The organism is Streptomyces sp. NPDC046870 (assembly GCF_040704595.1).
Lineage (GTDB): Bacteria > Actinomycetota > Actinomycetes > Streptomycetales > Streptomycetaceae > Streptomyces > Streptomyces argyrophylli.
On record NZ_JBEYXM010000006.1, the window covers coordinates 326,639 to 384,309 of the forward strand.

General features: G+C 72.0%; 53 protein-coding genes (2 of these 53 running past the window's edge). 45 read left to right on the top strand and 8 right to left on the bottom strand.

All coding sequences use genetic code 11. The annotated features are described in order from the left end of the window. Both AB0946_RS16960 and AB0946_RS16965 read right to left on the bottom strand, forming a co-directional pair. Positions 1 to 587, bottom strand: the 5' portion of a protein-coding gene (locus tag AB0946_RS16960; RefSeq protein ID WP_366761361.1) for a DUF349 domain-containing protein. 643 nt of this gene lie to the left of the window's left edge; only the first 587 of its 1,230 coding nucleotides appear in the window; it begins with the start codon at positions 585 to 587; its stop codon lies off the left edge, out of view. Positions 588 to 763: 176 nt separating this feature from the next. After that, complete coding sequence (locus AB0946_RS16965) at positions 764 to 1,600, bottom strand: peptidylprolyl isomerase (protein ID WP_366761362.1); 837 nt, start codon at positions 1,598 to 1,600, stop codon at positions 764 to 766. A 169-nt stretch (positions 1,601 to 1,769) separates the two neighbouring features. On the opposite strand from AB0946_RS16965, the gene AB0946_RS16970 reads away from it, so the two are divergent. The 5 genes from AB0946_RS16970 (at position 1,770) to rpsD (ending at position 6,944) form a co-directional block, all read left to right on the top strand. Continuing rightward, complete coding sequence (locus tag AB0946_RS16970; RefSeq protein ID WP_366761363.1) at positions 1,770 to 2,477, top strand: MBL fold metallo-hydrolase; 708 nt, start codon at positions 1,770 to 1,772, stop codon at positions 2,475 to 2,477. 13 nt (positions 2,478 to 2,490) lie between these two features. Further along, entirely contained in the window at positions 2,491 to 3,753 is a 1,263-nt protein-coding gene (hisS, locus tag AB0946_RS16975; protein ID WP_366761364.1) for a histidine--tRNA ligase, read from the top strand. 215 nt (positions 3,754 to 3,968) lie between these two features. Then, entirely contained in the window at positions 3,969 to 4,625 is a 657-nt protein-coding gene (locus AB0946_RS16980; protein WP_366761365.1) for a vitamin K epoxide reductase family protein, read from the top strand. Between the two features lie 43 nt (positions 4,626 to 4,668). Next, positions 4,669 to 6,024 (top strand): replication-associated recombination protein A, encoded by a 1,356-nt coding sequence (locus tag AB0946_RS16985; protein WP_366761366.1) that lies wholly within the window; start codon positions 4,669 to 4,671, stop codon positions 6,022 to 6,024. Between the two features lie 305 nt (positions 6,025 to 6,329). Beyond that, positions 6,330 to 6,944, top strand: a complete 615-nt coding sequence (rpsD, locus tag AB0946_RS16990) for a 30S ribosomal protein S4 (protein ID WP_132853601.1) — start codon at positions 6,330 to 6,332, stop codon at positions 6,942 to 6,944. A gap of 22 nt (positions 6,945 to 6,966) precedes the next feature. Here rpsD and AB0946_RS16995 read toward each other — a convergent pair whose 3' ends face one another. Next, the gene (locus tag AB0946_RS16995; RefSeq protein ID WP_366761367.1) at positions 6,967 to 9,138 is read right to left on the bottom strand and encodes a regulator; all 2,172 of its coding nucleotides are present in this window, start codon (positions 9,136 to 9,138) and stop codon (positions 6,967 to 6,969) included. A gap of 162 nt (positions 9,139 to 9,300) precedes the next feature. Here AB0946_RS16995 and AB0946_RS17000 point away from each other — a divergent pair, with 162 nt between their 5' ends. From AB0946_RS17000 to nusB, 13 genes are all read left to right on the top strand, one after another. Beyond that, positions 9,301 to 9,729, top strand: a complete 429-nt coding sequence (locus AB0946_RS17000) for a DUF948 domain-containing protein (protein ID WP_014671537.1) — start codon at positions 9,301 to 9,303, stop codon at positions 9,727 to 9,729. A gap of 16 nt (positions 9,730 to 9,745) precedes the next feature. Beyond that, the gene (locus AB0946_RS17005) at positions 9,746 to 10,093 is read left to right on the top strand and encodes a hypothetical protein (protein WP_366761368.1); all 348 of its coding nucleotides are present in this window, start codon (positions 9,746 to 9,748) and stop codon (positions 10,091 to 10,093) included. After that, the gene (alaS, locus tag AB0946_RS17010) at positions 10,093 to 12,765 is read left to right on the top strand and encodes an alanine--tRNA ligase (RefSeq protein ID WP_366761369.1); all 2,673 of its coding nucleotides are present in this window, start codon (positions 10,093 to 10,095) and stop codon (positions 12,763 to 12,765) included. Before AB0946_RS17005 ends, alaS begins: the two co-directional genes overlap by 1 nt. A 14-nt stretch (positions 12,766 to 12,779) precedes the next feature. Continuing rightward, the gene (ruvX, locus tag AB0946_RS17015; protein ID WP_366761370.1) at positions 12,780 to 13,244 is read left to right on the top strand and encodes a Holliday junction resolvase RuvX; all 465 of its coding nucleotides are present in this window, start codon (positions 12,780 to 12,782) and stop codon (positions 13,242 to 13,244) included. Positions 13,245 to 13,367: 123 nt separating this feature from the next. Then, a complete protein-coding gene (gene mltG, locus AB0946_RS17020) occupies positions 13,368 to 15,053 on the top strand; it encodes an endolytic transglycosylase MltG (RefSeq protein ID WP_366761371.1) in 1,686 nt (561 codons plus the stop codon). A gap of 151 nt (positions 15,054 to 15,204) precedes the next feature. Beyond that, positions 15,205 to 16,044: a shikimate dehydrogenase gene (locus AB0946_RS17025; protein ID WP_366761372.1), complete on the top strand. Its 840-nt coding sequence runs from the start codon at positions 15,205 to 15,207 to the stop codon at positions 16,042 to 16,044. A gap of 163 nt (positions 16,045 to 16,207) precedes the next feature. Next, positions 16,208 to 17,392, top strand: a complete 1,185-nt coding sequence (gene aroC / locus AB0946_RS17030; RefSeq protein ID WP_366761373.1) for a chorismate synthase — start codon at positions 16,208 to 16,210, stop codon at positions 17,390 to 17,392. A 32-nt stretch (positions 17,393 to 17,424) separates the two neighbouring features. Further along, positions 17,425 to 17,907 (top strand): shikimate kinase, encoded by a 483-nt coding sequence (locus AB0946_RS17035; protein ID WP_171160150.1) that lies wholly within the window; start codon positions 17,425 to 17,427, stop codon positions 17,905 to 17,907. Further along, on the top strand, positions 17,904 to 18,995 hold the full coding sequence (gene aroB / locus AB0946_RS17040; RefSeq protein WP_366761374.1) for a 3-dehydroquinate synthase: 1,092 nt from the start codon (positions 17,904 to 17,906) through the stop codon (positions 18,993 to 18,995). Before AB0946_RS17035 ends, aroB begins: the two co-directional genes overlap by 4 nt. 165 nt (positions 18,996 to 19,160) lie before the next feature. Beyond that, on the top strand, positions 19,161 to 20,063 hold the full coding sequence (locus AB0946_RS17045; RefSeq protein WP_366761375.1) for a Pro-rich N-terminal domain-containing protein: 903 nt from the start codon (positions 19,161 to 19,163) through the stop codon (positions 20,061 to 20,063). A 113-nt stretch (positions 20,064 to 20,176) separates the two neighbouring features. Next, positions 20,177 to 21,283, top strand: a complete 1,107-nt coding sequence (locus AB0946_RS17050) for an aminopeptidase P family protein (RefSeq protein ID WP_366761376.1) — start codon at positions 20,177 to 20,179, stop codon at positions 21,281 to 21,283. Positions 21,284 to 21,332: 49 nt separating this feature from the next. Further along, on the top strand, positions 21,333 to 21,899 hold the full coding sequence (efp, locus tag AB0946_RS17055) for an elongation factor P (RefSeq protein WP_014671526.1): 567 nt from the start codon (positions 21,333 to 21,335) through the stop codon (positions 21,897 to 21,899). Between the two features lie 2 nt (positions 21,900 to 21,901). Continuing rightward, positions 21,902 to 22,336: a transcription antitermination factor NusB gene (nusB, locus tag AB0946_RS17060; protein ID WP_366761377.1), complete on the top strand. Its 435-nt coding sequence runs from the start codon at positions 21,902 to 21,904 to the stop codon at positions 22,334 to 22,336. Between the two features lie 153 nt (positions 22,337 to 22,489). Here the strand turns inward: nusB and bldD are convergent, their stop codons facing one another. Next, positions 22,490 to 22,993 carry a transcriptional regulator BldD gene (bldD, locus tag AB0946_RS17065; RefSeq protein ID WP_020938842.1) on the bottom strand — a complete coding sequence of 168 codons (504 nt, stop codon included), beginning with the start codon at positions 22,991 to 22,993 and terminating at the stop codon, positions 22,490 to 22,492. 263 nt (positions 22,994 to 23,256) lie between these two features. Between bldD and pyrR the strand changes: the two genes are divergently transcribed. From pyrR to AB0946_RS17135, 14 genes are all read left to right on the top strand, one after another. Continuing rightward, positions 23,257 to 23,838: a bifunctional pyr operon transcriptional regulator/uracil phosphoribosyltransferase PyrR gene (gene pyrR, locus AB0946_RS17070; RefSeq protein WP_366761378.1), complete on the top strand. Its 582-nt coding sequence runs from the start codon at positions 23,257 to 23,259 to the stop codon at positions 23,836 to 23,838. Between the two features lie 91 nt (positions 23,839 to 23,929). Then, positions 23,930 to 24,907: an aspartate carbamoyltransferase catalytic subunit gene (locus AB0946_RS17075; RefSeq protein ID WP_366761379.1), complete on the top strand. Its 978-nt coding sequence runs from the start codon at positions 23,930 to 23,932 to the stop codon at positions 24,905 to 24,907. Positions 24,908 to 24,912: 5 nt separating this feature from the next. Then, positions 24,913 to 26,199, top strand: coding sequence for a dihydroorotase (locus tag AB0946_RS17080; RefSeq protein WP_366761380.1), 1,287 nt, complete (start codon positions 24,913 to 24,915; stop codon positions 26,197 to 26,199). Then, positions 26,196 to 26,756 (top strand): hypothetical protein, encoded by a 561-nt coding sequence (locus AB0946_RS17085; RefSeq protein ID WP_366761381.1) that lies wholly within the window; start codon positions 26,196 to 26,198, stop codon positions 26,754 to 26,756. Before AB0946_RS17080 ends, AB0946_RS17085 begins: the two co-directional genes overlap by 4 nt. Beyond that, on the top strand, positions 26,753 to 27,895 hold the full coding sequence (gene carA / locus AB0946_RS17090; RefSeq protein ID WP_366761382.1) for a glutamine-hydrolyzing carbamoyl-phosphate synthase small subunit: 1,143 nt from the start codon (positions 26,753 to 26,755) through the stop codon (positions 27,893 to 27,895). Before AB0946_RS17085 ends, carA begins: the two co-directional genes overlap by 4 nt. Beyond that, a complete protein-coding gene (gene carB, locus AB0946_RS17095; RefSeq protein WP_366761383.1) occupies positions 27,888 to 31,196 on the top strand; it encodes a carbamoyl-phosphate synthase large subunit in 3,309 nt (1,102 codons plus the stop codon). The genes carA and carB overlap by 8 nt, the downstream gene beginning before the upstream one ends. Before the next feature lie 75 nt (positions 31,197 to 31,271). Further along, positions 31,272 to 32,378 carry a quinone-dependent dihydroorotate dehydrogenase gene (locus AB0946_RS17100; protein WP_366761384.1) on the top strand — a complete coding sequence of 369 codons (1,107 nt, stop codon included), beginning with the start codon at positions 31,272 to 31,274 and terminating at the stop codon, positions 32,376 to 32,378. Then, positions 32,375 to 33,220 carry an orotidine-5'-phosphate decarboxylase gene (gene pyrF / locus AB0946_RS17105; RefSeq protein WP_366761385.1) on the top strand — a complete coding sequence of 282 codons (846 nt, stop codon included), beginning with the start codon at positions 32,375 to 32,377 and terminating at the stop codon, positions 33,218 to 33,220. Before AB0946_RS17100 ends, pyrF begins: the two co-directional genes overlap by 4 nt. 298 nt (positions 33,221 to 33,518) lie before the next feature. Next, on the top strand, positions 33,519 to 33,842 hold the full coding sequence (locus AB0946_RS17110) for an integration host factor (protein ID WP_003977346.1): 324 nt from the start codon (positions 33,519 to 33,521) through the stop codon (positions 33,840 to 33,842). Positions 33,843 to 33,902: 60 nt separating this feature from the next. Then, entirely contained in the window at positions 33,903 to 34,460 is a 558-nt protein-coding gene (gmk, locus tag AB0946_RS17115; RefSeq protein ID WP_366761386.1) for a guanylate kinase, read from the top strand. 53 nt (positions 34,461 to 34,513) lie between these two features. Continuing rightward, positions 34,514 to 34,786, top strand: a complete 273-nt coding sequence (gene rpoZ, locus AB0946_RS17120) for a DNA-directed RNA polymerase subunit omega (RefSeq protein ID WP_003982715.1) — start codon at positions 34,514 to 34,516, stop codon at positions 34,784 to 34,786. A 128-nt stretch (positions 34,787 to 34,914) separates the two neighbouring features. Next, positions 34,915 to 36,117, top strand: coding sequence for a bifunctional phosphopantothenoylcysteine decarboxylase/phosphopantothenate--cysteine ligase CoaBC (gene coaBC, locus AB0946_RS17125; RefSeq protein WP_366761469.1), 1,203 nt, complete (start codon positions 34,915 to 34,917; stop codon positions 36,115 to 36,117). 249 nt (positions 36,118 to 36,366) lie between these two features. Continuing rightward, positions 36,367 to 37,575, top strand: a complete 1,209-nt coding sequence (metK, locus tag AB0946_RS17130) for a methionine adenosyltransferase (protein ID WP_366750907.1) — start codon at positions 36,367 to 36,369, stop codon at positions 37,573 to 37,575. 108 nt (positions 37,576 to 37,683) lie between these two features. Then, positions 37,684 to 39,831, top strand: a complete 2,148-nt coding sequence (locus tag AB0946_RS17135) for a primosomal protein N' (RefSeq protein WP_366761387.1) — start codon at positions 37,684 to 37,686, stop codon at positions 39,829 to 39,831. Between the two features lie 111 nt (positions 39,832 to 39,942). Here the strand turns inward: AB0946_RS17135 and AB0946_RS17140 are convergent, their stop codons facing one another. Beyond that, positions 39,943 to 40,476, bottom strand: coding sequence for a hypothetical protein (locus AB0946_RS17140; protein WP_366761388.1), 534 nt, complete (start codon positions 40,474 to 40,476; stop codon positions 39,943 to 39,945). 215 nt (positions 40,477 to 40,691) lie between these two features. Between AB0946_RS17140 and fmt the strand changes: the two genes are divergently transcribed. The 11 genes from fmt (at position 40,692) to AB0946_RS17195 (ending at position 52,671) form a co-directional block, all read left to right on the top strand. After that, positions 40,692 to 41,624: a methionyl-tRNA formyltransferase gene (fmt, locus tag AB0946_RS17145; RefSeq protein WP_366761389.1), complete on the top strand. Its 933-nt coding sequence runs from the start codon at positions 40,692 to 40,694 to the stop codon at positions 41,622 to 41,624. Between the two features lie 139 nt (positions 41,625 to 41,763). Further along, the gene (locus AB0946_RS17150; RefSeq protein WP_366761390.1) at positions 41,764 to 43,182 is read left to right on the top strand and encodes a transcription antitermination factor NusB; all 1,419 of its coding nucleotides are present in this window, start codon (positions 41,764 to 41,766) and stop codon (positions 43,180 to 43,182) included. 120 nt (positions 43,183 to 43,302) lie between these two features. Further along, complete coding sequence (gene rpe, locus AB0946_RS17155) at positions 43,303 to 43,989, top strand: ribulose-phosphate 3-epimerase (RefSeq protein ID WP_366761391.1); 687 nt, start codon at positions 43,303 to 43,305, stop codon at positions 43,987 to 43,989. Positions 43,990 to 44,079: 90 nt separating this feature from the next. Further along, complete coding sequence (locus AB0946_RS17160) at positions 44,080 to 45,123, top strand: sugar-binding domain-containing protein (RefSeq protein ID WP_366761392.1); 1,044 nt, start codon at positions 44,080 to 44,082, stop codon at positions 45,121 to 45,123. A gap of 70 nt (positions 45,124 to 45,193) precedes the next feature. Then, entirely contained in the window at positions 45,194 to 45,601 is a 408-nt protein-coding gene (locus tag AB0946_RS17165) for a ribonuclease domain-containing protein (RefSeq protein WP_366761393.1), read from the top strand. After that, on the top strand, positions 45,598 to 45,927 hold the full coding sequence (locus AB0946_RS17170) for a barstar family protein (protein WP_366761394.1): 330 nt from the start codon (positions 45,598 to 45,600) through the stop codon (positions 45,925 to 45,927). The genes AB0946_RS17165 and AB0946_RS17170 overlap by 4 nt, the downstream gene beginning before the upstream one ends. 132 nt (positions 45,928 to 46,059) lie before the next feature. After that, on the top strand, positions 46,060 to 47,502 hold the full coding sequence (locus AB0946_RS17175) for a GuaB1 family IMP dehydrogenase-related protein (RefSeq protein WP_366761395.1): 1,443 nt from the start codon (positions 46,060 to 46,062) through the stop codon (positions 47,500 to 47,502). 368 nt (positions 47,503 to 47,870) lie between these two features. After that, positions 47,871 to 49,358 (top strand): amino acid permease, encoded by a 1,488-nt coding sequence (locus AB0946_RS17180; RefSeq protein ID WP_366761396.1) that lies wholly within the window; start codon positions 47,871 to 47,873, stop codon positions 49,356 to 49,358. Between the two features lie 27 nt (positions 49,359 to 49,385). Beyond that, positions 49,386 to 49,838, top strand: coding sequence for an Lrp/AsnC family transcriptional regulator (locus AB0946_RS17185; RefSeq protein WP_014671501.1), 453 nt, complete (start codon positions 49,386 to 49,388; stop codon positions 49,836 to 49,838). Between the two features lie 299 nt (positions 49,839 to 50,137). Next, positions 50,138 to 50,926, top strand: a complete 789-nt coding sequence (locus AB0946_RS17190; protein ID WP_366761397.1) for a carbon-nitrogen hydrolase family protein — start codon at positions 50,138 to 50,140, stop codon at positions 50,924 to 50,926. 47 nt (positions 50,927 to 50,973) lie between these two features. After that, on the top strand, positions 50,974 to 52,671 hold the full coding sequence (locus tag AB0946_RS17195) for an NAD(P)/FAD-dependent oxidoreductase (RefSeq protein WP_366761398.1): 1,698 nt from the start codon (positions 50,974 to 50,976) through the stop codon (positions 52,669 to 52,671). A gap of 75 nt (positions 52,672 to 52,746) precedes the next feature. On the opposite strand, the gene AB0946_RS17200 is transcribed toward AB0946_RS17195, so the two are convergent. Next, positions 52,747 to 53,433, bottom strand: a complete 687-nt coding sequence (locus AB0946_RS17200) for a DUF5995 family protein (RefSeq protein ID WP_366761399.1) — start codon at positions 53,431 to 53,433, stop codon at positions 52,747 to 52,749. A gap of 76 nt (positions 53,434 to 53,509) precedes the next feature. Beyond that, positions 53,510 to 54,919, bottom strand: coding sequence for a solute carrier family 23 protein (locus tag AB0946_RS17205; protein ID WP_366761400.1), 1,410 nt, complete (start codon positions 54,917 to 54,919; stop codon positions 53,510 to 53,512). A gap of 149 nt (positions 54,920 to 55,068) precedes the next feature. On the opposite strand from AB0946_RS17205, the gene AB0946_RS17210 reads away from it, so the two are divergent. Together AB0946_RS17210 and AB0946_RS17215 are read left to right on the top strand one after the other, a co-directional pair. Next, the gene (locus AB0946_RS17210) at positions 55,069 to 56,328 is read left to right on the top strand and encodes an alginate lyase family protein (protein ID WP_366761401.1); all 1,260 of its coding nucleotides are present in this window, start codon (positions 55,069 to 55,071) and stop codon (positions 56,326 to 56,328) included. A gap of 108 nt (positions 56,329 to 56,436) precedes the next feature. Then, complete coding sequence (locus AB0946_RS17215; protein ID WP_132786600.1) at positions 56,437 to 56,895, top strand: thioesterase family protein; 459 nt, start codon at positions 56,437 to 56,439, stop codon at positions 56,893 to 56,895. Here the strand turns inward: AB0946_RS17215 and AB0946_RS17220 are convergent. Next, positions 56,855 to 57,671, bottom strand: the 3' portion of a protein-coding gene (locus AB0946_RS17220; protein ID WP_366761402.1) for an MFS transporter. Its footprint extends 395 nt past the window's final position; only the last 817 of its 1,212 coding nucleotides appear in the window; its start codon lies off the right edge, out of view — the gene reads right to left on this strand; its stop codon occupies positions 56,855 to 56,857. The genes AB0946_RS17215 and AB0946_RS17220 overlap by 41 nt on opposite strands.

Below are 57,671 nucleotides of genomic sequence, written 5' to 3' on the forward strand. Positions count from 1 at the left end.
TCGCGCTGCGCGTCCAGCTGCGCGAAGTGCGCCTTGCGGCGCTTGGAGAACGCCGACCGCGCGTGCGAGAAGCGGTGCCAGAGCTCGTCGTCGGACTTGCGGTCCAGGCGCGGCAGCCCCTTCCACGTGTCCACCAGCGCCCGCAGCCGCTCTCCGGCGGCCCGCCACTGGTCGGACTGCGCCAGCTGCTCGGCCTCGACGACCAGGTCCTCCTTGGCCTTGCGGGCCTCGTCGGACTGCCGGGCCCGCTGCTGCTTGCGCTCCTCGCGGCGTGCCTCGACGGTCGCGACCAGCTTGTCCAGCCGCCCCCGCAGCGCGTCCAGGTCGCCGACCGCGTGGTGCGCGTCCACCTGCTCGCGCAGGTGGTCGATCGCGGCCTGCGCGTCCTTCGCCGACAGGTCGGTGGTCCGCACTCGCTTCTCGAGGAGGCCGATCTCGACAACCAGGCCCTCGTACTTGCGCTCGAAGTAGGCAAGCGCCTCCTCGGGGGAGCCGGCCTGCCAGGAACCGACGACCTGCTCACCGTCGGCCGTACGCACGTACACGGTCCCCGTCTCGTCGACGCGGCCCCACGGGTCGCTGCTCACAGCGCCTCCTCCACATGATGCCCGCGAGGGCCTCAGCGCCCCCGGGCATCGTCCACAGTTTCGTCACGGCCAACATAGGCGACCAGCGGGGGGCCTGTCCGCATCCAGCGCGACCGAAATTCGGCAGTCGGCCGTTCCCCGCCCCCGTTGACCTCAGGACTTGGTGACGGGCGGCCTCAGGACTTGCTGACGGTCGCCTTGTTGATCACGACCGTCGCGTTCGGCGCACCGTCGCCGCCCCCCGTGTTCTCACCGGCCGCGGCGATCTTGTTCAGCACCTTCATGCCCGCCGCGTCGATCGTGCCGAACGGGGTGTAGCTCGGCGGCAGCGGGCTGTCCTTGTAGACGAGGAAGAACTGGCTGCCGCCGGTGTGCTTCTGGCCGGTGTTGGCCATCGCCACCGTGCCCGCCGGGTAGGTGTTGTTCTTCAGGCTCTTGTCCTTGAGGTTCTCGTCCGGGAGCGTGTAGCCGGGACCGCCCATGCCGGTGCCCTGCGGGTCGCCGCACTGCAGGACGTAGATGCCCTGGGTGGTCAGGCGGTGGCACTTGGTGTGGTCGAAGTAGCCCTTGCCCGCCAGGAAGTCGAACGAGTTCACCGTGTGCGGGGCCGCCGACGTCTTCAGCGCGACGCCGATGTCACCGCACGTCGTCGCGAGCTTCAGCGTGTACGTCGCCGACGTGTCGATCGTCATCGCCGGCTCCTTCTTCCAGCTCAGCTTCTGCACCGAGCCGGCCGCCGGCTTCGCGCACGGGTCCGGGGCCTTGCTGGTCGGCGCGGCGCTCGGGCTGGCGCCCGGGGTGACCTCGGCGCTCGCGTTCGCCTTCTTGTCGCCGTCGTCCTTCAGCACCCCGGTCGTGTACAGGGCGACACTGCCGATCACGACCACGCCGAGTACCGACGCGATCACGGAGTTGCGCAGGCGGGCCTTGCGCCGCGCCTCGGTGCGCCGCTGCTGCTGCCGCAAGAACTTCTCCCGGGCGAGCTGACGCCGCCGCTGCTCCTGGCTGACCACCGGGTTCTCTCCTCATGCGTGTCGTGTGTCGGGCGGTACGCGTGCGTCCTCGTGATCCGACCGCTGCGTGTAGCCCCGTACCGTATATGGGTTCGCTGAGGAAACGGCAGCGCCGGTAGGCTCTGACCGCAGCGGAAGCCGCCTGTAATCGACACAACGAAGGACGATCGTGCTCATTGCCGGGTTCCCCGCCGGGGCCTGGGGGACGAACTGTTATCTCGTCGCCCCCGCCGCCGGTGAGGAGTGCGTGATCATCGACCCCGGCCACCAGGCCGCCGACGGCGTCGAGGAAGCACTGCGCAAGCATCGGCTCAAGCCCGTCGCCGTCGTCCTCACCCACGGCCACATCGACCATGTCGCCTCGGTCGTCCCCGTCTGCGGGGCGCACGACGTCCCGGCCTGGATCCACCCCCAGGACCGGTACATGCTGAGCGACCCCGAGAAGGCGCTCGGCCGCTCCATCGGCATGCCGCTGATGGGCGAGCTGACCGTGGGGGAGCCGGACGACGTCAAGGAGCTGACGGACGGCACCACCCTCGACCTGGCGGGCCTGGAGTTCTCCGTCGCGCACGCGCCGGGCCATACCAAGGGGTCGGTGACCTTCCGGATGCCCGAGACCGCCGACGTCCCGTCGGTGTTCTTCTCCGGGGATCTGCTGTTCGCCGGCTCCATCGGACGCACCGACCTGCCGGGCGGATCCATGGAGGACATGTTGCGGTCGCTGGCCAGTGTGTGCCTGCCCCTCGACGACTCCACCGTGGTGCTGTCCGGCCACGGCCCCCAGACGACCATCGGCCAGGAGCGCGCCACCAACCCCTACCTGCGGCAGGTGGCGGCCGGCCAGGGAGCCGCCGAGGCTCCCCGACGAGGAATGTGACGAGAGACCTTCCGTGAGCACCTTCCAGGCCCCCAAGGGCACCTACGACGTGATCCCGCCGGACTCGGCGAAGTACCTCGCGGTCCGTGAGGCGATCGCCGCTCCGCTGCGCAACTCCGGCTACGGCTACATCGAGACCCCCGGCTTCGAGAACGTCGAACTCTTCGCCCGCGGCGTCGGCGAGTCCACCGACATCGTGACCAAGGAGATGTACGCCTTCGAGACCAAGGGCGGCGACAGGCTCGCCCTGCGTCCCGAGGGCACGGCGTCCGTGCTGCGCGCGGCCCTGGAGGCCAACCTGCACAAGTCGGGCAACCTCCCGGTCAAGCTCTGGTACTCGGGTTCCTACTACCGCTACGAGCGTCCCCAGAAGGGGCGGTACCGGCACTTCTCCCAGGTGGGCGCGGAGGCGATCGGCGCCGAGGACCCGGCACTCGACGCCGAGCTGATCATCCTGGCCGACCAGGCGTACCGCTCCCTGGGCCTCAGGAACTTCCGCATCCTGCTGAACAGCCTCGGCGACAAGGAGTGCCGCCCGGTCTACCGGACGGCGCTGCAGGAGTTCCTGCGCGGCCTGGACCTGGACGAGGACACGCGCCGCCGCATCGACATCAACCCGCTGCGGGTCCTCGACGACAAGCGCGAGTCGGTCCAGAAGCAGCTCACCGGCGCCCCCCTGCTGCGCGACTACCTGTGCGACGCGTGCAAGGCGTACCACGAGGAGGTCCGTGAACTGATCACCGCCGCGGGCGTCTCCTTCGAGGACGACCCGAAGCTGGTGCGCGGCCTGGACTACTACACCCGCACCACCTTCGAGTTCGTGCACGACGGCCTCGGCTCGCAGTCCGCGGTGGGCGGCGGCGGGCGGTACGACGGCCTGTCCGAGATGATCGGCGGCCCCGCGCTGCCGTCCGTCGGCTGGGCCCTGGGCGTCGACCGCACGGTCCTCGCGCTGGAGGCCGAGGGCGTGGAACTGGACATCCCCGCGTCGACCAGCGTCTACGCCGTCCCGCTCGGCGAGGAGGCCCGCCGGGTGCTGTTCGCCAAGGTGACCGAGTTGCGCAAGGTGGGCATCGCGGCGGACTTCGCCTACGGCGGCAAGGGCCTCAAGGGCGCCATGAAGAACGCCAACCGGTCGGGCGCCCGCTACGCGGTCGTCGCCGGTGAGCGCGACCTCGCCGAGGGCGTCGTCCAGCTCAAGGACATGGAGTCCGGCGAGCAGGCGGCGATCGGCGTGAACGAGATCGTGGCCGAGCTGGAGTCGCGGCTCGGCTGACGGCACGCGCGCGGGCGCCGGACGCTCTCCCCGAGGGGCGTCCGGCGCCTTCGTCGTACCGAGGGTGCGAGGCGGCCGGCGCTGTCCGGAACCGAGCGGACGGTACCCGTCGTACGTACATCCTTATGCGGAGCGAACGGTGCGCACACAGGCCTGTGCGGCACAATGACCCGTGCCCGAAGATGGTCCGAGTCTCGAGTGACGGAATCGGCGTGATGAGCAAGACGACAGTCAAAGACGTCTCCACGGAGCCCGGCCCGGAGCGCGCCGCCGACGCCCCGCGCACGGTGGGCGGCAGCCGCGCCTTCGCCATCCTGCTGGTGATCACCGGCGCGGCCGGACTGCTGGCCGCCTGGGTCATCACGATCGACAAGTTCAAGCTGCTCGAAGCCAAGGTCGCCGGCAAGACGTTCACCCCCGGGTGCAGCCTCAACCCGGTCGTCTCCTGCGGCAGCGTCATGGAGAGCAAGCAGGCCGCCGCCTTCGGCTTCCCCAACCCGATGCTCGGCCTGGTCGCCTACGGCATCGTCGTCTGCGTCGGCATGAGCCTGCTGGCCCGCGCCCGGTTCCCGCGCTGGTACTGGCTGACCTTCAACTTCGGCACGCTCTTCGGCGTGGCCTTCTGCACCTGGCTGCAGTTCCAGTCCCTGTACCGGATCAACGCGCTGTGCCTGTGGTGCTCGCTGGCCTGGGTCGCCACGATCACCATGTTCTGGTACGTCACCTCGTTCAACGTCCGCAACGGCCTCCTGCCGTCCCCGCGCTGGCTGAGGTCCTTCTTCGGCGAGTTCACCTGGGTGCTGCCGGTCGTGCACGTCGGCGTCATCGGCATGCTGGTCCTCACCCGCTGGTGGGACTTCTGGACCAGCTGACGGTCCCGGCCGGATTGTCAGTGCGGTGTTCTAGGGTTTCAGCGTGGAACCCGACCTCTTCACCGCAGCAGCAGAAGAACGCCAGGAGAAGGATCCGGCGGCCAGCCCCCTGGCCGTACGCATGCGCCCGCGCACCCTCGACGAGGTCGTCGGCCAGCAGCACCTCCTCGGGCCCGGCTCCCCGCTGCGCCGGCTGGTCGGCGAGGGCAACGGCGGCCCGGCCGGCCCGTCCTCGGTGATCCTGTGGGGCCCGCCCGGCACCGGCAAGACCACCCTGGCCTACGTCGTCTCCAAGGCGACGAACAAGCGGTTCGTGGAGCTGTCCGCGATCACCGCGGGCGTCAAGGAGGTCCGCGCGGTCATCGACGGCGCCCGCCGCGCCACCGGCGCCTTCGGCAAGGAGACCGTCCTCTTCCTGGACGAGATCCACCGCTTCAGCAAGGCCCAGCAGGACTCCCTGCTCCCGGCCGTCGAGAACCGCTGGGTGACCCTGATCGCGGCCACCACCGAGAACCCGTACTTCTCGGTGATCTCCCCGCTGCTCTCCCGCTCCCTCCTGCTCACCCTCGAACCGCTCACCGACGACGACATCCGCTCGCTGCTCCGCCGCGCGCTGAGCGACGAACGCGGCCTCAAGGAGGCCGTCACCCTCCCCGAGGACACCGAGGAGCACCTGCTCCGCATCGCCGGCGGCGACGCCCGCCGCGCCCTGACCGCCCTGGAGGCCGCCGCCGGGTCCGCGCTGGACCAGGGTGAGGACGCGATCAGCCTGCGGACGCTGGAGCAGACGGTCGACCGGGCCGCGGTGAAGTACGACCGCGACGGCGACCAGCACTACGACGTCGCCAGCGCCCTCATCAAGTCCATCCGCGGCTCCGACGTCGACGCGGCCCTGCACTACCTGGCCCGCATGATCGAGGCCGGCGAGGACCCCCGGTTCATCGCCCGCCGCCTGATGATCTCCGCCAGTGAGGACATCGGCCTCGCCGACCCGAACGCGCTGCCCATCGCCGTGGCCGCCGCCCAGGCCGTCGCCATGATCGGTTTCCCGGAGGCCGCGCTCACCCTCAGCCACGCCACGATCGCCCTGGCCCTCGCCCCCAAGTCCAACGCCGCGACCACCGCGATCGGCGCCGCCCTGGAGGACGTGCGCAAGGGCCTGGCAGGACCGGTGCCGCCGCACCTGCGCGACGGGCACTACAAGGGCGCGGCCAAGCTCGGCCACGCCCAGGGATACGTGTACCCGCACGACCTGCCGGAGGGCATCGCCGAACAGCAGTACGCCCCGGACGCCCTGAAGGACCGCGAGTACTACACGCCGGGCCGGCACGGCGCCGAGGCCAGGTACGCGGACGCCGTGGAGTGGACCCGCAAGCGCCTCGGTCGCAAGCGGTCCTGAGCACCCTGTAGACTGCCCCGAAGTGCTGAGTCCCGTGCTGTCAGAGCGGGACAGCCAGTCGGAGCACGGTCCCTCGCGGACCGGCTCCAGGAGCGTCGCGCACCGTCGAACGGTGTCGCGGGCAGCCCACCACCACCCGGAGCTCCGGGAGCGGTCGGTGGGCCACTCGCGTGCTGCACGTATGTGCCCAGACCAGGGAAGCGGCTGCCCGTCAGGTCCCCTGCGGACCCGGTGGGTTTTCCCGGCTGCGGATGCGACCTCCCTGAACACTGACGAGCCGAACACTACGAAAGAGACGAAAGACAGTGGCGAACCAGTCCCGCCCCAAGGTCAAGAAGTCGCGTGCCCTCGGCATCGCGCTGACCCCGAAGGCCGTCAAGTACTTCGAGGCCCGCCCCTACCCGCCGGGTGAGCACGGCCGCGGCCGCAAGCAGAACTCGGACTACAAGGTCCGTCTGCTGGAGAAGCAGCGCCTGCGCGCTCAGTACGACATCTCCGAGCGCCAGCTGGTCCGCGCCTACGAGCGTGCGTCCAAGGTCCAGGGCAAGACCGGCGAGGCCCTGATCGTGGAGCTGGAGCGCCGCCTCGACGCGCTGGTCCTGCGTTCGGGCATCGCCCGCACGATCTACCAGGCCCGCCAGATGGTCGTGCACGGCCACATCCAGGTCAACGGCCAGAAGGTCGACAAGCCGTCCTTCCGCGTCCGTCCGGACGACGTCGTGCAGGTCCGCGACCGCTCCAAGGACAAGACGCTGTTCCAGATCGCCCGTGAGGGTGGCTTCGCCCCCGACGGCGAGACCCCGCGCTACCTGCAGGTGAACCTCAGGGCCCTGGCGTTCCGCCTGGACCGCGAGCCGAACCGCAAGGAAGTTCCGGTCATCTGCGACGAGCAGCTCGTCGTCGAGTACTACGCCCGCTGACCCTCCGTCACGGCGTACGTCCTCAGCCCGCCGTCTCCCCGCCCTTCCGGGTGGGCGAGGCGGCGGGTTCGCGCTGTCCGGGGCGGGTGCGCGGGACGGGACCCCGGGGCGCGGGCAGCGCCGGCAGCGGCCTTCCGTCCTTCCGTAGCGCCCGGGCGACCGCGGTCTCCCGGTCCAGCCGCGCCCCCCGGCGCACCCACTCCTCGTACCGCTCGTCGCCCAGCGCCTCCCGGGCCGCCGTCTCGCACTGCTCGTGCGGGGCGTTGTAGTAGGCCGAGCCGAACAGCGGCAGCCCGACCGAGGGCCACATCCGTCCGGCGGCGCCCTGGAGCACCGCCGCCTCCACCGGGTCGCCCTGCGTCACCGTCACCAGGGCCAGCAGCTCGATCGACAGCACCGTGCCCAGCAGATCGTGGAAGCCGTGGGCGTTGTCCAGGCAGTCCGCCAGCAGCTCCCGCGCGCGGGCGGTGTCACCGCCCTGCCAGGCCGCGTACGCCAGCACGTACAGCGCGTACGACCGCGCCCACCGCTCCCCGTGGTCCTCGCACACCCGGCGCACGTCCTCGCACAGCCGCACCGCGTCCGGCAGATCCCCCTGGAACGCCCGCGCCATCGCCAGCTCCACCTGGCCCATCAGGACGTTGCTGTTCAGCTCGCCGATCTCCTGGTAGCGCTCCAGCGCCGACCGCAGCAGCGTCTCCGCGCCGGCCATGTCGTCCGTGACCAGGGCCAGGCAGCCGGTGCGGTGCTCGGCGTAGGCCACCGCCGTCGGATCGGCGGACCGCTCCGCCTGCTCCCGGCACATCCGCAGGGCCCGCAGCGCCGGTACGGCGTCGCCCTGGAGGATCGCCACGTAGCCGAGCACCCACAGCGCCTTCAGCCGGGACCGCTCGTACCCCGAGTCCAGCTCCAGGCCGCGCTCCAGCCACCGCCGCCCCTCCGCGAGCCGGCCGCACCCCACCCAGCAGAACCACAGCGAGCCCGCCAGATGCTGGCCGAGGTGCGCCTCCTCCGGCTCGGTCAGGCAGCACTCCAGCGCGGTCCGCAGATTCGGCAGCTCGGCCTCGACCCGCGCGGCCACCTCGCGCTGCCGGGGCGAGAACCAGTCCAGCTCGCACATGGTGGCGAGGCCCAGGTACCAGTCGCGGTGCCGTCTGCGCAGCCGGCCCGCGTCCCCGGTCGCCTCCAGCCACTCGGCGCCGTAGGCCCGGACGGTGTCCAGCATCCGGTAGCGCGGGCCCGCCGGGGTCTCCTCGCGGCAGACCACCGACTGGACGAGCAGCTCCGACAGCACGTCCAGCACGTCCTCGGCGGCCAGCCCGTCCCCGCTGCACACGTACTCGGCCGCCTCCAGGTCGAAGGAGTGCGCGAACACCGACAGCCGTGCCCACAGCAGCCGTTCGGCCGGCGAGCACAGCTCGTGGCTCCAGCCGATCGCCGTGCGCAGCGTCTGGTGCCGGGGCAGGACGTCCCGGCCCCCACCGGTCAGCAGCCGGAACCGGTCGTCCAGGCGCCGCAGCAACTGCGCGGGGGACAGCGCCCGCAGCCGCCCGGCCGCCAGCTCCAGCGCCAGCGGGATGCCCTCCAGCCGCCGGCACAGCTCCCGTACCTCGGCGCCGTCGGCCACCGGCACGCCCTGCGCCCGTGCCCGGTCCGTGAACAGCTCCACCGCCTCGTCCTCGCCGAGCGGCGCCACCGGGAACAGCCGCTCGCCCGCGAGACCCAGCGGACGCCGGCCGACGGCCAGCACCCTCAGCTCCGGGAGCCTGCGCAGCAGCTCCGCCGTCAGCTCGGCACAGGCGGCCACCAGGTGCTCGAAGCCGTCCAGCACCAACAGCGCCCGCCGCCCGGCCAGATGCTCCAGCAGCGTCTCCCGGGGCAGACGCGTCGTGTGGTCGGTCAGCCCCAGCGCCTCCACGGCCGCGTACTCCACGAACTGCGGATCCCGCACCGCCGCCAGCTCCACCCGCCCCAGGACCGGGGCGCCCGCCCGGCCGGTGGACGCCCAGCGCGCCGCCACCCGCGCGGCCAGCCGGGACTTGCCGACCCCGCCCACCCCGGTCACGGTCACCAGCCGTGCCTGACCGAGCGCCGCCGTCAGCTCGGCCGCCTCGGCCGAGCGCCCGACGAAAGCGGTGAGTTCGAGGGGCGGATCGCCGTCCGCCCAGGAGCCGGGGCTGTGAGGATCTCGCATGGGACACGGAGCGTACTGAACCGTGTTCACCGCGTACAATCGCTTCCCGCAACTCCGCCCGCTGCTCCCGGTAATCCGGTACGGAGCCTCCGCCCCGGCGCGATAGGCTCGGGGAACGACTTCTTCGATGTTCAGGCACGGTTCAGGGAGCGGGTGCGCACAGTGTCCGGTGGTGAGGTGGCCGGGATCCTGGTGGCCGTCTTCTGGGCGATCCTGGTCTCCTTCCTCGCGGTCGCACTGGCGAGGCTGGCCCAGACGCTCAAGGCGACGACCAAGCTCGTGGCGGACGTGACCGATCAGGCGGTCCCGCTGCTCGCCGACGCCTCCCAGGCGGTGCGCTCCGCGCAGACGCAGATCGACCGGGTCGACGCGATCGCCTCCGACGTGCAGGAGGTGACGTCGAACGCCTCCGCGCTGTCCACCACCGTGGCCTCCACCTTCGGCGGCCCGCTGGTGAAGGTCGCGGCCTTCGGCTACGGCGTCCGCCGGGCGCTCGGCGGCCGCAAGGAGGAGGACGTGCCGGGGAAGTCGCCCCGGCGTACCGTGATCGTGGGCCGGACGGTCCCTGCCGCACGACGCAAGCGGAAGTAAGGACTGAGACCGAGCGATGTTCCGCCGTACGTTCTGGTTCAGCACGGGTGTCGCCGCCGGTGTGTGGGCCACCACCAAGGTCAACCGCAAGCTCAGGCAGCTGACCCCGGAGAGCCTGGCCGCCACCGCGGCGAACAAGGCCCTGGAGACCGGTCAGCGGCTGAAGGACCGCGCGGTCGGCTTCGCGCTCGACGTCCGCGACAACATGGCCCAGCGGGAGGCCGAGCTGGAGGAGGCGCTCGGCATCCAGGAGAGCCCCGGACTCACGGCGCCCCGGCGGTACGCCGCCATCGAGAACAACCGCAGCAACCCGCAGTACATCGAGAACACGACGTACTCGTACAACCGGAATGAGGACCACTGATGGAGTCGGCCGAGATTCGCCGCCGCTGGCTGAGCTTCTTCGAGGAGCGCGGGCACACCGTCGTCCCTTCGGCGTCGCTCATCGCGGACGACCCGACTCTGCTCCTCGTCCCCGCCGGCATGGTGCCCTTCAAGCCCTACTTCCTGGGTGAGGTCAAGCCGCCGTTCCCGCGCGCCACCAGCGTGCAGAAGTGCGTGCGCACGCCCGACATCGAAGAGGTCGGCAAGACCACGCGCCACGGCACGTTCTTCCAGATGTGCGGCAACTTCTCCTTCGGCGACTACTTCAAGGAAGGCGCCATCAAGCTCGCCTGGGAGCTGCTCACCAGCCCCCAGGACAAGGGCGGTTACGGCCTCGACCCCGAGCGCCTGTGGATCACCGTCTACCAGGACGACGACGAGGCCGAGCAGATCTGGCACGAGGTCGTCGGCGTGCCCAAGGAGCGCATCCAGCGCCTGGGCATGAAGGACAACTTCTGGTCCATGGGCGTCCCCGGTCCCTGCGGCCCCTGCTCCGAGATCAACTACGACCGCGGCCCCGAGTTCGGCGTCGAGGGCGGCCCCGCCGTCAACGACGAGCGGTACGTGGAGATCTGGAACCTCGTCTTCATGCAGTACGAGCGCGGCGAGGGCACCGGCAAGGACAACTTCGAGATCCTCGGGGACCTGCCGAGCAAGAACATCGACACGGGTCTCGGCCTGGAGCGGCTCGCCATGATTCTGCAGGGCGTGCAGAACATGTACGAGATCGACACCTCCATGGCCGTGATCAAGCGCGCCACCGAGCTGACCGGCGTCCACTACGGCGACTCGCACGCCTCGGACGTCTCCCTGCGCGTGGTCACCGACCACATGCGCACCGCCACCATGCTCATCGGTGACGGCGTCACCCCCGGCAACGAGGGCCGCGGCTACGTGCTGCGCCGCATCATGCGCCGCGCCATCCGCAACATGCGCCTGCTGGGCGCCACCGGACCGGTCGTCAAGGACCTGATCGACATCGTGATCCGGATGATGGGCCAGCAGTACCCCGAGCTGGTCACCGACCGCGAGCGCATCGAGAAGGTCGCCGTCGCCGAGGAGAACGCCTTCCTCAAGACGCTGAAGGCCGGCACCAACATCCTCGACACCGCCGTCACCGAGACCAAGGCCGCCGGTTCCGGCGTCCTGCCCGGCGACAAGGCCTTCCTGCTCCACGACACCTGGGGCTTCCCGATCGACCTCACCCTGGAGATGGCCGCCGAACAGGGCCTCTCCGTGGACGAGGAGGGCTTCCGCCGCCTGATGAAGGAGCAGCGGGAGCGCGCCAAGGCCGACGCCCAGGCCAAGAAGACCGGCCACGCCGACCTCGGTGCCTACCGCGAGATCGCCGACGCCGCCGGCGAGACCGACTTCATCGGCTACACCGACACCGAGGGCGAGTCCACGATCGTCGGCATCCTGGTCAACGGGGTCTCCTCGCCGGCCGCCACCGAGGGCGACGAGGTCGAGGTCGTCCTGGACCGCACCCCCTTCTACGCCGAGGGCGGCGGCCAGATCGGCGACACCGGCCGGATCAAGGTCGACTCCGGTGCCGTCATCGAGGTCCGCGACTGCCAGAAGCCGGTCCCGGGCGTGTACGTCCACAAGGGCGTCGTCCAGGTCGGCGAGGTGACCGTCGGCGCCAAGGCCCACGCCGCCATCGACGCCCGCCGCCGTACGGCCATCGCCCGCGCCCACTCGGCCACCCACCTCACCCACCAGGCCCTGCGCGACGCCCTCGGTCCGACGGCCGCCCAGGCCGGTTCCGAGAACCAGCCCGGCCGCTTCCGCTTCGACTTCGGCTCCCCGTCCGCGGTGCCGACGGCCGTGATGACCGACGTCGAGCAGAAGATCAACGAGGTGCTCGCCCGCGACCTCGACGTGCGCGCCGACATCATGGGCATCGACGAGGCCAAGAAGCAGGGCGCCATCGCCGAGTTCGGCGAGAAGTACGGCGAGCGGGTCCGGGTCGTGACCATCGGCGACTTCTCCAAGGAGCTGTGCGGCGGCACGCACGTGCACAACACCGCCCAGCTGGGCCTGGTCAAGCTCCTCGGCGAGTCCTCCATCGGCTCCGGTGTGCGCCGTATCGAGGCCCTGGTGGGCGTCGACGCCTACAACTTCCTCGCCCGCGAGCACACGGTCGTCCACCAGCTGACCGAGCTGCTCAAGGGCCGCCCGGAGGAGCTGCCGGAGAAGGTCTCCGCCATGCTCGGCAAGCTGAAGGACGCCGAGAAGGAGATCGAGAAGTTCCGCGCCGAGAAGGTGCTCCAGGCCGCCGCCGGCCTCGCCGAGTCCGCCAAGGACGTGCGGGGCGTGGCCCTGGTCACCGGCCGGGTCCCGGACGGCACCACCCCGGACGACCTGCGCAAGCTGGTCCTGGACGTACGCGGCCGCATCCAGGGCGGCCGGGCCGCCGTCGTGGCCCTGTTCACGGTCAACAACGGCAAGCCGCTCACGGTCATCGCCACCAACGAGGCCGCCCGCGAGCGCGGCCTCAAGGCCGGTGACCTGGTCCGTACGGCCGCCAAGACGCTCGGCGGCGGCGGTGGCGGCAAGCCGGACGTCGCCCAGGGCGGCGGCCAGAACCCGGCCGCCGTCGGCGAGGCCGTCGACGCGGTCGAGCGCCTGGTCGCCGAGACCGCCAAGTAGGAAGCGGCCGGAACATGCGCAGAGGACGTCGGCTCGCGATCGACGTCGGGGACGCCCGGATCGGGGTCGCCTCGTGCGACCCCGACGGGATCCTCGCCACCCCGGTGGAGACCGTCCCGGGCCGGGACGTCCCCGCCGCCCACCGCCGGCTGCGTCAGCTGGTGGAGGAGTACGAACCGATCGAGGTCGTCGTCGGCCTCCCTCGCTCCCTCAAGGGGGGCGAGGGCCCGGCCGCGGTCAAGGTCCGCGCCTTCGCCCGGGAACTGGCCGGCGGCATCAAGCCGGTGCCGGTGCGGCTGGTGGACGAGCGGATGACGACGGTGACGGCCAGTCAGGGGCTGCGCGCCTCGGGCGTGAAGTCGAAGAAGGGCCGCGCGGTCATCGACCAGGCCGCCGCCGTCATCATTTTGCAGCAGGCCCTGGAATCCGAACGGGTGTCAGGTGAACCACCCGGCGAAGGCGTCGAAGTGGTCATCTGATCGCGATACGGTAACGTTCCGCGCGATGCGCCGGTGTTCGAACAGCCGGGGCACAGCAAGAGGCGGAGCGGAAGCCGGCCCCCCGGGCCGCGTGACCGTCGGCCTCGCGGCTCTAGGGGATCGATGACTGAGTATGGCCGGGGCCAAGGCTCCGAACCGTGGCATCCGGAGGACCCGTTGTACGGGGACGGCGGATGGGGACGGCAGGCCCAGGCGGGCCCGCGGTCTCCCTACGGCGGCCAGCCGCAGCACCATCCGCAGGCGCCGCAGCAGGGCGAGTGGAGCCAGGAACAGCAGCAGCACGGCACCTGGACCCAGGAGCACCAGCCCGGGTACGGCGATCGGCAGCACCAGTACCACGACGGACCGGGCACCGGGTACGACCAGCGCTTCGCCCACCAGACCCAGCAGCAGTTCCACCAGGGCGGCTGGGACGCGACCGGCACCCACGGCCACGTGCCCTACGCCGCCGACCCCGGCGACCCGTACGGCCAGCAGCCCGTGGCCTACGGCGCGGAGCAGCCCGACTTCTACCCCACCGAGGACGCCTACCCGCCGCCGGAGCCGCCCGGCCGCCGGCAGCCCGAGTCCCGGCCGGAGCCCGGGCCGGAGGCGGCGGGCGAGGAGGAGCCCGCCTTCTTCGCGGGAGGCGGCGACGAGGACGGCGAGGAGGAGCACGAGCTCCAGAGCCGGCGTGAGCGGCGCGGCAAGAAGCCCGTCAAGAGCAGGAAGCGGCGCACCGGCTGCGCCTGCATGGTGGTCGTCCTGGTGTTCGGCGGCGGCCTCGGCGGCGTCGGGTACTTCGGCTACAAGTTCTACCAAAATCGTTTCGGCACGGCTCCGGACTACGCGGGTGACGGTAACGGGGAGCAGGTCACGGTCGAGATCCCCAAGGGCGCGGGGGGCTGGGAGATCGGCCAGAAGCTGAAGGAGGCCGGCGTCGTCGAGAGCGCGGCCGCGTTCGTCTCCGCGCTGCAGGCCAACCCTGACGGCAAGTCCCTCCAGGACGGTGTGTACACCCTCCAGAAGGAGATGTCCGCCGCGAGTGCGGTGGAACTGATGCTGAGCCCGAAGAGCCGCAGCAACCTGATCATCGCCGAGGGTCTTCGCAACACGGCGGTGTACGCCCTGATCGACAAGCGCCTCGGTGTGTCGTCGGGCACCACGGCGCGCGTCGCGAAGAAGGAGTACAAGCACCTCGGGCTGCCGGCCTGGGCGACGGACCACCCGAATCTCAAGGACCCGCTGGAAGGGTTCCTCTACCCGTCCAGCTACGCGGTCGCCAAGGGGCAGAAGCCGGAGGCCGTCCTCAGGAAGATGGTCGCCCAGGCGTCCGCCGAGTACCGGAAGCTGGGCCTGGAGAAGAAGGCCGAGGTGCTCGGCCTGGACAGCCCCTGGCAGGTGCTCACCGTCGCGAGCCTGGTGCAGGCCGAGGGCACGAGCCACGACGACTTCCGCAAGATGGCGGAGGTCGTCTACAACCGCCTCAAGCTGGACAACCCGCAGACGTACGGGCGGCTGGAGTTCGACTCCACGTACAACTACGTGAAGAACCAGAGCAAGATCGACCTGAGCGTCGCCGAGCTGCGCAGGTACAACAGCCCCTACAACACCTACTTCGCCAAGGGACTGCCGCCGGGCCCCATCGACAACCCCGGCGAGGAAGCGCTCAAGGGCTCGCTCAACCCGACCCACGACGGCTGGTACTACTTCATCTCCATGGACGGCAAGACCAGCAAGTTCACGAAGACGCTCGCGGAACACGAGGAGCTGGTCAACCAGTGGAACGAGGCGAGGAACAAGAACTGACGGCGGGCGCGACGGGCACCGGCGGACCGTCGCCCGGACCGGGCACGCGAGGACGGTAGGATCGGCGCGGGGCTTCGGTGGACGGGTCGGCGGGCGACGGCGGCCGGCTGCCCGGAGCGTCCACCGGATCGAGGCTCGAGGACAGGTGCCCATGGCGTCAGGGGTAGTCGGTGGCCGCCGTGCCGCCGTGCTCGGTTCGCCGATCGCCCATTCGCTCTCCCCGGTGCTGCACCGGGCCGCGTACGAGGCGGCCGGGCTCACCGGCTGGTCGTACGAGCGCTTCGACGTCGACGAGGCCGCCCTGCCCGGCTTCCTGGACGGGCTCGGCCCGGAGTGGGCGGGGCTGTCGCTGACGATGCCGCTGAAGCGGGCGGTCATCCCGCTCGTGGACGAGATCAGCGAAACCGCCGCCTCCGTCGACGCGGTCAACACGCTCGTCCTCACCGAGGACGGCCGCCGGCTCGGCGACAACACCGACATCCCGGGCATGGTGGCCGCCCTGCGCGAGCACGGCATCGAACAGGTCGACTCCGCCGCCGTCCTCGGCGCCGGTGCCACCGCCTCCTCCGCGCTCGCCGCGCTGGCCCGGATCTGCACCGGCGAGGTCGTCGCCTACGTCCGCAGCGAGGCCCGCGCCGCCGAGATGCGGCAGTGGGGAGAGCGGCTGGAAGTGGAGGTCCGCACGGCGGACTGGGCCGACGCCGCCGAGGCCCTGCGCGCCGAGCTGGTCATCGCCACCACACCCGCCGGCACGACCGACGCCCTCGCCGCCGCCGTACCCGAACGCCCCGCCACCCTCTTCGACGTGCTCTACGACCCCTGGCCCACCGAGCTCGCGGCCCGCTGGTCCATGTTCGGCGGTGCCGTGGTCAGCGGCCTCGACCTGCTGGTCCACCAGGCCGTGCTCCAGTTCGAGCAGATGACCGGGCACACCCCCGGCCCCCTGGCGGCCATGCGGCACGCCGGCGAGCAGGCGCTCGCGGCCCGCTGACGCCCCGCACCCGTCCGCCTGCTGGACCGGCGGCCGGTCCGCGCCCCGGGACGTGGGAGGATCGGAGGTGGCGTACCGGGGTCGCGCACCCGGCGGCGCCGTCGCCGTGCACGAGGACGCGTGTACGGCGGGCAGTACCGGGCGCGAGCACTGAGGAGCACCGTTGAGCAGGCTGCGTTGGCTGACCGCGGGGGAGTCCCACGGTCCCGCACTTGTCGCGACGCTGGAGGGTCTTCCCGCCGGCGTGCCGATCACCACGGAGATGGTGGCGGACCACCTGGCGCGGCGACGGCTCGGCTATGGCCGCGGTGCGCGGATGAAGTTCGAACGCGACGAGGTCACGTTCCTCGGCGGGGTCCGGCACGGGCTGACCCTGGGCTCCCCGGTGGCGATCATGGTGGGCAACACCGAGTGGCCGAAGTGGGAGCAGGTCATGGCGGCCGACCCGGTCGACCCCGAGGTGCTGGCGGGCCTGGCCCGCAACGCGCCGCTGACCCGCCCCCGCCCCGGCCACGCCGACCTGGCGGGCATGCAGAAGTACGGCTTCGACGAGGCCCGCCCGATCCTGGAGCGCGCCTCGGCCCGCGAGACGGCGGCCCGGGTGGCGCTGGGCGCGGTCGCCCGGTCGTACCTGAAGGAGACGGCCGGCATCGAGATCGTCTCCCACGTCGTCGAGCTCTGCTCCGTCAAGGCCCCGCGGGGCGTCTACCCCACCCCGGCCGACGTCGACAAGCTCGACGCCGACCCGGTGCGCTGCCTCGACGCGGACACCTCCAAGGCGATGGTCGCCGAGATCGACCAGGCCCACAAGGACGGCGACACCCTGGGCGGCGTGGTCGAGGTGCTGGCCTACGGCGTCCCGGTCGGCCTCGGCTCGCACGTGCACTGGGACCGCAAGCTGGACGCCCGCCTCGCCGGCGCGCTCATGGGCATCCAGGCGATCAAGGGCGTCGAGATCGGCGACGGCTTCGAGCTGGCCCGCGTGCCCGGCTCCCAGGCCCACGACGAGATCGTGGGCACGCCGGAGGGCATCCGGCGCGTCTCCGGCCGCTCCGGCGGCACCGAGGGCGGCCTCAGCACGGGTGAGCTGCTGCGGGTGCGCGCGGCGATGAAGCCGATCGCCACCGTGCCGCGCGCCCTCAGGACGGTGGACGTCACCACCGGCGAGCCCGCCCAGGCCCACCACCAGCGCTCCGACGTCTCCGCCGTCCCGGCGGCCGGCATCGTCGCCGAGGCCATGGTGGCGCTCGTCCTCGCGGACGCGGTCGCCGAGAAGTTCGGCGGTGACTCCGTCCCGGAGACCCGCCGCAACGTCCGGTCGTACCTCGACAACCTGGCGATCCGGTGAGCGGCGCGCCGGCGGTCGTCCTGGTCGGGCCGATGGGCGTGGGCAAGTCCACCGTCGGCCGGCTGCTCGCCGAGCGCCTCGGCGTCGGCTACCGGGACACCGACGAGGACATCGTGGCGGCCGGGGGCCGCACCATCGCCGAGATCTTCGTGGACGAGGGCGAGGCCGCCTTCCGCGCCCTGGAGAAGGCCGCCGTGCGGGCCGCGCTCGCCGAGCACCGGGGTGTCGTCGCGCTGGGCGGCGGAGCGGTCCTGGACGCGGACACGCGCGCGCTGCTGGCCGGGCAGCGGGTGCTGTACCTCTCGATGGAGGTCGAGGAGGCCGTCAAGCGCACCGGTCTGAACGTGGCCCGCCCGCTGCTCGCGGTCAACCCGCGCAAGCAGTGGCGGGAGTTGATGGAGGCGCGCCGGCACCTGTACGAGGAGGTCGCCACCGCCGTCGTCGCGACGGACGGCCGCACTCCGGAAGAGGTCGCGCAGGCGGCGCTGGACGCACTGGAGTTGAAGCAGGTATGAGCGAGGCAGTCACCCGGATCCAGGTCGCGGGCACCGCGGGCACCGATCCCTACGAGGTGCTGGTGGGCCGGCAGCTCCTGGGCGAGCTGCCCGGGCTGATCGGGGCACAGGCCAAGCGGGTCGCCGTGATCCACCCGGAGGCGCTGGCGGAGACCGGGGAGGCGCTGCGCGCCGACCTGGCCGGCCAGGGCTACGAGGCCGTGGCGATCCAGGTGCCCAACGCGGAGGAGGCCAAGACCGCCGAGGTCGCCGCCTACTGCTGGAAGGCGCTGGGCCAGTGCGGCTTCACCCGCACCGACGTCGTCGTCGGTGTCGGCGGCGGCGCCACCACCGACCTGGCCGGGTTCGTCGCCGCGACCTGGCTGCGCGGGGTGCGCTGGGTCGCCGTCCCCACGACCGTGCTGGCCATGGTCGACGCGGCGGTCGGCGGCAAGACCGGCATCAACACCGCCGAGGGCAAGAACCTGGTCGGCGCCTTCCATCCGCCGGCCGGTGTGCTGTGCGACCTGGCCGCGCTGGACTCCCTGCCGGTGCACGACTACGTCTCCGGACTGGCCGAGATCATCAAGGCGGGTTTCATCGCCGACCCGGTGATCCTGGACCTGATCGAGGCCGACCCGCAGGCCGCCCGCACCCCGGCGGGCCCGCACACGTCCGAGCTGATCGAGCGGTCGATCCGGGTGAAGGCCGACGTCGTCTCCTCGGACCTGAAGGAATCGGGCCGGCGGGAGATCCTCAACTACGGTCACACGCTCGGCCACGCCATCGAGAAGAACGAGCGGTACAAGTGGCGGCACGGGGCCGCGGTCGCGGTCGGCATGCACTTCGCCGCCGAACTGGGCCGCCTGGCGGGCCGCTTGGACGACGCGACGGCCGACCGCCACCGCAGTGTCCTCGAATCGGTCGGTCTGCCGCTGCACTACCGCTACGACCAGTGGCCCAAGCTGCTGGAGGCGATGAAGGTCGACAAGAAGTCCCGCGGCGATCTGCTGCGCTTCATCGTCCTGGACGGCCTGGCCAGGCCGACCGTCCTCGAAGGCCCGGACCCGGCCGTCCTCCTCGCCGCCTACGGCGAAGTCGGCCAGTAGGCCCCGCACCGCTCGCCGCGTCCGACTTCCTGCGTCCGCCGGGCACTTCGGACCGTCCCCGGCCGTTTCACCAAACGACGGCCGGGGACGGTACCGTTCGGTAGCGAGCGGGGGCACGCCCCTGCTGCCAGCGTCAGTTGTGTGTACGAGACGGAGTGGCAACGGATGCAGCACGCAGTGGGGTCTCCGCTGCCGCCGCCCCACCAGCCGGGGCAGGGCCCGCACGCCGGCTGGGCGCCGGCCGCACACCACCCGGGTCCGCACCCGGGGGCCGCCCAGGGGTCCGCCCCCGTTCCCCCTCCGCCGGGCTTCCCGGCTCCGGCCGGACCGGTCCCGCCGGCCCCGCAGCAGCCGCCGGTCCCCTCCGGCCAGGTGCCGCCGCCCCCGCCCCCGCGGCACACCGCCGGCCCGCAGACCCCCGACAGCACGGGACACGTCCCGCTGCCACCCGGCGGCCCGGTCGGCGCCCCCGCGGCCCCGCCCGCCGCGGCCACGGCACCGGACCCCACGGCGACCACCCTCGCCGTCCTCCTCATCGGCCCGGCCGGCGCGGGCAAGACCAGCGTCGCCAAGTACTGGGCGGACCACCGCCGGGTCCCCACGGCCCACATCAGCCTGGACGACGTCCGCGAATGGGTGCGCTCCGGCTTCGCCGACCCGCAGGCCGGCTGGAACGACCACTCGGAGGCCCAGTACCGCCTGGCCCGTCGCACCTGCGGCTTCGCCGCGCGCAACTTCCTGGCCAACGGCATCTCCTGCATCCTGGACGACGCCGTCTTCCCGGACCGCCCGGTCGTCGGCCTCGGTGGGTGGAAGCGGCACGTGGGTCCCGGTCTGCTGCCGGTGGTCCTGCTTCCGGGGCTCGACGTCGTTCTGGAGCGCAACGCCGAGCGCACCGGCAACCGCCGCCTGACCGACGAGGAGGTGGCCCGCATCCACGGCCGCATGGCGGGCTGGTACGGCTCCGGCCTGCCGATCATCGACAACTCCCAGCTGGACGTCCCGGGCACGGCCCGCGTGCTGGACGAGGTCCTGACCAGGGCGATTGCGAGCCCGCCCAGCTGGTGAGGCTGGTGAGGGGGCGTCTGCGGCACACCACCGCACCCCGCCCCACCTGCTCCGCGACCCCACTCGGCCCTCGCCGATCGGCATAATCCGGACAAACCTCCTACGCTCATCTCATGTCAGAGGTGTACGCGAACCGCCGATCCCGGCTGAGGGAACACGTCAACGCGGCCGGCACCGCGGCAGCGCTCGTCACCCGCCCGGCCAATGTCCGCTACCTCGCCGCCGCGGCCCCGCGGGGCGCCGTGCTGCTCATCGGCGCGGGCGAGGACGTCCTGGTGTGCGCCGGCCCGCCCGGCGACCGCCCCCACGAAGGCCAGCCGGACGAGAACCTGCGCCTGACCGTCCTCCCGGCACCCGACGGCGACGCCGCCGTCACCGCGGCCGGCTTCGTCGCCGAGCAGGGCGCCGACTCCCTTGCGGTCGAGGAGCACCACCTCACCGTCACCCGGCACCGGGCCATCGCCTCCGTCGCGCCGGGGCTCCGCCTCGTCGACCTCGGCGGCGCCGTGGAGCAGCTCAGGGTCGTCAAGGACGAGGAGGAGATCTCCTGTCTGCGGATCGGCGCCGAGATCGCCGACCAGGCCCTCGGTGAGCTGCTGGAGTCCATCCTGGTCGGCCGCACCGAACGGCACCTCGCGCTGGAGCTGGAGCGTCGCCTGGTCGACCACGGCGCCGACGGCCCGGCCTTCCCCACCTCCGTGGCGACCGGACCGCACGCCGGGCGCCGGGGCCACCGACCCACCGACCGGCGGGTGGAGGAGGGCGACTTCCTCTCCGTCTGCCTCGGCGCCACCTACCGCGGCTACCGCTGCGAGATCGGCCGCACCTTCGTCATCGGCACCTCACCCGCCGACTGGCAGATCGAGCTGTACGACCTGGTATTCGCCGCCCAGCGGGCCGGACGCGAGTTCCTGGCACCCGGCGCCGCCTACCGTGACGTGGACCGCGCCGCACGCCAGGTGCTGGACTCCGCGGGGTATGCGGAGGCCCTCCCACCGCTGACCGGACACGGTGTCGGACTCGAAATCGACGAGGACCCGCAGTTGGCGCCCGCGGCCATGGGTAAACTGGACGCTTGCGTGCCGGTCACCGTCGAACCGGGGGTCCACCTCCCGGGCCGGGGCGGTGTCCGGATCGATGACACGCTCGTCGTGCGCCCCGAGGCGGACGGCGGACCCGAGCTACTCACCATCACGACCAAGGAGCTGCTCGCCCTCTAGGCAGGTGCGTGCGCCGGGGTCGTACGTCAGTCCAGGAGATTCCGCAACCGTGGCTTCCACGAACGACCTCAAGAACGGCATGGTGCTCAAGCTCGAAGGCGGCCAGCTCTGGTCCGTCGTCGAGTTCCAGCACGTCAAGCCCGGCAAGGGCCCGGCCTTCGTGCGCACCAAGCTCAAGAACGTGCTCTCCGGCAAGGTCGTCGACAAGACCTTCAACGCCGGCGTCAAGGTCGAGACGGCCACTGTCGACAAGCGCGACATGCAGTTCTCGTACATGGACGGCGAGTACTTCGTCTTCATGGACATGGAGACCTACGACCAGCTGCACATCGACCGGAAGGCCGTCGGCGACGCCGCGAACTTCCTGGTCGAGGGCTTCACCGCCACCGTCGCGCAGCACGAGGGCGAGGTCCTCTTCGTCGAGCTGCCCGCCGCCGTGGAGCTGACCATCGCCGAGACCGAGCCGGGCGTCCAGGGCGACCGCTCCACCGGTGGCACCAAGCCCGCCACCCTGGAGACCGGTCACCAGATCCAGGTCCCGCTCTTCATCACCACCGGTGAGAAGATCAAGGTCGACACCCGCACCAGCGACTACCTCGGCCGGGTGAACAGCTAACCGTGGCTGCCCGCAACACGGCCCGCAAGCGTGCCTTCCAGATCCTCTTCGAGGGCGACCAGCGCGGCGCCGACGTCCTGACCGTCCTCGCGGACTGGATCCGGCTCTCCCGGTCCGACACCCGGCAGCCCCCGGTCAGCGAGTACACGATGCAGCTGGTCGAGGGCTACGCGCAGCACGCGAAGCGGATCGACGAGCTGATCGCCCAGTACGCGGTGGGCTGGACGCTCGACCGGATGCCGGTCGTGGACCGCAACATCCTGCGGCTGGGCGCGTACGAGCTGATCTGGGTCGACGAGACCCCGGACGCCGTCGTCCTGGACGAGATGGTGCAGCTGGCGAAGGAGTTCTCGACCGACGAGTCGCCGTCGTTCGTCAACGGCCTGCTGGGCCGCTTGAAGGAACTCAAGCCGTCCCTGCGCCGGGACGAGGCGTAACGCCCGACAGCGAACGCCGGAGGGCCCGCGGCACACTGTGCCGCGGGCCCTCCGGCGTTCGACGCACCGGCGCCGAAACGCCGCCGGGGTGGCCGGAACCGTGGAGTTCCGGCCACCCCGGCGGCACGTTTCTGCTGAGGCGGGAGAGGGCGGTTACGCGTCTTCGTGCGTCGCCACCGCGCGGCGCGCGTCCGCGTCCAGGACGCCCCAGCTGATCAGCTGCTCGGTGAGGACCGAGGGGGACTGGTCGTAGATGACGGCGAGTGTGCGCAGGTCGTCCTGGCGGATGGAGAGCACCTTGCCGTTGTAGTCGCCGCGCTGGGACTGGATCGTCGCCGCGTAGCGCTGCAGGGGGCCCGCCTTCTCGGCCGGCACGGTGGCCAGCCGCTCCAGGTCCAGGACCAGCTTCGGCGGCGGCTCGGCGGCGCCGCCCGGCGTGGTGCCCGGCAGGAGCTCCTGCACCGGGACGCCATAGAAATCGGCCAGCTCGGCCAGGCGCTGCACGGTCACGGCACGGTCGCCGCGCTCGTAGGAACCGACCACCACGGCCTTCCAGCGACCCTGGGACTTCTCCTCGACACCGTGGAGGGAAAGGCCCTGCTGGGTGCGGATGGCCCGGAGCTTGGCCCCGAGCTGTTTGGCGTATTCGCTGGACATATAGCTCCCCGGACACTGTGTCGACGCGGCCGGCTGCTTTCCCGCCGCGCGGCTGGTAACTCACTGTGAGGTTACGCAGCGTGACTCTGATGCGTCAAGCCGAATGGTCCACACCGACTCTTCCGTGGTAGTGACGGCCGACTGGGCCAAGCGGGTGACAGGGGGGCGGTCGGGGCCGGTCAGGTGACCTGCTACGGTGGATGGCGCAATTCCGACGTCCTTTAAGGTCCGTCCCGTGAGGCGGAGAAGGAGGTCCGTTTCGTATGGACAAGCACGCCACGCCCGCGCCCGAGCAGGCGTCCGATGCCCGGCCCGTTCTCGAGGGCCCCGACATCGCACGGGTACTCACCCGTATCGCCCACGAGATCGTCGAGCGCGCCAAGGGCGCCGACGACGTGGTGCTCCTCGGCATTCCGACCCGGGGCGTCTTCCTCGCCCAGCGACTCGCCGCCAAGCTGGAGCAGATCACCGACCGCGCGGTCCCGGTCGGTTCGCTCGACATCACCATGTACCGCGACGACCTGCGCATGCACCCGCCGCGCGCGCTGGCCCGCACCGAGATCCCGGGCGACGGCATCGACGGCCGGCTGGTCGTCCTCGTCGACGACGTGCTCTTCTCCGGGCGCACCATCCGCGCCGCCCTCGACGCCCTGAACGACATCGGGCGCCCGCGCGCGGTGCAGCTCGCGGTCCTGGTCGACCGCGGCCACCGTGAACTGCCCATCCGCGCCGACTACGTCGGCAAGAACCTCCCCACGTCGCTGCGGGAGACGGTCAAGGTCCAGCTCGCCGAGGAGGACGGTCGCGACACCGTGCTGCTCGGTGCGAAGCCGGCCGCTCAGTAGCAAGTCAGGCGCACGGCTGCCGCGGCATGCCGTGAACACGCGCCCGCCTGCCCGAAATCTCCCGAATGAACTGCCCTACGGAGCCTGACAGATGCAGCGTCATCTCATCTCGGCCGCCGACCTCACCCGCGACGACGCCGTCCTGATCCTCGACACCGCCGAGGAGATGGCCCGGGTGGCGGACCGGCCGATCAAGAAGCTGCCGACCCTGCGCGGCCGGACGATCGTCAACCTCTTCTTCGAGGACTCCACGCGCACGCGCATCTCCTTCGAGGCCGCCGAGAAGCGCCTGTCCGCGGACGTCATCAACTTCACCGCCAAGGGGTCCTCGGTGTCCAAGGGCGAGTCCCTGAAGGACACCGCGCAGACCCTGGAGGCCATGGGCGTCGACGCCGTGGTCATCCGGCACGGCGCGTCCGGCGCCCCGTACCGCCTGGCCAACTCCGGCTGGATCGACGCGGCCGTCATCAACGCCGGCGACGGCACCCACCAGCACCCCACCCAGGCCCTGCTGGACGCCTTCACCATGCGCCGCCGGCTGATCGGCCGCGACGCCGGGCTCGGCCAGGACCTGTCCGGCAAGCGGATCACCGTCGTCGGAGACGTCCTGCACAGCCGGGTCGCCCGCTCCAACGTCGACCTGCTGCACACCCTCGGCGCCGAGGTCACCCTGGTCGCCCCGCCCACCCTGGTGCCGGTCGGCGTGGACTCCTGGCCGTGCGCGGTCTCCTACGACCTCGACAGCACGCTGCCCAAGTCCGACGCCGTGATGATGCTCCGCGTCCAGCGCGAGCGCATGAACGCCGCCTTCTTCCCGACCGAGCGCGAGTACTCGCGGCGCTACGGCCTCGACGGCGACCGCATGGCCCGGCTGCCCGAGCACGCCATCGTCATGCACCCCGGCCCGATGGTGCGCGGCATGGAGATCACCGCCGAGGTCGCCGACTCCGACCGCTGCACCGCCGTCGAGCAGGTCGCCAACGGCGTCTCCATCCGGATGGCCGTCCTGTACCTGCTGCTCGGCGGGAACGAGCCTGCCGTCACCCACTCCCGTACCGAGGAGAAGTAAGACACATGAGCAAGATCCTGATCCGTGGTGCGAAGGTGCTCGGCGGCGCGCCGCAGGACGTGCTGATCGACGGCGAGACCGTCGCCGAGGTCGGTACGGGGCTGTGCGCCGACGGCGCCGAGGTCGTCGAGGCCGACGGCAAGGTGCTGCTGCCGGGCCTGGTCGACCTGCACACCCACCTGCGCGAGCCGGGCCGCGAGGACTCCGAGACCGTCCTCACCGGCACCCGCGCGGCGGCGAGCGGCGGCTACACGGCCGTCTTCGCCATGGCCAACACCTTCCCGGTGGCCGACACCGCCGGTGTGGTCGAGCAGGTCTGGCGGCTCGGCCAGGAGCACGGCTACTGCGACGTCCAGCCCATCGGCGCCGTCACCGTCGGCCTGGAGGGCAGGAAGCTCGCCGAGCTGGGCGCCATGCACGAGTCCGCCGCCGGCGTCACCGTCTTCTCCGACGACGGCAAGTGCGTGGACGACGCCGTGATCATGCGCCGCGCGCTGGAGTACGTGAAGGCCTTCGGCGGTGTCGTCGCCCAGCACGCGCAGGAGCCGCGGCTCACCGAGGGCGCCCAGATGAACGAGGGCGTGGTCTCCGCGGAGCTGGGCCTGGGCGGCTGGCCGGCCGTCGCCGAGGAGTCCGTCATCGCCCGCGACGTCCTCCTCGCCGACCACGTCGGCTCCCGCGTCCACATCTGCCACCTGTCGACCGCCGGCTCCGTGGAGATCGTCCGCTGGGCCAAGTCCCGGGGCATCCAGGTCACCGCCGAGGTCACCCCGCACCACCTGCTGCTCACCGACGAGCTGGTGCGCACGTACAACCCGGTCTACAAGGTCAACCCGCCGCTGCGCACCGAGCGCGACGTGCTGGCCCTGCGCGAGGCGCTCGCCGACGGCACGATCGACATCGTCGCCACCGACCACGCCCCGCACCCGCACGAGGACAAGGACTGCGAGTGGGCCGCGGCCGCCATGGGCATGGTCGGCCTGGAGACCGCGTTGTCGGTGGTCCAGGAGACGATGGTGGACACGGGCCTGCTCGACTGGGCCGGCGTCGCCGACCGCATGTCCTTCAAGCCCGCGCGGATCGGACAGGCCACCGGCCACGGCCGTCCCGTCTCGGCTGGTGAGCCCGCCAACCTCACCCTGGTCGACACGGAATACCGTGGCCGGGTGGACCCCGCGGGCTTCGCCTCGCGCAGCCGCAACACCCCCTACGAGGGGCGCGAGCTGCCGGGCCGTGTGACGCACACGTGGCTGCGGGGCAAGGCCACGCTCGTCGACGGGAAGCTCACGTGACACCTGTAATCCTGTTGGCCGAGGCCAAGCGGTCGGCCGACGTCACCGACTGGCCGGCCCGTATCGGCTGGCTCGTCGGACTGGTCCTCTTCATCGCCCTCGTCTACTGGCTGATGCGCGAGGGCTGGAAGTGGCGCGGCACCCTCCAGAGCGACCTGCCGGAGCTGCCGGCCGCGCCGGAGGGGACCGGCCCGGCCAGACTGAGCATGAGCGGCCGCTACCACGGCTCCACCACCGCCGGACAGTGGCTGGACCGCATCGTGGCCCACGGCCTGGGCACCCGCAGCCGGGCCGAGCTCACCCTGACCGACGCGGGCCTGGAGGTCGAGCGCCCCGGCGCGACCGACTTCTTCATCCCCACGGCCGCGCTGCGCGGGGCCCGCCTGGACAAGGGCATCGCCGGCAAGGTCCTCACCGAGGGCGGACTGCTGGTGGTGACCTGGGCGCTCGGCGACAAGCTGATCGACTCGGGCTTCCGCTCCGACCACGCGGCCGAGCACACCGAGTGGGTCGACACCCTGAACCAGATGACCAACGACACGGAAGGCGCACGATGACGACCTCCACCAGGGGAGCCGCGAAGACTCCCGCCGTACTCGTCCTGGAGGACGGCCGCACCTTCCGCGGCCGCGCCTACGGGGCCGTGGGGGAGACCTTCGGCGAGGCCGTGTTCTCCACCGGTATGACCGGCTACCAGGAGACCCTCACCGACCCGTCCTACGACCGCCAGATCGTCGTCGCGACCGCCCCCCAGATCGGCAACACCGGCTGGAACGACGAGGACGACGAGTCCGGCCGCATCTGGGTCTCCGGCTACGTCGTGCGCGACCCCGCGCGCGTGCCGTCCAGCTGGCGGGCCAAGCGCTCCCTGGACGACGAGCTGGAGCGGCAGGGCGTGGTCGGCATCTCCGGCATCGACACCCGGGCCCTCACCCGCCACCTGCGCGAACGCGGCTCCATGCGCGCCGGCATCTTCTCCGGCGAGGCGATCGCCCCGGAGGCCGAGCTGCTCCAGCGCGTGCAGGCGCAGCCGCAGATGAAGGGCGCGAGCCTCTACGAGGAGGTCGCCACCCAGGAGGCGTACGTCGTCCCGGCGGTCGGCGAGAAGCGGTTCACGGTCGCCGCCATCGACCTCGGCATCAAGGGCATGACCCCGCACCGCATGGCCGAGCGCGGCATCGAGGTGCACGTCCTGCCCGCCACCGCCACGGCCGACGACGTCTACGCCGTCGAGCCGGACGGGGTGTTCTTCTCCAACGGTCCCGGCGACCCGGCGACCGCCGACGGCCCGGTCGCGCTGATGACCGCCGTCCTGGAGCGCAGTACCCCGCTGTTCGGCATCTGCTTCGGCAACCAGATCCTCGGCCGCGCCCTCGGCTTCGGCACCTACAAGCTGAAGTACGGCCACCGGGGCATCAACCAGCCGGTCCAGGACCGTACGACCGGCAAGGTCGAGGTCACCGCGCACAACCACGGCTTCGCCGTGGACGCGCCGCTCGACAAGGTCAGCGAGACGAAGTTCGGCCGCGCCGAGGTCTCGCACGTCTGCCTGAACGACGACGTCGTGGAGGGGCTGCAGCTGCTCGACCAGCCGGCCTTCTCCGTCCAGTACCACCCCGAAGCGGCAGCCGGCCCGCACGACGCCGCCTACCTCTTCGACCGCTTCGTTTCCCTGATGGAGGGCCAGCGTGCCTAAGCGCACCGATATCCAGTCCGTCCTGGTCATCGGCTCCGGCCCGATCGTCATCGGCCAGGCCGCCGAGTTCGACTACTCCGGCACCCAGGCCTGCCGTGTGCTCAAGGCCGAGGGGCTGCGCGTCGTCCTCGTCAACTCCAACCCGGCGACGATCATGACCGACCCGGAGATCGCCGACGCCACCTACGTCGAGCCGATCACCCCCGAGTTCGTCGAGAAGATCATCGCCAAGGAGCGCCCCGACGCCCTGCTGCCCACCCTGGGCGGTCAGACGGCGCTGAACACCGCCATCTCGCTGCACGAGAACGGTGTCCTGGAGAAGTACGGCGTCGAGCTGATCGGCGCCAAGCCCGAGGCGATCCACAAGGGCGAGGACCGCGACCTCTTCAAGGACGTCGTGGAGGAGGTCCGCCGGAAGACCGGGCACGGCGAGTCCGCCCGCTCGGTCATCTGCCACTCCATGGACGACGTCCTCCGGGGCGTCGAGACCCTCGGCGGCTACCCGGTCGTCGTCCGCCCCTCCTTCACCATGGGCGGCGCCGGCTCCGGCTTCGCGCACGACGAGGAGGAGCTGCGCCGCATCGCCGGCCAGGGCCTCACGCTCTCCCCGACCACCGAGGTGCTCCTGGAGGAGTCCATCCTCGGCTGGAAGGAGTACGAGCTGGAGCTGATGCGCGACAAGAACGACAACGTCGTGGTCGTCTGCTCCATCGAGAACTTCGACCCCATGGGCGTGCACACCGGTGACTCGATCACCGTCGCGCCCGCGATGACGCTCACCGACCGCGAGTACCAGGTGCTGCGCGACGTCGGCATCGCGATCATCCGCGAGGTCGGTGTCGACACCGGCGGCTGCAACATCCAGTTCGCGGTGAACCCCGAGGACGGCCGGGTCATCGTCATCGAGATGAACCCGCGCGTGTCGCGCTCCTCCGCGCTCGCCTCCAAGGCGACCGGATTCCCGATCGCGAAGATCGCCGCCAAGCTGGCCGTCGGCTACACGCTGGACGAGATCCCGAACGACATCACGCAGGAGACCCCGGCCTCCTTCGAGCCCACGCTCGACTACGTGGTCGTCAAGGCACCGCGGTTCGCCTTCGAGAAGTTCCCGCAGGCCGACTCCACGCTGACCACCACCATGAAGTCGGTCGGCGAGGCCATGGCCATCGGCCGCAACTTCCCGGAGGCCTTCCAGAAGGCGCTGCGCTCCCTGGAGAAGAAGGGCAGCCAGTTCGCCTTCACGGGCGAGCCCGGCGACAAGGAGACCCTGCTGCGCGAGGCCGTACGGCCCACCGACGGCCGGATCAACACGGTCATGCAGGCCATCCGCGCGGGCGCCACCCCCCAGGAGGTCTTCGAGTACACGAAGATCGACCCCTGGTTCGTCGACCAGCTCTTCCTGATCAAGGAGATCGCCGACGAGCTGGCCGAGGCGCCCGAGCTGACCCGTGACCTGCTCGCCGAGGCCAAGCGGCACGGCTTCTCCGACCAGCAGGTCGCCGAGATCCGCGGCCTGCGCGAGGACGTCGTCCGCGAGGTCCGGCACGCCCTCGGGGTCCGCCCGGTCTACAAGACGGTCGACACCTGCGCCGCCGAGTTCGCCGCGAAGACGCCGTACTTCTACTCCTCCTACGACGAGGAGACCGAGGTCGCGCCGCGCGAGAAGCCCGCCGTGATCATCCTGGGCTCCGGCCCGAACCGCATCGGCCAGGGTATCGAGTTCGACTACTCCTGCGTCCACGCCTCCTTCGCGCTGTCCGACGCCGGGTACGAGACCGTGATGGTCAACTGCAACCCGGAGACCGTCTCCACGGACTACGACACCTCCGACCGCCTGTACTTCGAGCCGCTGACGCTGGAGGACGTGCTGGAGATCGTCCACGCGGAGCAGCAGGCCGGCCCGGTCGCGGGCGTCGTCGTCCAGCTCGGCGGCCAGACGCCGCTCGGCCTGTCGCAGGCCCTGAAGGACAACGGCGTGCCGATCGTCGGCACGTCCCCCGAGGCCATCCACGCGGCCGAGGACCGCGGCGCCTTCGGCCGCGTCCTCGCGGAGGCGGGCCTGCCGGCGCCCAAGCACGGCACGGCCACCACCTTCGCCGAGGCCAAGGCCATCGCCGACGAGATCGGCTACCCGGTCCTGGTCCGGCCGTCGTACGTCCTCGGCGGACGCGGCATGGAGATCGTCTACGACGAGACCCGCCTGGCCTCCTACATCGCCGAGTCGACCGAGATCAGCCCCTCCCGGCCGGTCCTCGTCGACCGCTTCCTGGACGACGCCATCGAGATCGACGTCGACGCCCTCTACGACGGCGTGGAGCTGTACCTCGGCGGCGTCATGGAGCACATCGAGGAGGCCGGCATCCACTCCGGCGACTCGGCGTGCGCCCTGCCCCCGATCACCCTCGGCGGCTTCGACATCAAGCGCCTGCGCGCCTCCACCGAGGCCATCGCCAAGGGCGTCGGCGTGCGCGGCCTGATCAACATCCAGTTCGCGATGGCCGGCGACATCCTCTACGTCCTGGAGGCCAACCCGCGCGCCTCCCGCACCGTCCCCTTCACCTCCAAGGCGACCGCCGTGCCGCTCGCGAAGGCCGCCGCCCGCATCTCGCTGGGCGCGACCATCGCCGAGCTGCGCGCCGAGGGCCTGCTGCCGAAGGACGGCGACGGCGGCGAGCTGCCGCTGGACGCGCCGATCTCCGTCAAGGAGGCCGTCATGCCGTGGTCGCGGTTCCGCGACATCCACGGCCGCGGTGTCGACACCGTCCTCGGCCCGGAGATGCGCTCCACCGGCGAGGTCATGGGCATCGACTCCGTCTTCGGCACGGCGTACGCCAAGTCGCAGGCGGGTGCCTACGGCCCGCTGCCCACCAAGGGCCGCGCGTTCATCTCGGTCGCCAACCGCGACAAGCGCTCGATGATCTTCCCGGCGCGCGAACTGGTCGCCCACGGCTTCGAGCTGCTCGCCACCTCCGGCACCGCCGAGGTCCTCAAGCGCAACGGCATCAACGCCACGGTCGTGCGCAAGCAGTCCGAGGGCACCGGTCCGAACGGCGAGCGGACCATCGTCCAGCTCATCCACGACGGCGAGGTGGACCTCATCGTCAACACCCCGTACGGCACCGGCGGCCGCCTCGACGGCTACGACATCCGTACGGCGGCCGTGGCGCGGTCCGTGCCGTGCCTGACGACCGTCCAGGCGCTCGCCGCGGCCGTCCAGGGCATCGACGCCCTCAACCACGGTGACGTGGGCGTCCGCTCGCTCCAGGAACACGCGGAACACCTGACCGCGGCCCGCGACTAGCAGCCCCGAGGGGGACACCGGAAACGGTGTCCCCCTCGTCATGAGGGCTCCCTGAAGCTTCAAGAGGACACGCACATGTACGAGCTTTTCTTCCGTCTGGTCTTCCGCCGGATGGACCCGGAGCGGGCCCACCACCTCGCCTTCCGCTGGATCCGCCTCGCCGTCCGCATCCCGGTTCTGCGCACCTTCCTCGCCGCCGCCCTCGCGCCCCGCCACAAGGAGCTGCGCACGGAGGCGTTCGGACTGCGCATGCACGGCCCGTTCGGGCTCGCGGCCGGGTTCGACAAGAACGCGGTGGCCATCGACGGGATGTCGATGCTGGGCTTCGACCACGTCGAGATCGGCACGGTGACGGGGGAGCCGCAGCCCGGCAACCCCAGGAAGCGGCTGTTCCGCCTCGTCGCGGACCGCGCGCTGATCAACCGCATGGGCTTCAACAACGACGGCTCCCTGGCCGTGGCGGCCCGCCTGGCCACCCGTGAGCCGGTCTTCCGGACGGTGGTCGGCGTCAACATCGGCAAGACCAAGGCCGTCCCGGAGTCCGAGGCCGTCGCCGACTACGTGAAGTCCGCCGAGCGCCTCGCGCCGTACGCGGACTACCTGGTCGTCAACGTCTCCTCGCCCAACACGCCCGGTCTGCGCGACCTCCAGGCCGTGGACCACCTGCGTCCGCTGCTCACCGCCGTGCGCGAGGCCGCCGACCGCACGGTGGCGCACCGGCGCGTCCCGCTGCTGGTGAAGATCGCCCCCGACCTCGCCGACGAGGACGTCGACGCGGTCGCCGACCTCGCTGTGGAGCTGGGCCTGGACGGCATCATCGCCACCAACACCACCATCGCGCGCGAGGGCCTCGGACTGCGGTCCTCCGCCGCGCTGGTCAAGGAGACCGGCGGCCTGTCCGGCGCCCCGCTCAAGGAGCGCTCCCTGGAGGTCCTGCGGCGCCTGTACGCGCGCGTGGGCGACCGGATCACCCTGGTGGGCGTCGGCGGCGTCGAGACCGCCGAGGACGCCTGGCAGCGCATCCTGGCCGGTGCCACGCTGGTCCAGGGCTACAGCGCCTTCATCTACGAGGGCCCCTTCTGGTGCCGCGCCCTCCACAAGGGCCTCGCCGCCCGCCTGCGCACCAGCCCGTACGCCACCCTCGCCGACGCGGTCGGCGCCGACGTGAGGAAGCCCGCATGAGCCCGTTGGAGCCCTTCGGCGCCCGGCTGCGCCGCGCCATGGACGAGCGCGGGCCGCTGTGCGTCGGCATCGACCCGCACGCCTCGCTGCTCGCCGAGTGGGGCCTGGACGACGACGTCGCCGGCCTGGAGCGGTTCAGCCGCACGGTCGTCGAGGCCCTGGCCGGCCGGGTGGCCGTCCTGAAGCCGCAGAGCGCCTTCTTCGAGCGGTTCGGCTCGCGCGGCCTCGCCGTCCTGGAGAAGTCGGTCCAGGAGGCGCGCGCGGCCGGCGCCCTGGTCGTGATGGACGCCAAGCGCGGCGACATCGGCTCGACCATGGCCGCCTACGCCGAGGCGTTCCTCAGCCCCGGCGCCCCGCTGTTCTCCGACGCCCTGACGGTCTCGCCCTACCTCGGCTACGGATCGCTGAGCCCGGCCGTCGCGCTCGCCCGGGAGAGCGGGGCCGGCCTGTTCGTGCTGGCGCTGACCTCGAACCCGGAGGGCGCCGAGGTGCAGCACGCCGTCCGCGCCGACGGCCGGACCGTCGGGGCGACCGTGCTGGCCCACCTGGCGGCCGAGAACGCGGGGGAGGAGCCGCTTGGCTCCTTCGGCGCGGTCGTCGGCGCCACGCTCGGCGACCTGTCCTCGTACGACCTCGCCGTGGGCGGCCCGCTCCTCGCGCCCGGCATCGGCGCCCAGGGCGCGACCCCGGCCGATCTGCCCCGGGTCTTCGGAGCGGCCGTCCGCAACGTGGTGCCCAACGTCAGCCGGGGTGTTCTGCGTCACGGTCCCGACGTCAGCGCGCTGCGCGGGGCTGCGGAGCGGTTCGCGGCGGAGATCCAGGCCGTCGTCACCGCCGTCTGACCCGTGCCCGCGCGCTCGGCTGAGCGGTCTCGCGCCGACTTGAGCTTGAATACATGCTCAAATCGAGGGCAGTATGTCTGAAATGTCTGGCCTCACGGAGGCTGACCAGGACTTTTCCGCTGTTCTCGCTGACTCTGGCGGACTTGCCCGCTAGTCTCCGAGCAGTGGGGGCACCTCCCGCGCCCCTCAGGCAGTGGGGGAGAACGGGCAGCGTGTTGCTCGTGGCTCCCCAGGTGTGGGGCGACTAGGTTCCTCACCGGTCCGTATCCGACAGTTCGACATCCGAGGTGACGTAGGCGTGGCTCTTCCGCCCCTTACCCCTGAACAGCGCGCAGCCGCGCTCGAAAAGGCCGCCGCGGCTCGCCGGGAGCGGGCCGAGGTCAAGAATCGACTCAAGCACTCCGGCGCCTCCCTGCACGAGGTCATCAAGCAGGGCCAGGAGAACGACGTCATCGGCAAGATGAAGGTCTCCGCCCTGCTCGAGTCCCTGCCGGGCGTGGGCAAGGTCCGCGCCAAGCAGATCATGGAGCGTCTGGGCATCTCCGAGAGCCGCCGCGTGCGCGGTCTCGGTTCCAACCAGATCGCCTCCCTGGAGCGTGAGTTCGGCAGCACCGGCTCCTGAGTCCGCCGCCCGGCGGACCGGGAGTCCCGGGCACTCCGGGATTGCTGGAATAATCGCTGCATGAGTGAACGTCCGCGGCTGACCGTGCTCTCCGGCCCCTCGGGGGTCGGCAAGAGCACGGTCGTCGCCCATATGCGCAAGGAACACCCCGAGGTCTGGCTCTCGGTGTCGGCGACGACCCGTAAGCCGCGCCCCGGTGAGCAGCACGGAGTCCACTACTTCTTCGTCACCGACGAGGAGATGGACAAGCTGATCGCCAACGGCGAGCTGCTGGAATGGGCCGAGTTCGCCGGCAACCGCTACGGCACCCCCCGCGCGGCGGTGCTGGAGCGGCTGGAGAACGGCGAGCCCGTCCTGCTGGAGATCGACCTCCAGGGCGCCCGGCAGGTCCGCGAGTCCATGGCCGACGCCCAGCTGGTGTTCCTCGCTCCGCCCTCCTGGGAGGAGCTGGTGCGCAGGCTGACCGGCCGGGGGACCGAGCCGCCGGAGGTCATCGAGCGCCGCCTGACGGCGGCGAAGACCGAGCTGGCGGCCGAGCCGGAGTTCGATACGACCTTGGTCAACACCTCCGTCGAGGACGTGGCCCGTGAGCTGCTAGCCTTGATGGACGTTGTGTGATCGTGACTGTGATCACGATGTCTGATTCTTTCCCATCCATCGGAAGGTAGAGCGTGTCCTCTTCCATCACCGCGCCCGAGGGCATCATCAACCCGCCGATCGACGAGCTTCTCGAGGCGACCGACTCGAAGTACAGCCTCGTGATCTACGCGGCCAAGCGTGCCCGCCAGATCAACGCGTACTACTCCCAGCTCGGTGAGGGCCTCCTCGAGTACGTCGGTCCGCTCGTCGACACCCACGTCCACGAGAAGCCGCTGTCGATCGCCCTGCGCGAGATCAACGCCGGTCTGCTGACCTCCGAGGCCGTCGAGGGCCCGGCGCAGTAGTACCTTCAGATTGCGCCTGACGTATCCGCAGGCCCGGCAGTCACTTCCCCGGCCAACGCCGGGGGGACACTCTGCCGGGCCTGTGGTGTGTCATGGGTGGTGCAGATTCTCGAACGCGAGGAGCCATGGTGGACAAGCCGAAGGTCGTGCTGGGGGTCAGCGGTGGCATCGCCGCCTACAAGGCCTGTGAGCTGCTGAGGAGGTTCACGGAGTCGGGCCACGACGTCCGCGTCGTGCCGACCGCCTCCGCGCTGCACTTCGTCGGCGCCGCCACCTGGTCCGCGCTGTCCGGGAACCCGGTCGCCACCGAGGTCTGGGACGACGTCCACCAGGTGCCGCACGTCCGCATCGGCCAGCAGGCCGACCTGGTCGTCGTGGCCCCGGCCACCGCCGACATGCTCGCCAAGGCCGCCCACGGCCTCGCCGACGACCTGCTGACCAACACCCTCCTCACCGCCCGCTGCCCGGTCGTCTTCGCCCCGGCCATGCACACCGAGATGTGGGAACACCCGGCCACCCAGGAGAACGTGGCCACGCTGCGCCGCCGCGGCGCCGTCGTCGTCGAGCCCGCCGTCGGCCGCCTCACCGGCGTCGACACCGGCAAGGGCCGGCTGCCCGACCCGGCGGAGATCTTCGAGGTGTGCCGGCGGGTGCTGGCCCGCGGTGTCACCGAGCCCGACCTCGGGGGGCGGCACGTCGTCGTCTCCGCCGGCGGCACCCGCGAGCCCCTGGACCCGGTCCGCTTCCTCGGTAACCGCTCCTCCGGCAAGCAGGGCTACGCCCTCGCCCGCACCGCCGCGGCCCGTGGCGCCCGGGTGACCCTGGTCTCCGCCAACGCCGGCCTGCCCGACCCGGCGGGCGTGGACGTCGTCCGGGTCGGCACCGCCGTCCAGCTGCGCGAGGCCGTCCTCAAGGCCGCCGCGGACGCCGACGCCGTGGTGATGGCCGCCGCCGTCGCCGACTTCCGTCCGGCCGCCTACGCCGCCGGGAAGATCAAGAAGAAGGACGGCCAGGACCCGGACCCGGTCGTCCTGGTGCGAAATCCGGACATTCTCGCGGAGATCTCCGCCGACCGGGCCCGGCCGGGACAGGTTGTCGTCGGCTTCGCCGCCGAGACCGACGACGTCCTCGCCAACGGCCGTGCCAAGCTCGCCCGCAAGGGCTGCGACCTGCTCGTGGTCAACGAGGTGGGGGAGCGCAAGACCTTCGGTTCCGAGGAGAACGAGGCGGTCGTGCTCGGTGCCGACGGCAGCGAGACCCCGGTGCCGCACGGTCCCAAGGAAGCCCTGGCCGACACCGTCTGGGACTTGGTCGTACGGCGTCTGGACTAACCCCCGGCAGGCGATCGGGCGAACTCGGCGTCACGTTCACGCCACGCCGAAATCCGGTGTGGCGGCCCTGGCCAAGGCCGCTCGCCATTGTGCAGAATGCCCGTGCCGCAGGTCACAGCGCTCCCGAGAGGCGAGACGGTGGCCCGCCGGTCGAGTGCGACCGATAAACTGTTCACGGTCGGTGCCAGGCGCAGCCCCGCGCCGACCGTAAATGATCAGCCAGCAGCCGCTGCAACCACAGGGAGCGTTGTGTCCCGTCGCCTGTTCACCTCGGAGTCCGTGACCGAGGGTCACCCCGACAAGATCGCTGACCAGATCAGCGACACCATTCTCGACGCGCTCCTGCGCGAGGACCCGTCTTCCCGGGTCGCCGTGGAGACGCTCATCACCACCGGCCTGGTGCACGTGGCCGGCGAGGTGACGACGAAGGCGTACGCGGACATCGCGACCCTCGTCCGCAGCACGATCCTGGAGATCGGCTACGACTCCTCCAAGAAGGGCTTCGACGGCGCCTCCTGCGGTGTGTCGGTGTCCATCGGAGCGCAGTCCCCGGACATCGCGCAGGGTGTCGACGCGGCGTACGAGGCCCGGGTCGAGGGCGACGAGGACGAGCTCGACCGGCAGGGCGCGGGCGACCAGGGCCTGATGTTCGGCTACGCCTCCGACGAGACGCCGACCCTGATGCCGCTGCCGATCTTCCTGGCGCACCGGCTGTCCAAGCGCCTGTCCGAGGTCCGCAAGAACGGCACCATCCCCTACCTGCGCCCCGACGGCAAGACGCAGGTCACCATCGAGTACGACGGTGACAAGGCCGTCCGCCTGGACACGGTGGTGGTCTCCTCCCAGCACGCCTCCGACATCGACCTGGAGTCGCTGCTCGCCCCGGACATCCGTGAGTTCGTGGTGGAGCCGGAGCTGAAGGCGCTGCTGGAGGAAGGCATCAAGCTGGACACCGAGGGCTACCGGCTGCTGGTCAACCCGACCGGCCGCTTCGAGATCGGCGGGCCGATGGGCGACGCCGGCCTGACCGGCCGGAAGATCATCATCGACACCTACGGCGGCATGGCCCGGCACGGCGGCGGCGCCTTCTCCGGCAAGGACCCGTCCAAGGTGGACCGCTCGGCGGCCTACGCGATGCGCTGGGTGGCGAAGAACGTGGTCGCGGCGGGCCTGGCCTCCCGCTGCGAGGTCCAGGTCGCCTACGCGATCGGCAAGGCCGAGCCGGTGGGCCTGTTCGTCGAGACCTTCGGCACCCACAAGATCGAGCCGGAGAAGATCGAGAAGGCGATCGACGAGGTCTTCGACCTGCGTCCGGCCGCGATCATCCGCGACCTCGACCTGCTCCGCCCGATCTACGCCCAGACCGCGGCCTACGGCCACTTCGGCCGCGAGCTGCCCGACTTCACCTGGGAGCGCACCGACCGCGTGGACGCCCTGCGCAAGGCCGCCGGTCTGTAACCCGGGGCCGCCCGCTGCCGCCGAGGCCCGGTTCCCCGCGGGGGGCCGGGCCTCGCCGTCGACCGGCGGACCGGCCGTGTTGTCAGTGGGGTTTGCAAGAATGCAAGCGTGAGCAGCGAGAACGGGTCGGGGGGTGGCGGGGCCGAGGGGGCGCCGCCGGAGCAGCTCGCGCTCATCCGGGAGAGCGTGCGGACGGCGAAGGTGCCGCGGGCCAAGCCCCGGACCTGGCGGGGCGCCGCGCTCGCCGAGAACCTGCCCGTGGCGCGGGTCCTGGTCGACAAGGGCGTGCTGCACCTCGACCGGTACTTCGACTACGCCGTCCCCGCGGAGCTGGACGCGGACGCCCGGCCCGGGGTGCGCGTGCGGGTGCGGTTCGGGGCCGGCCGGCACCGGGTCCGCGACGGACGCCGGGAGGGCGGCGGGCTCATCGACGGCTTCCTCGTCGAGCGGCGCGCAGAGTCCGACTACTCCGGACCGCTGGCCGCGCTCGCCCAGGTGGTGTCGCCGGAGCCGGTGCTCAGTGAGGAACTGCTTGGCCTCGCCCGGGCCGTCGCCGACCGGTACGCGGGCAGCCTCGCCGACGTCCTCCAGCTGGCCGTGCCCCCGCGCAGCGCCCGCGCCGAGCAGCGCCCGTCCCCCGAGCCGCTGCCCCCGCCCCCGGCCCCGGACCACGGCTCCTGGGGCCGCTACGAACACGGGGGCGCCTTCCTGGACGCCCTGTCGTCCGCGGGGGCGCCCAGGGCCGTGTGGAACGCGCTGCCGGGGCCGCTGTGGAGCGAGGAGCTGGCCCGGGCCGTGGCCGCCACCCTCGCCTCCGGGCGTGGCGCCCTGGTCGTCGTACCGGACGGGCGCTCGGCCGCGCGCGTGGACGCCGCGCTCACCACGCTGCTCGGCACCGGCCGGCACGCGCTGCTCACCGCCGACGCCGGACCGGAGAAGCGGTACGCGCAGTGGCTGGCGGTGCGGCGCGGATCCGTACGCGCCGTCGTCGGGACCCGGGCGGCGATGTTCGCGCCCGTCCAGGACCTGGGGCTCGTCGCGATCTGGGACGACGGGGACGACAGCCACAGCGAGCCGCACGCCCCGCAGCCGCACGCCCGCGATGTCCTGCTGCTGCGCGCCGCGCTGGACAAGTGCGCCTTCCTGCTGGGCAGTTGGGGCTGCACCGTGGAGGCCGCCCAGCTCGTCGAGAGCGGCTGGGCCCGGCCGCTGGTCGCCGGGCGGGAGCAGGTGCGCCGGGCCGCGCCCCTGGTCCGGACGGTCGGGGACGAGGAGCTCGCCCGCGACGAGGCCGCCCGAGCCGCCCGGCTGCCCACGCTCGCCTGGCAGGCGGCCCGGGAGGGGCTGCGGCACGGGCCGGTGCTGGTGCAGGTGCCCCGGCGTGGTTACGCGCCCCGCATGGCCTGCGCCCGGTGCCGGGCCCCCGCCCGGTGCCGGCACTGCTCCGGCCCGCTCCAGGGCCAGGACGCGGGCGTCCTGCGCTGTGGGTGGTGCGGGCGCGAGGAGGGCGCCTGGCACTGCCCGGAGTGCGGCGGCTTCCGGCTCCGGGCCCAGGTCGTGGGCGCGCGCCGGACCGCCGAGGAGCTGGGGCGCGCCTTCCCCGCCGTACCGGTGCGCACCTCGGGGCGCGAGCATGTGCTGGACACCGTCCCGGACACCCCCGCGCTGGTCGTCAGCACCCCGGGCGCCGAACCGGTCGCCGAGGGCGGCTATGCGGCGGCCCTGCTGCTGGACGGCTGGGCCATGCTCGTACGACCCGACCTGCGGGCCGGCGAGGACGCGCTGCGCCGGTGGATCGCGGCCGGGGCGCTGGTGCGGCCCCAGAGCGAGGGCGGCACGGTGGTCGTGGTGGCCGAGCCGACCCTGCGGCCCGTCCAGGCGCTGGTGCGCTGGGACCCGGTCGGGCATGCCGTGCGGGAGCTGGCCGAGCGGGCCGAGCTGGGCTTTCCGCCGGTGTCGCGGATGGCGGCCGTGTCCGGGCCAACCGCGGCCGTCGCCGAGTTCCTGGCGGCGGTCGACCTGCCGCCGGACGCCGAGGTGCTGGGACCGGTGCCGCTGCCCCCGCCCCCGCCCGGCGGAGCACGCAGACCCGGCGCCCCGCCGCCCGGCGAACACTGGGACCGGGCGCTGGTCCGCGTGCCGCCGGGCAGCGGTTCCGCCCTGGCCACGGCTCTGAAGACCGCGCAGGCCGCGCGGATGGCACGGGGCAGCGGGGAGGCGGTCCGGGTACGGATCGATCCGCCGGACATCGGGTGACGGAGGACGCCCGGCCGGGCGGGGTCCCCGGCACACGCGACGGCCCGGACCGGGTGGGAGGACGCGCCTACCCCTCCCGGACGTGGCCCGGAAGGGGCAGCGGTGGGGGTGTCAGCCGTTGCGGGGGGCCGGGAAAGCCGTCGGGCGGGCGTCGTCGCGCAGTGTCGGGCTGCCCGCCGTCGGCTGCGTGGGCATGGAGCGGGCCGCGGGGACCGTGGGCAGCCCGGTGTTCACGTTGATCGTGCGGGTGCCGGACGGCTCCGGCGTCCGCTCCGTCTCCGCCGCCGCCTGGGCCGCGGCGCGGCGGGCGCCGTACCGGCGGTGCACGGCCTGCTTGGTGACCCCGAGCGCGGAGCCCACCGCGTCCCACGAGAAGCCGAGCGAGCGGTCGAAGTCCACGGCGGCCGTGACCAGGGTCTCGACACTGTCCCGGAGTTCCTGGGCGAGGCGGACCGTCGGGGCGGGGGCGCGTCCGTAGACGACGAAGCCCGTGGACGGGCCGGAGCGGCGCGGGCGGTAGACATTGCCCAACTGGGCGGTGAGCGTGCGCAGCGCGTCCACCTGCCGGCGGACCCTCTCGATGTCCCGCACCAGCAAGTGCAGGCTGGCCCGGGCCTGGGCGTCGTGGGTTGCGTGGTCGGCCATGAACAAGCCTCTCGAACCGGCGTTGAAAGGAATCGGGCCGCGAAAGCGGCCCGGTGTGGTCAACTCTTCCTTGACCAACGCGCTTGTGCTCCGCTGGTCACGGGGTGGGGGCGTGCGGGCATATGCGTACGCCGCCCGCCCGCCTGTGCGCCGCCCATGGTCATAGACTGGTGCGCTGCCCGCGCATTCCCCGCCCGAGAGGCCCGATCCCGCCCATGAAGCTCGTCTTCGCCGGCACCCCCGAGGTCGCCGTTCCCGCTCTGGACGCTCTGCTCGCCTCCGGGCGGCACGAGGTGGCCGCCGTCGTCACGCGGCCCGACGCGCCGGCCGGGCGCGGACGCAGGCTGGTCGCGTCGCCCGTGGCCGAGCGCGCGGAGGAGGCCGGGATCGAGGTGCTCAAGCCGCTGAAGCCCCGGGACCCGGAGTTCCTGGAGCGGCTGCGCGAGATCGCCCCGGACTGCTGCCCGGTCGTCGCCTACGGCGCCCTGCTGCCGAAGGCCGCCCTGGACATCCCCGCCCACGGCTGGGTCAACCTGCACTTCTCGCTGCTGCCCGCCTGGCGCGGTGCCGCGCCGGTCCAGCACGCCATCATGGCGGGCGACGAGATCACCGGAGCGTCCACCTTCCTCATCGAGGAGGGGCTGGACTCCGGGCCCGTCTACGGCACCGTGACCGAGGAGATCCGCCCCACCGACACCAGCGGCGACCTGCTCACCCGGCTCGCCTTCGCGGGCTCCGGGCTGCTCGCGGCCACCATGGACGGCATCGAGGACGGCACGCTGAAGGCCGTACCGCAGCCCGCCGAGGGCATCACCCTGGCGCCGAAGATCACCGTCGAGGACGCCCAGGTGGACTGGGCGGCGCCCGCGCTGCGCGTCGACCGGGTCGTGCGCGGCTGCACGCCCGCGCCCGGCGCCTGGACCACCTTCCGCGGCGAGCGGCTCAAGCTCGTCCAGGTCACGCCCGTGCCCGAGCGCACGGACCTCGCGCCGGGCCGGCTCGCGGTCGGCAAGAACAGCGTCCACGTGGGCACGGGGTCGTACGCCGTCGAGCTGCTGTGGGTCCAGGCCCAGGGCAAGAAGCCGATGCGCGCGGCCGACTGGGCCCGCGGGGTACGCATCGCGGACGGCGAGACGCTGGGCGGCTGACCTCCGGAGCGAGGGCGGGAACGGGGGAGCGGAGGCCGACGCTCCCGGGCGGCGCTGAGCGAGCCCGGGCGGTGGGCCCACGCGTCCGGCGACGTACGCTGGAGGCGCATCCCCACTTCACACCCGGAGCACCTTTTTCGTGAGCGAGCAGTCCCGGCGGCCCCGCAAGCCCGCCAAGCCCTACCGCCGTCCCAAGAAGGACCCCGTCCGCATCCTGGCCTTCGAGGCGCTGCGCGCGGTGGACGAGCGGGACGCGTACGCCAACCTCGTGCTGCCGCCGCTGCTGCGCAAGGCCCGCGAGCAGGGCGACTTCGACGCCCGGGACGCCGCCCTCGCCACCGAGCTGGTGTACGGCACACTGCGCCGGCAGGGCACCTACGACGCCGTCATCGCCGCCTGCGTCGACCGGCCGCTGCGCGAGGTCGACCCGCCGGTGCTCGACGTGCTGAGCCTGGGCGCGCACCAGTTGCTCGGCACGCGCATCCCCACGCACGCGGCCGTGTCCGCCTCGGTCGAGCTGGCCCGGGTCGTGCTCGGGGACGGACGGGCCAAGTTCGTCAACGCCGTGCTGCGGAAGGTGGCCCAGGACGACCTCGACGGCTGGATCGAGAAGGTCGCGCCGCCCTACGACGACGATCCCGAGGACCACCTCGCCGTCGTGCACTCGCACCCGCGCTGGGTCGTCTCCGCGCTCTGGGACTCCCTCGGCGGCGGCCGGTCCGGCATCGAGCGGCTGCTGGCGGCGGACAACGAGCGGCCCGAGGTGACGCTCGTCGCCCGGCCCGGCCGGGCCACCACCGGGGAACTGCTCCGCGAGGACGCCGCCGTGCCCGGACGCTGGTCGCCGTACGCCGTGCGGCTCGCCGAGGGCGGTGAGCCCGGCGCGGTCGAGGCCGTGCGCGAGGGACGCGCCGGCGTCCAGGACGAGGGCAGCCAGCTGGTCGCCCTCGCGCTGGCGAACGCCCCGCTCGACGGCCCCGACGAGAGGTGGCTCGACGGCTGCGCCGGACCGGGCGGCAAGGCCGCGCTGCTGGCCGCGCTCGCCGCCGAGCGCGGGGCCGCGCTGCTCGCCTCGGAGAAGCAGCCGCACCGGGCCGGGCTGGTGGCCCGTGCCCTGCACGGCAACCCGGGTCCGTACCAGGTCATCGCCGCCGACGGCACCCGCCCGCCGTGGCGGCCCGGCAGCTTCGACCGCGTGCTGGTCGACGTCCCGTGCACGGGGCTCGGCGCCCTGCGCCGCCGCCCCGAGGCCCGCTGGCGCCGCCGTCCCGAGGACCTGGACAACTTCGCCCCGCTCCAGCGCGGTCTGCTGCGCACGGCCCTCGACTCCGTCCGCGTCGGCGGCGTCGTCGGTTACGCCACCTGCTCGCCGCACCTGGCGGAGACCCGCGCCGTCGTCTCCGACGTGCTCAAGCAGCACCCGGAGACGGAACTGATCGACGCCCGCCCCCTCCTGCCCGGCGTCACCGACCTCGGCGAGGGCCCGGACATCCAGCTCTGGCCGCACGTACACGGCACGGACGCGATGTACCTGGCCCTGATCCGCAGAACCGGATGACGCAGGGCCCTGAAAGGGGCGCGGGGAGCCGCGCCACCAACCCCCACCGGCCCCCAGGGGAACCCCTGCCCCGAGGGACCGGCGCTACAGCCCGGCGCAGCGACATGGCAGGCTTGGGTCATGGCCGTGCAGATCAACCCCAGCATCCTGTCCGCCGACTTCGCCCGCCTCGCGGAGGAGGCCGAGGCGGTCCGGGGCGCCGACTTCCTCCATGTCGACGTCATGGACAACCACTTCGTCCCGAACCTCACGCTCGGCGTGCCGGTGGTGGAGTCCCTGGCCCGTGCGACGGACACCCCGCTGGACTGCCACCTCATGATCGAGGACCCGGACCGGTGGGCGCCCCAGTACGTCGAGGCGGGGGCGTCGTCGGTCACCTTCCACGTGGAGGCCGCCGCCGCTCCGGTGCGGCTCGCCCGGGAGATCCGCGCCAAGGGCGCCCGCGCCTCCATGGCCCTCAAGCCGGCGACGCCGATCGAGCCGTTCGAGGACCTGCTGCCGGAACTCGACATGCTGCTCGTCATGACGGTGGAGCCCGGCTTCGGCGGCCAGGCGTTCCTCGACATCATGCTGCCGAAGATCCGCCGCACCCGTGAGCTGATCAAGAAGCACGGTCTGGAGCTGTGGTTGCAGGTCGACGGCGGGGTCTCGGCCTCGACGATCGAGCGGTGCGCGGACGCGGGAGCGGACGTGTTCGTCGCCGGCTCGGCCGTCTACGGTGCCGGGGACCCGGCGGAAGCCGTACGTGCCCTGCGCGCCCAGGCGGAGACGGCCACCGCCAAGGCGTCCTGGGCATGCGACCACTGAGCCACGGCCAAGTGAACGGTTAAGTGAACGGCGCCCATCAGGGCGGATCAGTCGCCCCGAATCTGCAAGGATGAACGGCGAATCCAGAGTGTGAACAGCAGTGAGGAGATCGCCGTGTCGGGTATGTCGGCGGGCCGGTCAGCCATGCGGATGGGACCCGCTGAGCTGGTGCAGGCGGCGGCCATGGCCCGCCGCTTCTACCTCGAGGGCAAGTCCAAGATCCAGATCGCGGAGGAGTTCGGCGTCAGCCGCTTCAAAGTGGCCCGGGTACTGGAGACTGCCCTCGAAAGGGACCTCGTACGCATCGAGATCCGCGTGCCGGCCGAACTGGACGCCGAGCGCTCCGACGCGCTCCGCGCCCGCTACGGCCTGAGGCACGCCGTCGTGGTCGAGTCCCCGGCCGACGCCGAGGAGACCCCCGACCCGGAGAACCTCGGCGAGGTCGCCGCCGACCTGCTCGGCGAACTCGTCAACGAGGGGGACGTGCTCGGGCTGGCCTGGGGCCGGTCCACCATCCACATGGCGGCGGCGCTCGACCGGCTGCCGCCGTGCACGGTGGTGCAGCTGACGGGCGTGTACGACGCCGGGACCGCCGAGCGCGGCTCGGTGGAGGCCGTCCGTCGGGCCGCCCAGGTGTCCGGCGGCGACGCGCACCCCATCTACGCGCCGATGCTGCTGCCGGACGCGGCCACGGCGGCGGCGCTGCGCCACCAGACCGGGATCGCCCGGGCCTTCGAGTACTTCGACAAGGTCACGGTCGCCTGTGTCTCCATCGGTTCGTGGGAGCCGGGCATCTCGACCGTGCACGACATGCTCAGCGACGAGGAGCGCGCGCACTACGCCTCGCTCGGGGTCGCCGCCGAGATGTCGGCACACCTCTTCGACACCGAGGGACGCCGGGTCGGACGGGACCTGGGGGAGCGGTGCATCACGGTCAAGGCCGACCAGCTGCGCCGCATCCCGGAGGTCGTGGCCATCGCGGGCGGGCAGCGCAAGGCCGCCGCGATCGACGCGGTGCTGCGCTCCGGGCTGGTCACCAGCCTGGTGACCGACACCTCGGCCGCCGACTACCTGATGACGGCGGGCCCGACCCCGAAGCCGGCGCTCAGCCGTCAGGACCCCGACGGCGTCTGACGGCGTCTGACGGGGTCCGGCCGGACCCGGCGGCGGGTCGTGGCGGGACGGCCGTGGCAGCATCGTCCGCATGCTGTCACGGTCCGTCCCGCGTGCCCTCGCCGGGCTGCTGGTCTGTCTCGCCGTTCTCCTGACGGGGTGCTCCGCCGCCTCCGGCCCCGCCGACCGGGCGTCCCCGGCGTCCCCGGCGTGGGCGCGGGGCACGGCCACCGTCGAGGAGTCCCGGCTGCCGGCCGAGGCCCGCAGGACGCTCGCCCTCATCGACCAGGGCGGCCCCTTCCCCTACGCCAAGGACGGGACCGTCTTCGGGAACTTCGAGAGACGCCTGCCGGAGCACCGGCGCGGCTACTACCACGAGTACACCGTGCCGACCCCCGGCTCGCCCGACCGCGGGGTCCGGCGCATCGTCACCGGGCAGGGCGGGGAGTACTACTACAGCGATGATCACTACGAGTCGTTCCGGGCGGTACTGAGATGAGCGAAGACCTGAGCGGCCGTCTCGTGGTCGCGCTCGACCTCGCGGGCGTCACCGACGAGGCCGGCCTGATGGACCGCGCCGCGCGGGCCCTGTCGCTGCCCGGCTGGTTCGGCCGGAACTGGGACGCGCTGGCCGACTCCCTGTCCGACCCGTCCGTGTGGCCGGCGGAGGCGGAGGACAGGGGGCTCCTCGTCGTCGTCCAGGACTGGGAGGGCTACGCCAGGGAGCGGCCCCAGGAGTGGGAGACCGCCCGGGAGGTGTTCACGCACGCCATGAGCGTGTCGCCGGCCCTCACCGTCGCCCTCGCCCTTGGAGGAACCTCCTAGCCGGCCGGCGACGACCCTGGATGATCCGTCGGGGTATGACACCGACCCCGACATGGGACAATGAAGTACGTGCTCTTTCCCCCTGGCACACCTGTCAGGGGGTCGCCTCTGATCGACTGGGATGTGCAGCACGTGCGTTTCCTCAATGACATCCAGCCCGCGTACGACCTGACGTACGACGACGTGTTCATGGTGCCGAGCCGTTCCGCGGTCGGCTCGCGTCAGGGCGTGGACCTCGCCTCTCCGGACGGCACGGGCACCACCATCCCGCTCGTCGTCGCCAACATGACCGCCATCGCCGGCCGACGCATGGCCGAGACGGTGGCCCGCCGGGGCGGCCTGGTGGTCATCCCGCAGGACATCCCGATCGACGTCGTCACCGATGTCGTCTCCTGGGTGAAGAGCCGCCACCTGGTGCTCGACACCCCGATCGTGCTGGCCCCGCACCAGACCGTCGCCGACGCCCTGGCGCTGCTGCCCAAGCGGGCGCACAACGCCGGCGTCGTCGTGGACGAGAACCAGCGGCCCGTCGGTGTCGTCACCGACGCCGACCTGTCCGGCGTCGACCGCTTCACCCAGCTCGAGGTGGTCATGTCCAAGGACCTGCTCCTGCTGGACGCCGACATCGACCCGCGCGAGGCCTTCAACACCCTCGACCAGCACAACCGCCGCTACGCCCCGGCCGTCGACAAGGACGGCAGGCTCGCCGGCATCCTCACCCGCAAGGGCGCGCTGCGCGCCACGCTGTACACGCCGGCCGTGGACGCGAACGGCAGGCTGCGGATCGCCGCCGCCGTCGGCATCAACGGCGACGTCGCGGGCAAGGCCAAGCAGCTGCTCGACGCGGGCGTGGACACACTCGTCATCGACACCGCGCACGGCCACCAGGAGTCGATGATCAACGCCATCAAGGTGGTGCGCGCGCTCGACCCGCGGGTGCCGATCGCCGCGGGCAACATCGTCTCCGCCGAGGGCGTCAAGGACCTGATCGACGCCGGCGCGGACATCGTCAAGGTCGGTGTCGGGCCGGGCGCCATGTGCACCACCCGCATGATGACCGGCGTGGGCCGGCCGCAGTTCTCCGCCGTCCTGGAGTGCGCCGCCGAGGCGAGGAAGTACGGCAAGCACGTCTGGGCCGACGGCGGTGTCCGCCACCCGCGCGACGTGGCCATGGCGCTCGCCGCCGGCGCGTCCAACGTGATGGTCGGCTCCTGGTTCGCGGGCACCTACGAGTCGCCCGGTGACCTCCAGCACGACGCGGGCGGCCGCGCCTACAAGGAGTCGTTCGGCATGGCCTCGGCGCGTGCGGTGGCCAACCGCACGTCGGAGGAGTCGGCGTACGACCGCGCCCGCAAGGCGCTGTTCGAGGAGGGCATCTCCACCTCCCGCATGTTCCTCGACCCGGCCCGCCCGGGCGTCGAGGACCTGATCGACTCGATCATCGCGGGCGTCCGCTCCTCCTGCACCTACGCCGGCGCCGCCAGCCTCGAGGAGTTCGCCGACAAGGCCATCGTCGGCATCCAGAGCGCGGCGGGCTACGCCGAGGGCAAGCCGCTGCACGCCAGCTGGAGCTGATCCCCGCTCCGCACCTCCGACGGCCCCCGTCGATCCCAGGCCCGGGAACGACGGGGGCCGTCGGCGTGTCCGTGCCGCCGGGCGAGCCGGCCCGGGAACGGACCCCGGGGGCGTAGTGCAACGGTCGGCAGGTGGCGCGCAACGATTTGTCGTTCCGCCCCGATGAACGCAATGATCATGCGGGAATACGCAAGGTTACTGCATTACGCCCGTGAAGGCCCGCCTCGTAGGGTGCTGCGCTAGTACGTGGCGTGGCGGGGACCCCGCTCGGCGGGTCCCTGCCCTCGCAGGCTCCGCCGGTTCCCGCGCACGAGGGCCGGCGCTCCTGCCGGTCCGTCCCGACACCGGCAGCGATAAGGAGCCAGCGCGTGCTCGACCAAGGCGCACCCCCGCACAACCAGATACCGGCCGCCCCCGCGTCCCGGGGCGTCGCCGCGCGCCTCATGCGTCGCAAGCCCGTGGAACGCCTGGTCGCGGAGGGCGGCCACGGTGAGGGAGGGCAGCTTCGGCGCTCCCTCGGGCTGTGGCAGCTGACCATGATCAGCATCGGTGCCACCCTCGGCACCGGCATCTTCGTCGTCCTCGGCGACGCCGTGCCCAAGGCCGGTCCGGCGGTCACCCTCGCCTTCGTCATCGCCGGTCTCACGGCGCTGTTCTCGGCCCTGTCGTACGCCGAACTGGCCGGCAGCATCCCGGTCGCCGGCTCCTCCTACTCGTATGCGTACGCAACGATGGGCGAACTGGTCGCCTGGGTCTGCGGCTGGTGTCTCGTGCTGGAGTACGGCGTCTCGGTGGCCGCGGTCGCCGTCGGCTGGGGCGAGTACCTGAACGAGCTGCTGGACGGCACCATCGGCGTCACCATCCCGGCCGCCCTGTCCTCCGCGCCGGGCGAGGGCGGCATCATCAACCTGCCGGCCCTCATCGTCGTCCTGCTGGCGATGGCGTTCCTGCTCGGTGGCGCGCGGGAGTCCGCCCGCGCCAACACGATCATGGTGTGTGTGAAGATCGCCGCGCTGGTGCTGTTCTGCGCGATCGGCGTCATGGGCTTCAAGTCCGGCAACTACGCCGACTTCATGCCGCTCGGCATGACCGGGGTCAGCGCCGCCGGTGCCACGCTGTTCTTCTCCTACATCGGCTTCGACGCCGCCTCCACCGCCGGTGAGGAGGCGAAGGACCCCAAGCGGGACCTGCCGCGGGCGATCATGCTGTCGCTGATCATCGTGACCGCGCTCTACGTGCTCGTCGCGGGCGTCGCCGTCGGTGCCTGGAACTGGAAGAAGTTCGACGGTTCCGAGGCGGCCCTCGCCGGGATCATGAACGACGTCAGCGGCCAGACCTTCTGGGGCACGCTGCTCGCGCTCGGCGCCGTCATCTCGATCGCGAGCGTGGTGCTCACCGTGCTCTACGGCCAGACCCGCATCCTCTTCGCGATGGCCCGCGACGGTCTGGTGCCGAAGGCGCTCGGCAAGATCCACCCGAAGACCGGCGCGCCCCGCCTCAACACGGTGGTCGTGTCCCTCTTCTGCGGAGCGCTCGCCGCCCTCATCCCGCTGGGCAAGCTCGTCGACGCCACCAGCATCGGCACGCTGTTCGCCTTCGGCCTGGTCAACATCGCGGTGATCGTGCTGCGGGTCAGGCGACCGGAGCTGGAGCGCACGTTCAAGGTGCCGTTCGGCCCGGTCCTGCCGGTGCTGGGCTTCCTGTTCTGCGCGTACAACATGTCCAGCCTCGACACCGTCACCTGGGTCGTCTTCGGATGCTGGATGGCCGCCGGGCTCGTGTTCTACTTCCTCTACGGCTACCGCCGTTCCCGTCTCGCGACCGATGACGCCCTCGCGGCGACGGCAGAGAAGTGACCGGACCGAAGAAGTGAACGACCCCCTGTGCTGAACGATCTCGACGAACGCATCGTGCACGCCCTCGCCGAGGACGCCCGCCGCTCCTACGCGGACATCGGGCAGATGGTCGGCCTGTCCGCGCCCGCGGTGAAGCGGCGCGTGGACAGGCTGCGGGCCACCGGAGCGATCACCGGATTCACCGTGCGGGTGGATCCGGCGGCGCTCGGCTGGGAGACCGAGGGCTTCATCGAGATCTACTGCCGGCGGAACACCTCGCCGGAGACGATCCAACGGGGGCTGGAGCGGTACCAGGAGGTCGTGGCCGCGTCCACCGTCACCGGGGACGCGGACGCCGTCGCGCAGGTCTTCGCCTCCGACATGCGTCACTTCGAGCGGGTGCTGGAGCGGATCGCCGGGGAACCGTTCGTGGAGCGGACCAAGTCGGTGCTGGTGCTGTCGCCGCTGCTGCGCCGCTTCTCCTCCGGGGCGCCGGGGTAGGAGCGGGCCACGGCTCGGGGCGCCCTGTCGTCACCCGGTGCGGATCAGCGCCCTGCCGGCACGGGGAACCGCGCGAGCACCCCGGACCAGCCGCACCCGGCCGACGACGAGGCGCTCCGAGCCCTTTTCCGCGCTCCTCCCGGCACCCTCACCGGCCCGCGCAACGAATCGCCGCCCGGAGCCCTCTCGGCGCAACAAACCCCGCACCGGCGCGCAACGGCTCCTTCTTGTCCCGCCGAGCGCGCCGAACGTACCTTTTTCGTGGCCCCCCAAACCCCCCGTTCCGGTGAGGATCACGCATGCGTACCGCCCTGCTCCAGAGCTCCGGCCGTCCCGGCTCGGTCACCGAGAACCTGAAGGTCCTCGACGAGGCCGCGGGCCGGGCCGCCGCCGCGGGCGCCGGGCTGCTGGCCGCACCGGAGATGTTCCTCACCGGGTACGCGATCGGCGACGACATCGCCCGCCTCGCCGAGCCCGCCGACGGCGACTCCGCCGACGCGATCGCCGAGATCGCCACCCGGCACGGCCTCGCCCTCGCCTACGGCTACCCCGAGCGCGACGGCGACGCGGTGTTCAACTCCGCCCAGCTGATCTCCGCCGACGGCACCCGGCTCGCGAACTACCGGAAGACCCACCTCTTCGGCTGCTTCGAGCGCGACCACTTCACGCCGGGCGGGCAGCAGGTCGTCCAGGCCGAGCTGAACGGCCTCACCGTGGGCCTGCTGATCTGCTACGACGTCGAGTTCCCGGAGAACGTCCGGGCGCACGCCCTGGCCGGCACCGACCTCCTGGTCGTGCCGACCGCGCAGATGCACCCCTTCCAGTTCGTCGCCGAGTCGATGATCCCGGTGCGCGCCTTCGAGAACCAGATGTACGTCGCCTACGTCAACCGGGTCGGCCAGGAAGGCGAGTTCGAGTTCGTCGGCCTCTCCGTCCTCGCCGGTCCCGACGGCGTCGCCCGCACCCGCGCCGGCCGTGCCGAGCAGCTGGTGCTCGCCGACGCCGACCCTGCCTTCCTGGCCGCCTCCCGCGAGCACAACCCGTACCTGAAGGACCGCCGCCCCGGTCTGTACGGGTCCCTCGTCTGACACCCGAGCCTTCCCCCGAACCACCCCGTGCAAGGAGTCCGTACCCCATGACGTCCACGGTGCCCAACGCCGTCGAGCACACCGACGAGCAGCAGCCGCCGATCACCATGTTCGGCCCGGACTTCCCCTACGCCTACGACGACTTCCTCGCCCACCCGGCGGGCCTCGGCCAGGTCCCGGCGACCGAGCACGGCACCGAGGTCGCGATCATCGGTGGCGGCCTGTCCGGCATCGTGGCCGCGTACGAGCTGATGAAGATGGGCCTCAAGCCCGTCGTCTACGAGGCCGACCAGATCGGCGGCCGGCTCCGCACGGTCGGCTTCGAGGGCTGCGACGACTCGCTGACCGCCGAGATGGGCGCGATGCGCTTCCCGCCGTCCTCCACCGCGCTCCAGCACTACATCGACCTGGCCGGTCTGGAGACCAGACCCTTCCCGAACCCCCTGGCCGAGGCGACCCCGTCCACCGTGGTCGACCTCAAGGGCGAGTCGCACTACGCCGAGACGATCGACGACCTGCCCCAGGTGTACCGGGACGTCGCCGACGCCTGGAACAGGTGCCTGGAGGAGGGCGCCGACTTCTCCGACATGAACCGCGCGATGCGCGAGCGGGACGTCCCGCGCATCCGCGAGATCTGGGCGAAGCTCGTCGAGAAGCTGGACAACCAGACCTTCTACGGCTTCCTCTGCGACTCCGAGGCGTTCAAGTCCTTCCGGCACCGCGAGATCTTCGGCCAGGTCGGCTTCGGCACCGGCGGCTGGGACACCGACTTCCCGAACTCCATCCTGGAGATCCTGCGCGTCGTCTACACCGAGGCCGACGACCACCACCGCGGCATCGTCGGCGGCTCCCAGCAGTTGCCGCTGCGCCTGTGGGAGCGCGAGCCGGAGAAGATCGTCCACTGGCCGTACGGGACGTCCCTGAAGTCGCTGCACGTGGGCGGCGAGCCGAAGCCCGCCGTGACCCGGCTGCACCGCACGGCCGGCAACCAGATCACCGTCACCGACGCGAACGGCGACATCCGCACCTACAAGGCGGCGATCTTCACCGCCCAGTCCTGGATGCTGCTGTCCAAGATCGCCTGCGACGACTCGCTCTTCCCGATCGACCACTGGACCGCGATCGAGCGCACCCACTACATGGAGTCCAGCAAGCTGTTCGTGCCCGTGGACCGGCCGTTCTGGCTGGACAAGGACGAGGAGACGGGCCGGGACGTCATGTCGATGACGCTCACCGACCGCATGACCCGCGGCACCTACCTGCTGGACGACGGCCCGGACAAGCCCGCCGTGATCTGCCTGTCCTACACCTGGTGCGACGACAGCCTGAAGTGGCTGCCGCTGTCCGCGAACGAGCGGATGGAGGTCATGCTGAAGTCGCTCGGCGAGATCTACCCGAAGGTCGACATCAGGAAGCACATCATCGGCAACCCGGTGACGGTGTCCTGGGAGAACGAGCCCTACTTCATGGGCGCGTTCAAGGCCAACCTGCCCGGCCACTACCGCTACCAGCGACGCCTGTTCACGCACTTCATGCAGGACCGGCTGCCCGAGGACAAGCGGGGCATCTTCCTCGCAGGCGACGACATCTCCTGGACGGCCGGCTGGGCCGAGGGGGCCGTGCAGACGGCGCTGAACGCGGTCTGGGGTGTCATGCACCACTTCGGCGGCGAGACCGACGCGGCGAACCCGGGCCCGGGTGACGTCTACGACGAGATCGCGCCGGTGGAGCTTCCCGAGGACTGACCCGGGGGACCGACCAGGGCGCGGGCGGCCGGACACGGACCTTGGCCGCCCGCGCCTTTTCCACGCGCCGCCACCTCAGCCGGCCAGCGGTGTCAGCAGCATCCGGCCCGCGAACCCCACCGCGGCGTCCAGCCGCTCGGTGAACTCCCCGGCCACGTCGGCGCAGTGCCGCAGCGCCCACAGGGCCCGGGCCGCCGCCCAGGTCGCGTCCCGGGCCCGCTCCAGGCTCCAGGAGCCCAGCAGATGGGTGAGCGGATCGGCGATCTGGAACAGGTCGGGGCCCGGCATCAGGTCCTCGCGGATGCGCTCCTCCAGCGACACCAGCAGATCGCCCACGCGGTCGAATTCGTCCTCCAGGTCGGCCGGTTCACAGCCGAGCGTGCGGCAGGCGTCGACCACGGCCAGGGCGAGGTCGTGCCCGATGTGCGCGTTGATGCCCGCCAGCGCGAACTGCAGCGGTCGTACGCCGGGGTGGCGCCGGAACTGGAACAGGGGCCGCCAGCAGGCGGGCGGGCGGCGGTCCGCGGCGGCCGCGTCCACCGCCGCCAGATAGCGCTCGGCGAACCGCACGTCCAGCGCGGTCGCCGCGCGGGGGTCCGGGAACTCCCCGGCGTCCAGGCGCCGGTCGACCTCCTCGGTGACGGCGAGGTAGACCCGGTTGAACACGGCGACGCCGTCCCGTGGGGGCAGCGCCGCGTCCAGCGCGCGCATCCGGGCGACGACGGCGTCGACGGGGGCGGTGAGGTGTTCCAGCTGCACCATGGGGGAAGGGTCCCAGCCCGGGGCCGGCCGGCGTGCCGACCGGCCCGGTGCTTCGCCGGAACGAGGGAACGCCGGGCTACGGCTCGGCGCGCGGGGCGGGCCTGTCGGCGTCGGCCCCGGTGTCGTAGGAGGACGTGCCCTCGTCCAGCAGCGGCTCCTGCTTCTTCAGGTGGGCCGGGGCGAAGGCGCGCAGCGCGTGGTAGCCGGTGATGACGACCAGCGTGCCGAGGGCGATGCCGCTGAGCGAGAACGTGTCCGTGAACTTCATGGTGACGTTGCCGACGCCGATGATGATGCCCGCCGCGGCCGGGACCAGGTTCAGCGGGTTGCGCAGGTCCACCTTGGCGTTCAGCCAGATCTGGGCGCCGAGCAGGCCGATCATGCCGTAGAGGATGACGGTGATGCCGCCGAGCACCCCGCCCGGGATCGCGGCCACGACCGCGCCGAACTTGGGGCAGACGCCGAAGAGCAGCGCGAAGCCGGCGGCGGCCCAGTAGGCGGCGGTGGAGTACACGCGGGTCGCGGCCATCACGCCGATGTTCTCGGAGTAGGTGGTGTTGGGCGGGCCGCCGACGGCCGTCGACAGCATGGAGGCGACGCCGTCCGCCGAGATCGCCGTACCGAGCTGGTCGTCCAGCGGGTCGCCGGTCATCTCGCCGACGGCCTTGACGTGGCCCGCGTTCTCGGCGACCAGCGCGATGACGACCGGCAGCGCGACCAGGATCGCCGACCACTGGAAGGACGGGCCGTGGAAGGACGGCAGGCCGATCCAGTCGGCCTTGGAGACGCCGGAGAGGTCCAGGCGCCAGTGGTCGGTGACCTTGCCGCTCGCGTCCACCGAGTGGATCCTGCCGAAGATCCGGTCGGACGCCCAGGACAGGCCGTACCCGAACACGAGGCCCAGGAAGATCGCGACGCGGGACCAGAAACCGCGCAGACAGACGACCGCCAGCCCGGTGAAGAGCATCACCAGCAGGGCCGTCCACTGGTCCTGCGGCCAGTAGGTGGACGCGGTCACCGGGGCCAGGTTGAAGCCGATCAGCATGACGACCGCGCCGGTGACGATCGGCGGCATGGCCGCGTGGATGATCCGCGCGCCGAAGCGCTGCACGGCGAGGCCGACCAGGAAGAGCACGGCACCGACGACGAGGATCGCGCCGGTCACCGTCGCGCTCGTACCGCCCTGGGCGCGGATGACGGCGGCCACGCCCACGAAGGACAGGGAGCAGCCGAGGTAGCTCGGCACCCGGCCCCGGGTGGCGAGCAGGAAGATCATGGTCGCCACGCCCGACATCATGATCGCCAGGTTGGGGTCCAGTCCCATGAGCACGGGGGCCACGAACGAGGCACCGAACATCGCGACCACGTGCTGGGCACCCAGGCCCGCGGTGCGGGGCCAGGACAGCCGTTCGTCGGGGCGTACCACCGCTCCGGGCGCGGGCGTGCGCCCGTCACCGTGCAGCTTCCAGCGCACGCCGAGATCCATGAGGGGTTTCGCTTTCTCTGTACGTGAAGAGGGTCCGCACCATTGTCAGGGGTACCTGGCGGCTCTACGCTCACACGGTCCTCCTCGTGAACCGCGTTCACGTACCTGATCGGTTGCTGATCGGGTCGAGCGAAGATCGGAGTGCCTGAATGAGTGGAAGACCCCGTGCGGCCGCGCTCCTCACTGCGGTGGTGGCCTTCGGAGCCCTGCTCGTCCCCTCCGCCCACGCGGCCCCGTCCAAGGTCCCGCGGACCGCCGTCCTCGACGGCGTCCGCCTCCAGCAGACCCGGGCCCGGCTGCCCCACGACCCCCGGCTGCGGCACGCCCTCGCGGACCTGACCGCCCGTGCCGACGCCTGGCTGGACCAGGGCCCCTGGACGGTCGTCGACAAGCCGAAGCCCGCCCCCGGCGGTGACGTCCACGACTACCTGAGCCAGGCCCCCTACTGGTGGCCCACGACCGCCCCCACCGCCGACAACCCCTGGGGCTGCCCGTACGTCCAGCGCGACGGCCAGCGCAATCCGGAGGTCGACAGCGGGACCGACCGGCAGGACGCGGAGAAGGTCTTCGACGCGTCGTACGACCTCTCGCTCGCCTGGTACTACACCGGCAGGCGCAGCTACGCCGAGAAGGCCGGGCAGATCCTGCGCACCTGGTTCCTCGACCCGGCCACCCGGATGAACCCCGACCTCGACCACGCCCAGTTCATCCCGTGCAAGTACGACGGCCGGGCCATCGGCATCATCGACTTCTCCCAGTCCTACACCAGCGTCCTGGACGCACAGGCGATCCTCGCCGCCGGCGCACCCGGATGGACGGCCGCCGACCGCACCGCGATGACCCGGTGGAACGAGGACTTCCGCGACTGGCTGACGGACAGCGACTTCGGCCGCCAGGAGGGCGCGGCCGCCAACAACCACGGCACCTTCTACGACATGCAGCTCGCCGCCCTCGCCTACGCCACCGGCGACACCGCGCTGGCCCGGCGGACCGTGCTGGACGCGCGCGCGAAGCGGATCGACCCGCAGATCGCCCCCGACGGCAGCCAGCCCCAGGAGCTGGCCCGCACCCGCAGCTGGCACTACTCGACCTTCGACCTGGTCGCCTACACCCGGCTCGCGGCCATCGGCCGGCACGTGGGCGTGGACCTGTGGGGCTACGCGGGACCGGACGGGCAGAGCCTGTCCAAGGCGGTCGACTACCTGCTGCCCGCCGCGACCGGCGCCGCCGCCTGGCCGCACCCCGAGCTGGAGTTCCACCGCTACGCGGCGGCCGACGTGGTGCACGCGGCGGCCGACGCCGGTGACCCCTCGGCCAGGGCGGCCGTGCCGAAGCTGGAGGCGCCGCCCGGGGGAGACCTCTGGGCGCTGCGGCCCGCCGCCGAGCAGCTGGACTCGATAGCGGGCTGAGCCCCCGCCGCCCCGAGGGCCTGACCGCCCAGGCTCCTGAGCGGTCGCTTAGTATGGTGGCGTACGGGGGTGTCGCCACCCCAACAGCGCTGCTCAGGAGCCCTTCCCGTGACCGCCGAAGCCCCGACCGCCCCCGCCGTCTCCTACGGCCGGCTGATCCCCGTCACCGTCCACTTCGACGACCTCGACGCGCTCGGGCTGCTGCACAACGCCCGCTACCCGCTGATGGTCGAGCGCGCCTGGACCGAGCTGTGGAACGAGCACGGCGTCCGCTTCGACGGCGACTGGGCGGCGGCCGGCGACGCCTGCAACGCGGTCCGCGAACTGCGCATCGGCTACGAGGCGCCGGTCACCCGCCCCGGCACCTACGCCGTCCACCTCTGGCTGGAACGGCTCGGCACCACCGGCCTCACCTACGGCTTCCGCTTCTGCTCGGCCGACGGGACCGAGACCTACGCCCGGGGCACCCGGGTGCTGGTCCGGCTGGACGCGGCGACCCTGCGCCCCGCGCCCTGGAGCGAGACCTTCAGGGCCGTGGGTCGGGAACTGCTGCGGCCCGCCGGCTGACCTCGCCGCCGCCGCGCTCGGCGGTGCGCAGCACCCCCGCGCAGACCGCGAGCCCGCACGCCAGCGCCGTCACCACCACGAAGGACACCATCAGGCTGGTCGCCTGGGCCACCCCGCCGATCAGGCTCGGCGCGACCAGCCCCGAGGTGTAGGTGATGGTCGCCACGCCCGCGATGGCCTGGCTGGGGTTCGGGCCCGCGTGCCCGGCCGCCGCGAAGCACAGCGGTACGACCACCGCGATGCCGAGCCCCATCAGCGCGAACCCGGCCATCGCCACCACCGGGTGCCCGGCGAGCACGATCAGCAGCCCGCCCAGCCCCGCCAGGACACCGCCGGCGCGCACCGTACGGACCGCGCCGAATCGGTTCACCACCGCGTCCCCGGCGATCCGGGCCACCGCCATGGTCAGCATGAACCCGGTGGTGGAGGCCGCCGCCAGCCCGGCGGAGCTGTCCAGCCGGTCCCGCAGGAACACCGCCGACCAGTCCAGGCTCGCGCCCTCCGCGAACACCGCGCAGAAGCCGACCGCGCCGATCAGCAGGGCGGAACGCGGCGGCAGCGCGAACCGCGGGGGCGGCTCCTCGTCCTCGGCGGGCTGGAGGTCCAGTACCCAGGTGCAGGCCACCAGGCCGAGCAGGGTGAGGACGGCCGACGCCAGGGCGAAGTGCACGCGCGCGTCCGCGCCGAGATGCGCGGCGAGGGTGCCGGCCGCCGAGCCGATCAGGGCGCCCGCGCTCCACATGCCGTGCAGCCCCGACATGATCGACTTGTCGAGC

Coding starts and splice junctions, on each gene's coding strand:
- AB0946_RS16980 (WP_366761365.1), top strand. CDS start 3,969: ATGAGCAAGACGACAGTCAAAGACGTCTCCACGGAGCCCGGCCCGGAG.
- AB0946_RS16995 (WP_366761367.1), bottom strand. CDS start 9,138: ATGCGAGATCCTCACAGCCCCGGCTCCTGGGCGGACGGCGATCCGCCC.
- AB0946_RS17005 (WP_366761368.1), top strand. CDS start 9,746: ATGTTCCGCCGTACGTTCTGGTTCAGCACGGGTGTCGCCGCCGGTGTG.
- alaS (WP_366761369.1), top strand. CDS start 10,093: ATGGAGTCGGCCGAGATTCGCCGCCGCTGGCTGAGCTTCTTCGAGGAG.
- ruvX (WP_366761370.1), top strand. CDS start 12,780: ATGCGCAGAGGACGTCGGCTCGCGATCGACGTCGGGGACGCCCGGATC.
- mltG (WP_366761371.1), top strand. CDS start 13,368: ATGACTGAGTATGGCCGGGGCCAAGGCTCCGAACCGTGGCATCCGGAG.
- AB0946_RS17025 (WP_366761372.1), top strand. CDS start 15,205: ATGGCGTCAGGGGTAGTCGGTGGCCGCCGTGCCGCCGTGCTCGGTTCG.
- AB0946_RS17035 (WP_171160150.1), top strand. CDS start 17,425: ATGGGCGTGGGCAAGTCCACCGTCGGCCGGCTGCTCGCCGAGCGCCTC.
- aroB (WP_366761374.1), top strand. CDS start 17,904: ATGAGCGAGGCAGTCACCCGGATCCAGGTCGCGGGCACCGCGGGCACC.
- AB0946_RS17045 (WP_366761375.1), top strand. CDS start 19,161: ATGCAGCACGCAGTGGGGTCTCCGCTGCCGCCGCCCCACCAGCCGGGG.
- AB0946_RS17050 (WP_366761376.1), top strand. CDS start 20,177: ATGTCAGAGGTGTACGCGAACCGCCGATCCCGGCTGAGGGAACACGTC.
- bldD (WP_020938842.1), bottom strand. CDS start 22,993: ATGTCCAGCGAATACGCCAAACAGCTCGGGGCCAAGCTCCGGGCCATC.
- pyrR (WP_366761378.1), top strand. CDS start 23,257: ATGGACAAGCACGCCACGCCCGCGCCCGAGCAGGCGTCCGATGCCCGG.
- AB0946_RS17075 (WP_366761379.1), top strand. CDS start 23,930: ATGCAGCGTCATCTCATCTCGGCCGCCGACCTCACCCGCGACGACGCC.
- AB0946_RS17080 (WP_366761380.1), top strand. CDS start 24,913: ATGAGCAAGATCCTGATCCGTGGTGCGAAGGTGCTCGGCGGCGCGCCG.
- carA (WP_366761382.1), top strand. CDS start 26,753: ATGACGACCTCCACCAGGGGAGCCGCGAAGACTCCCGCCGTACTCGTC.
- AB0946_RS17100 (WP_366761384.1), top strand. CDS start 31,272: ATGTACGAGCTTTTCTTCCGTCTGGTCTTCCGCCGGATGGACCCGGAG.
- pyrF (WP_366761385.1), top strand. CDS start 32,375: ATGAGCCCGTTGGAGCCCTTCGGCGCCCGGCTGCGCCGCGCCATGGAC.
- gmk (WP_366761386.1), top strand. CDS start 33,903: ATGAGTGAACGTCCGCGGCTGACCGTGCTCTCCGGCCCCTCGGGGGTC.
- AB0946_RS17140 (WP_366761388.1), bottom strand. CDS start 40,476: ATGGCCGACCACGCAACCCACGACGCCCAGGCCCGGGCCAGCCTGCAC.
- fmt (WP_366761389.1), top strand. CDS start 40,692: ATGAAGCTCGTCTTCGCCGGCACCCCCGAGGTCGCCGTTCCCGCTCTG.
- rpe (WP_366761391.1), top strand. CDS start 43,303: ATGGCCGTGCAGATCAACCCCAGCATCCTGTCCGCCGACTTCGCCCGC.
- AB0946_RS17165 (WP_366761393.1), top strand. CDS start 45,194: ATGCTGTCACGGTCCGTCCCGCGTGCCCTCGCCGGGCTGCTGGTCTGT.
- AB0946_RS17170 (WP_366761394.1), top strand. CDS start 45,598: ATGAGCGAAGACCTGAGCGGCCGTCTCGTGGTCGCGCTCGACCTCGCG.
- AB0946_RS17190 (WP_366761397.1), top strand. CDS start 50,138: ATGCGTACCGCCCTGCTCCAGAGCTCCGGCCGTCCCGGCTCGGTCACC.
- AB0946_RS17195 (WP_366761398.1), top strand. CDS start 50,974: ATGACGTCCACGGTGCCCAACGCCGTCGAGCACACCGACGAGCAGCAG.
- AB0946_RS17200 (WP_366761399.1), bottom strand. CDS start 53,433: ATGGTGCAGCTGGAACACCTCACCGCCCCCGTCGACGCCGTCGTCGCC.
- AB0946_RS17205 (WP_366761400.1), bottom strand. CDS start 54,919: ATGGATCTCGGCGTGCGCTGGAAGCTGCACGGTGACGGGCGCACGCCC.
- AB0946_RS17210 (WP_366761401.1), top strand. CDS start 55,069: ATGAGTGGAAGACCCCGTGCGGCCGCGCTCCTCACTGCGGTGGTGGCC.